This is a genomic window from Curvibacter gracilis ATCC BAA-807 (assembly GCF_000518645.1).
Classification (GTDB): Bacteria; Pseudomonadota; Gammaproteobacteria; order Burkholderiales; family Burkholderiaceae_C; genus Curvibacter; species Curvibacter gracilis.
The window spans coordinates 193642-250513 of the sequence record NZ_KI912467.1 but is presented as its reverse complement, the minus strand read 5'-3'; the positions used below and the strand labels follow the sequence as shown (position 1 = coordinate 250513).

Here is a 56872-nt window from a genome sequence, read left to right as displayed (position 1 = left end):
CGCCTGCGCGAAGCCGGGATCCCCACGGTGCATTTTGTCAGTCCGTCTTTCTGGGCCTGGCGGGCCAAGAAGGTGGAGAAGCTGCGCCGCGCGGCTGACCACGTGCTGTGCATCTTTCCTTTCGAGCCCGAGCTTCTGGCGGCACATGGTGTGGCGGCCACCTATGTCGGCCACCCGATTGCCAACATGATTCCGCTGGAGCCTGATCGTGCGGCCGCTCGGCGCCAACTGGGCCTGCCGCAGGATGGTCGCATCGTGGCCTTGCTGCCGGGCAGTCGGCGCTCCGAGGTGCGTTACCTCGCCGATCGCTTCATGGCTGCGGCTGGCTTGTTGCGGGCGCGTTACCCCGACCTTCATTTTGTGTTGCCCACCTTGCCCGCGCTGCGTGCCGAGGTGGAGGCGGCGGCCCGTCGCGCTGGTCTGACCACGGATGCCGGGGGCGTGTTGACCGTGCTGGAGGGGCAGTCCCACGCGGCGTTGGCGGCGTGCGACGTGACGCTGATTGCCAGCGGAACGGCGACGCTGGAGGCGGCCTTGTTCAAGCGCCCGATGGTGATCGCCTACAACATGCCTTGGTTGAGCTGGCAGATCATGAAGGGCAAGAAGCTGCAGCCCTGGGTGGGTCTGCCCAACATCCTGGCCCGCGACTTTGTGGTGCCCGAGTTGCTGCAAGAGGCGGCAACGCCCCCGGCGCTCGCGGCGGCGGTGGGCGATTGGCTGGACAACCCGGCCAAGGTCGTCGATCTGCAAGCCCATTTCCTTCAATTGCACCAAACCCTTCAACGCGACACCGCTCGCCTGGCCACCGATGCGATCGAGAAGCTTCTTGCACGCTGAACAATCCACGCTGCTCTGGGATCCCCCCGGCTTGCAGGCCGGTGTCGATGAGGCGGGGCGTGGTCCGCTGGCGGGCCCGGTGGTGGCTGCGGCAGTCATCCTGGATGAGTTGCGGCCCATCCAGGGCCTGGCTGATTCCAAGAAGCTCACAGCGGCGCGGCGCGAAAAGCTGTTTGACGAGATCCGGGCCAAGGCCTTGTGTTGTTCGATTGCCGAGGCTTCGGTCGAGGAGATCGATCGCCTCAACATCCTGCAGGCGACCCTGTTGGCGATGCGCCGCGCCGTCGAGGGTTTGCGGCTCAAGCCCGTCAAGGTGTTGGTGGATGGCAACCAGTTGCCACGGCTCGATGTGTTGGCCGAAGCGGTGGTCAAGGGCGATTCCCTGATCCCGGCCATTTCGGCGGCCTCCATCCTGGCCAAGGTGCACCGTGACCGCTGGTGCCAGCAGTACCACCAGCAGTACCCGGCCTATGGCTTTGACTCGCACAAGGGCTATGGCACTGCTGCGCACCTGGCGGCGCTGCGTGAGCAGGGCCCCTGCCCGCAGCACAGGCACTCATTCGCCCCGGTGCGTGAGGCGCAGGCCCTGGCGGGTGCGCGACAATGTAGCCTGTGACTCAGAACGCCAATTTCACCCCCATCACTTCACGTGACAACCCGCAACTCAAGGAGTTGCGCCGCCTCACCCAGGACAGTACCGCCTACCGCAAGCAGGGCCGGGTCTGGCTCGAGGGCGATCACCTGGCCCGTGCCGCCTTGCAGCGCGGCCTGCGCCCGGCGCTGGGCGTTTATGCCGAGACGTTCTGGGAGCGTGACGGGGCATCCTGGGCTGCCCACGCGCAGCGCAATCTGGTGCTGCCCGATGCCTTGTTCAAAGACCTCAGCGGCCTGGAGTCTCCGGCGCCTATGGCCTTTGTGATGGATTTGCCGGCGCAGTCTGCCGTTCACGCCACCGCACCCACCGTGGTGCTGGACCGGGTGCAGGATGCCGGCAATGTCGGCTCCATCCTGCGCAGCGCGGCGGCCTTCGGGTTCAAGCAGGTGCTGGCCCTCAAAGGAACGGCGGCTTTGTGGTCGCCCAAGGTCCTGCGGGCGGGCATGGGTGCGCACTTTGCCTTGGATCTGATCGAGGGTCTGTCCATCGAGCAGGTGGTCGAGCTCAAGGTGCCTTTGATTGTCACCAGCTCTCACCAGGGGGCCTTGATCCAGCATCAGCCATTGCCCTGGCCTTGTGCCTGGGCCATGGGGCACGAGGGGCAGGGCGTGTGTGAGGCGCTGATGGCGCGTGCCGAGCTGTCGGTGCGCATCGGGCAGCCAGGCGGCGAGGAATCCTTGAATGTGGCAGCGGCTGCAGCCATCTGCCTGCACGCCAGCGCCTTGTCGGCCGTGAAAAGCTGACCGGCGGCCAGCTTCGCCGGCTGGTTTGAGATGCGTTGCTGAAAAAATACCTACCTCAAAAAGGGCGTGGGTTGTCAACTTCGCGTCAGTTGCGCCGCCGATCAGCTATAATGAGAGGCTTTCACGCAACACCCCACGCCTAGCGCATTCCAGCCATTCCCTCCAAAAGCACATCCACAGAGGCAACTCGTCGGAATCCGCTTGGGCGTACCCGTAACCAACCCGGAGAACCCAGTGCTTTTGTCTCAACAGGGAAACTTCCCGCCCGCCATCCTGGCGCTCGCAGACGGCACGGTCTTTATTGGCAACTCGATCGGAGCCCCCGGCTCCACGGTCGGCGAAGTGGTGTTCAACACCGCCATCACCGGCTACCAGGAAATCCTCACCGACCCCAGCTATTGCCAGCAGATCGTGACGCTCACGTATCCGCACATTGGCAACTATGGCGTCAATGAGGAAGACGTCGAAGCTGAGAAAGTCCACGCCGCTGGCCTGATCATCAAAGACCTGCCTTTGCTGGCATCCAATTTCCGCATGTCCATGACGCTGTCGGCTTACCTGCAGCGCGAAGGCACGGTGGCGATTGCCAACATCGACACCCGCAAGCTGACCCGCCTGTTGCGCAGCAAGGGTGCTCAGAACGGTGCCATCGTCGGTCTGGCAGCCGGTCAGGAAGTGACCCAGGCGCTGATCGATCAAGCGGTGGCTGCGGCTCAGGGGGCACCGAGCATGGCAGGCCTGGACCTGGCCCGGGTGGTCACGGTGCCGGCCGCCTACGACTGGACCCAGACCGAGTGGAAGCTGGGCAGCGGCTATGGCGTGCAAGCCGAGCCGAAGTTCCATGTCGTGGCCTATGACTTTGGCGTCAAGAAGAACATCCTGCGCATGCTGGCCGAACGCGGCTGCAAGGTCACGGTGGTGCCGGCGCAGACCCCGGCGGCCGAAGTGCTCAAGCACCAGCCTGACGGTATCTTCCTGTCCAACGGCCCTGGCGACCCGGAGCCTTGCGACTACGCGATTGCAGCGGCCCGCGAGTTGATCGAAACCGGTATTCCGACCTTCGGCATCTGCCTGGGGCATCAGATCATGGCCCTGGCCTCGGGTGCCAAGACCTTCAAGATGAAGTTCGGCCACCACGGTGCCAACCACCCGGTGAAAGACCTGGACACCGGCCGCGTCAGCATCACCAGCCAGAACCACGGTTTTGCCGTCGACGAAAAGACATTGCCGGCCAACCTGCGCGCCACGCACATCAGCCTGTTCGACAACACGCTGCAAGGTTTGACCCGCACCGACAAGCCGGCCTTCTGCTTCCAGGGTCACCCCGAAGCGTCGCCCGGTCCGCACGACATCTCGTACCTCTTTGACCGCTTCACGGCACTGATGGAGCAACACAAAAATGCCTAAGCGTTCAGACCTCAAAAGCATCCTGATCATTGGCGCCGGCCCGATCATCATCGGTCAGGCCTGTGAGTTCGACTACTCTGGCGTGCAGGCCTGCAAGGCCCTGCGCGAAGAGGGCTACAAGGTCATCCTGATCAACAGCAACCCTGCCACGATCATGACCGACCCGGCCACCGCCGACGTCACCTACATCGAGCCCATCACCTGGCAGACGGTCGAGAAGATCATTGCCAAGGAGCGCCCCGACGCGATCCTGCCCACCATGGGTGGCCAGACCGCGCTGAACTGCGCCCTGGACCTGTGGCACAACGGCGTGCTCGACAAGTACAAGGTGGAGCTCATCGGCGCCACGCCCGAGGCCATCGACAAGGCCGAAGACCGTCTGAAGTTCAAGGACGCCATGACCAAGATCGGTCTGGGTTCGGCCCGTTCGGGTATTGCGCACAGCATGGATGAGGCCTGGGCAGTGCAGAAGTCCGTGGGCTTCCCGACCGTGATCCGCCCCAGCTTCACGCTGGGCGGCACCGGTGGCGGTATTGCCTACAACGCTGAAGAATTCGAGATCATCTGCAAGCGCGGCCTGGAGGCCTCTCCGACCAATGAGCTGCTGATCGAAGAATCTCTGCTGGGCTGGAAAGAGTACGAGATGGAAGTGGTCCGCGACAAGGCGGACAACTGCATCATCGTGTGCTCGATCGAGAACCTGGACCCCATGGGCGTGCACACCGGCGACTCGATCACCGTGGCCCCGGCCCAGACCCTGACCGACAAGGAATACCAGATCATGCGCAACGCCTCGCTGGCGGTGCTGCGTGAGATCGGCGTGGACACGGGCGGCTCGAACGTCCAGTTCTCGGTCAACCCCAAGGATGGCCGCATGATCGTGATCGAGATGAACCCACGGGTGTCTCGTTCCTCGGCGCTGGCTTCCAAGGCCACCGGCTTCCCGATCGCCAAGGTGGCGGCCAAGCTGGCCGTCGGCTACACGCTCGATGAACTGCGCAACGAAATCACCGGCGGTGCCACCCCGGCCAGCTTCGAGCCCAGCATCGACTACGTGGTCACCAAGATCCCGCGTTTTGCCTTCGAGAAGTTCCCCACGGCTGACAGCCGCCTGACCACCCAGATGAAGTCGGTGGGCGAGGTGATGGCCATGGGTCGCACCTTCCAGGAGTCGTTCCAGAAAGCCCTGCGCGGCCTGGAGGTCGGCGTGGACGGCATGAACGAAAAGACCCAGGACCGCGAAGTGCTCGAAAAAGAGCTGGGCGAGCCCGGCCCCGAGCGCATCTGGTACGTGGGCGACGCTTTCGCCATGGGTTTGAGCGTGGAAGAAGTGTTCGACCTGACCAAGATCGACCGCTGGTTCCTGGTGCAGATCGAAGAGATCGTCAAGATCGAACTCGAGCTGGACAAGCTCGCCGCCGAAAAGGGCGATGCCGCCCTGGCCTCGATCGACGCCGGCACCCTGCGCAGTCTGAAGAAAAAGGGCTTCTCGGACCGCCGCCTGGCCAAGCTGCTCAAGGTGTCTGAGAAGGCCATCCGCGATACCCGCAAGGCCCTGAACGTGCGCCCGGTGTACAAGCGCGTGGACACCTGCGCTGCCGAGTTCGCCACCGACACGGCCTATCTGTATTCCTCCTACGAGGACGAGTGCGAAGCCGAGCCCACCAACAAGAAGAAGATCATGGTGCTGGGTGGTGGTCCGAACCGCATCGGCCAGGGCATCGAGTTCGACTACTGCTGCGTTCATGCGGCCCTCGCCATGCGCGAGGACGGCTATGAAACCATCATGGTCAACTGCAACCCCGAAACCGTCTCGACCGACTACGACACCTCCGACCGCCTGTACTTCGAGCCCCTGACGCTGGAAGACGTGCTCGAGATCGTCGACAAGGAAAAGCCGGCCGGTGTCATCGTTCAGTACGGTGGCCAGACCCCGCTGAAGCTGGCTCTGGGCCTGGAGGCCGAGGGTGTGCCCATCATCGGCACCAGCCCTGACATGATCGATGCCGCCGAAGACCGCGAGCGTTTCCAGAAGCTGCTGCAAGACCTGGGTCTGCGTCAGCCGCCCAACGCCACGGCCCGCACCGAGCCCGAAGCCCTCGAGAAGGCGGCCGCCCTGGGCTACCCCCTGGTGGTGCGCCCCAGCTACGTGCTGGGTGGCCGGGCGATGGAAATCGTGCACGAGCAGCGCGACCTGGAGCGCTACATGCGCGAAGCCGTCAAGGTGAGCAACGATTCGCCGGTGCTGCTGGACCGCTTCCTGAACGATGCCATCGAGTGCGATGTCGACTGCCTGCGCGACCCTGAAGGCAAGACCTTCATCGGTGGCGTGATGGAGCACATCGAACAGGCCGGCGTGCACAGCGGTGACTCCGCCTGCTCGCTGCCGCCGTACAGCCTCAGCGCCGAGACCGTGTCCGAGATCAAGCGTCAGACCCGGGCCATGGCTGCTTCGCTGAATGTGGTGGGCCTGATGAACGTTCAGTTCGCCATCCAGCACATCGACGGCCAAGACGTGATCTACGTGCTCGAAGTGAACCCGCGTGCCTCGCGCACCGTGCCCTTCGTGTCCAAGGCCACCGGCATCCAGCTGGCCAAGGTGGCTGCACGTTGCATGGCGGGCCAGTCCCTGGCCTCGCAAGGCATCACCGATGAGGTGACCCCGCCTTACTTCAGCGTCAAGGAGGCCGTGTTCCCCTTCGTCAAGTTCCCGGGTGTGGACACCATCCTCGGGCCGGAGATGAAGTCCACCGGCGAGGTGATGGGCGTGGGCAAGACCTTTGGCGAGGCTTTCGTCAAGAGCCAACTGGGCGCCGGCACCAAGCTGCCGCGCTCGGGCAAGGCCTTCCTGACCGTGAAGAACAACGACAAGGCGCGTGCCGTCGAAGTGGCCCGCCAACTGGTGGCACAAGGCTTCGAACTGGTCGCCACCAAGGGCACGGCCGCGGCCATCACCGCCGCAGGCGTGGCCTGCGTGACGGTGAACAAGGTCACCGAAGGCCGTCCGCACATTGTCGACATGATCAAGAACAACGAGATTGCTCTGGTCATCAACACGGTGGAAGAGCGCCGCAATGCCATCGCTGATTCGCGTCAGATCCGCACCAGCTCCTTGCTGGCCCGTGTCACCACCTTCACCACCATCGCAGGCGCCGAGGCGGCTGTCGAAGGCATGAAGTACATGGACAACCTGGACGTGTATTCGGTGCAGGAGCTGCATGCGCAGTTGACGGCGGTCTGAGTCGCCGGCTTTAATCGCGGCATAATCCACCGCTGAAATGAAACCGCCGCGCGGCAACGTGCGGCGGTTTGCTTTTGTGCCCTGCCAGCCTGCCGTGTCAGTGAGGCAGACTTCGAAGAAAAAATGACGGAGTAACCCTATGGCTACCATCCCCATCACCAAGCGTGGCGCTGAAAAGCTCAAGGAAGAGCTGCACCGCCTCAAGACTGTTGACCGTCCCTGGGTCATCAATGCCATCGCCGAGGCGCGTGCCCAAGGTGACCTGAGCGAAAACGCCGAGTACGAAGCTGCCAAAGACCGTCAGGGCTTCATCGAAGGCCGGATCCAGGAAATCGAAGGCAAGCTGTCGGCCGCCCAGATCATCGACCCGTCGGCCCTGGATGCAGGCGGCCGTGTGGTGTTCGGCTCCACGGTGGAGCTCGAAGATGAGGCCACCGGCGATGCCGTGAAATACCAGATCGTGGGTGAGGACGAGGCCGATCTCAAGCAGGGCCTGATCAACGTCTCCAGCCCGATCGCGCGCGCCCTGATCGGCAAGGAAGAGGGCGATGTGGCCGAGGTGCAGGCACCAGGCGGCATCAAGCGCTACGAAGTGGTGGCGGTGCACTACCTGTGATGAGCACCTGGCCTCAGCGACTCCGGGCGCGTCTGCCTCTTTTGCTGGCAGGCCTGTGGTGGGGCAGCCTGAGTGCGGTCGGCTTCATGGTCGTGCCCTTGCTGTTCGCCAAATTGGGCACCCCGGCGGTGGCCGGCGGCATGGCGGCGCATCTGTTCTCTGCCCAGACCTGGGTGGGAACGCTCAGTGGTCTGTTGCTGCTGATGCTGCTGCGCCCGTCGAATGATGGGGGTACTGAGGCACCGGCATGGCCGACGGCCTTGCTGGGCCTGGTGCTGGCCGCCATGCTGTGTGCCTTGGTCTCCGAGTTCGGCGTGGCACCCCGCATCGTGGCCCGAGACAATCTCAAGCTGTGGCACTCATTGGGCAGCGGCTTGTACCTGCTGCAGTGGGTGCTGGTGGGGGTGCTGTTCTGGCGCCTCAGTGGAGGGCCTGGCGAGGCACGTGGGCAAACCACCTGAATGGGTGGTTTGCCGAGCACGCACCGTGTTCACTCGTGCCAGTGATCGGCCACCCAGGTGGCGGGCTGGATGTGGCGAAAGCGCCGGTTGCGGCGGCCCGCCAAGGCGTCAGGCGGGTTGCATTCGCCGTGAAAGATCACCACGCGTGCCCCCTGGGGAACAAAGGGCGCCTTCCAGTAATTGCTGGGCCAGGCGGGAATGCAGTGGTATTTGAAGCTGGGGCACCAATCTGCCGGCCAGTAGGCCAGCTTGCCCTGGCGATGCAGAAAGTCGGACAGGTAGGCCTGTTCGTTGCGGAACTGCTGGCGGATCTGGTCGAAATGGCCTCTGAAGTACGTCAACACGTCCGGGTGCGCCCCCAGCTCGAAGCGGTAGACTGAGGAGTTTCCGGTGATGCGCCACGGGCGCTTGTAGTCGTGGATGATCAGGAACTCGCCAGGCTGGGTGAAAAACGCATCCAGCGAGCCCGTGACGACCACGTCCACATCGAGGAAGAGGGCGGTGCCCCGCAGGCCATGCAGGTCGGCGCTGAAGGTGGCCAGCTTGGTCCAGCCGCGCTCCGGAATGCCGGCAGGCAGATCAAGCGCAGGGATGGACAGGCACTGGACCTCAGGTCGGATGCCGGCCGCATTGTCGGTCAGGCAGACAAAATTGAAGGGGCCGCTCAGATGGCGGCGCACCATGGCGTAAAGCCTGTTGACGTATTCGGGGCCGTATTTCGTGCCCCATTTCATGCAGATGACGTGGCGGTCACCTTTGGGGGTGACCGCCGTGTCGGATACGAGGCTCATGCGCTCAGTCGGCCTGGCGTTTCTTGACCGACGTCTGCTTGGGCTTGGCTCGCTTGACGATGCCACCCGCTGTCAGGCGCTGGTTGCCGAGCACGCGAAGCGTCTTGACCTCGGGCTTGTGGCCGGCGCGCTTGCTGTATTTCAGCACCTTGACGTCGCGTGGGCCGGGCATGCGGTCCTCGTCCTCCGGGCGTTGCTTTTCGGCTTGCGGGCGCCACAGCACCAGCAGCTTGCCGATGTGTTGCACCGGTGCAGCACCGAGGTCGGTGGCCAGGGTCTGGTAGATCTGTTCGCGGTTGGCTCGGTCGTCCGAGAACACCCGGACCTTGATCAGGCCGTGGGCATTCAGGGCGGCGTCCACTTCTTTCTGGACGGCAGGGGTGAGACCATCGCTCCCGATGAGCACGACGGGATCGAGGTGGTGGGCGTTGGCCCGTTGTTCCCGGCGCTCGGCGGGTGTAAGTTGAATTTGGGGCATGGCCGTATTATCGGGCTTGGCCGCCCCTAGAACCAGGGTGACCTGGCGGCCAGGCCGCCGGCAAGGAAACATGAAGATCAAAACGAAGAGCAAAAAGGTCAACAAGGCATGGTTGAACGACCATGTCAACGACCCCTACGTGAAGCAGGCCGCACGTGACGGCTACCGGGCCCGAGCGGCCTACAAGCTCAAGGAAATCGATGAAACACTGGGCTTGATCAAGCCCGGACACCTGGTGGTGGACCTCGGCTCCACCCCTGGGGCCTGGAGCCAGTACGTGCGGCGCAAGCTGTCACCGGCCGGGGCCGCAGTGGGCGAGCTCAATGGCGCCATCATTGCACTCGACCTGCTGCCCATGGAGCCCATCGAAGGCGTGATCTTCATCCAGGGCGACTTCCGCGAGGCCGAGGTGCTGGCGCAGCTCGAGTCCGTGGTGCAGGGCCGGCCCATCGATGTGGTGGTGTCCGACATGGCACCCAATCTGTCGGGGGTCGAAAACGTGGACGCCGCCCGCATCGCCCATTTGATCGAGCTGGCGATTGATTTCGCGCAGCATCACCTCAAGCCTGAGGGTGCGCTGGTCACCAAGGTGTTCCACGGCAGTGGCTACACGCAACTGGTGCAGTTGTTCAAGGAGACCTTCAAGGTGGTCAAACCGCTCAAACCCAAGTCCTCGCGCGACAAATCGTCCGAGACCTTCCTGATCGGCATGGGGCTCAAGAACCCGGGCAAACCGTGAGTCAGATCAAGAAAATCAGGTCTTCCTGCGTCAAAACCCTTGTTTGCCCTATGGCTGCAATCGAGAAATCAGATCCCCTGCCGACTTGAAAGGCCTAAAATGGGCCCCACGTTTCCCTCGTTGACTTACGCTTCTGGAGCCCCGCTTGAATAATCAGTGGTTTTCGAAAATTGCCGTCTGGCTCGTGATTGCCATGGTGCTGTTCACTGTTTTCAAGCAGTTCGACTCGCGTGGTGGTTCGGGTGCTGGCTACGTCGGGTACTCCGATTTCCTCGAGGAAGTGCGTGGCAACCGCATCAAGAGCGCCACCATCCAGGAGGGCCAAGGGGGCACCGAGATCGTGGCCGTCACCACCGACGACCGCAAACTGCGCACCACCGCCACCTACCTCGACCGTGGCCTGGTGGGCGACCTCATCAACAACAACGTCAAGTTCGACGTCAAGCCCCGCGAAGAAGGCTCCCTGCTCATGACCCTGCTGGTCAGCTGGGGCCCGATGCTGCTGCTGATCGGCGTGTGGGTGTACTTCATGCGCCAGATGCAGGGCGGTGGCAAGGGCGGTGCTTTCAGCTTCGGTAAGAGCAAGGCACGCATGCTTGACGACAACAACAACCAGGTCACCTTCGCGGATGTGGCCGGTTGTGACGAGGCCAAGGAAGAAGTCAAGGAAGTCGTCGACTTCCTGAAAGACCCGCAGAAGTTCCAGAAGCTGGGCGGTCGCATTCCGCGCGGTCTGCTGCTGGTGGGCCCCCCGGGCACCGGCAAGACCTTGCTGGCCAAGTCGATTGCCGGCGAGGCCAAGGTGCCTTTCTTCAGCATTTCGGGTTCTGACTTCGTGGAAATGTTCGTCGGCGTGGGCGCAGCCCGCGTGCGCGACATGTTCGAGAACGCCAAGAAAAACGCCCCTTGCATCATCTTCATTGATGAAATCGACGCCGTCGGCCGCCAGCGTGGCGCCGGCCTGGGCGGTGGGAATGACGAGCGCGAACAGACCCTGAACCAGATGCTGGTCGAGATGGATGGCTTCGAAACCAACCTCGGCGTGATCGTGGTCGCGGCCACCAACCGCCCGGACATCCTGGACGCCGCCTTGCTGCGCCCGGGGCGTTTCGACCGTCAGGTCTACGTCACCCTGCCTGACATCCGTGGCCGTGAACAGATCCTCAACGTGCACATGCGCAAGGTGCCCATCGGCCAGGATGTGAACCCCGGCATCATCGCCCGTGGCACCCCCGGCATGAGCGGCGCTGACCTGGCCAACCTGTGCAACGAAGCCGCCCTGATGGCTGCCCGCCGCAATGCCCGCACCGTCGAGATGCAGGACTTTGAAAAGGCCAAGGACAAGATCCTCATGGGCCCCGAGCGCAAGAGCATGGTCATGCCCGAGGAAGAGCGCCGCAACACGGCCTACCACGAGTCGGGCCACGCCCTGATCGGCAAGCTGCTGCCCAAATGCGATCCGGTGCACAAGGTCACCATCATCCCGCGTGGCCGTGCCCTGGGCGTGACCATGAGCCTGCCGGCACAAGACCGCTACAGCTACGACCGTGACTACATGCTGAACCAGATCAGCATGCTGTTTGGCGGCCGCATCGCTGAAGAGGTCTTCATGAACCAGATGACCACCGGTGCTTCGAACGACTTCGAGCGTGCCACGCAGATCGCCCGTGACATGGTGATGCGCTACGGCATGACCGAATCGCTGGGCCCCATGGTCTATGCCGAGAACGAAGGCGAAGTGTTCCTGGGCCGTTCGGTGACCAAGACCACCAACATGAGTGAGCAGACCATGCAGAAGGTCGACTCCGAGGTGCGTCGCATCATCGACCAGCAGTACGCCCTGGCGCGCAGCCTGATCGAAGAGCACAGCGACAAGATGCACGCCATGGCCAAGGCCTTGCTCGAATGGGAAACCATCGACGGCGAGCAGCTCGACGACATCATGGCCGGCAAGGCCCCCCGTCCTCCCAAGGACTGGACGCCTCGCACCCCTTCGGGCGGTGACGGCGGTGGCGGTGGCACCCCCGCTGTGAACACCGAGGCCGCCCCGGCTGCCCCCACTGCGGCCTGAATTTCGGGCGCTGACTTTCCTTGACGCCCTGAGCGTTTCTTCCCAACGGGGCCTTGACCGGCCCCGTTGCCTATTTCGGATCGGCTTTTCTGGATGTTTTGGCAGACTTCGCGTTTTCGGATCGACCTGAGTCGCCCCCAGGTGATGGGCATCGTCAACGTCACCCCCGACTCCTTCTCCGATGGCGGGCAACACGCCACCACGGTTCAGGCCTTGCGCCACGCCGAGCAACTGCTGGCCCAGGGGGCGGACCTGTTGGACATTGGTGGCGAGTCCACCCGCCCGGGCAGCCCTGCGGTGTCGCTGCAGGATGAGTTGGCCCGTGTGCTGCCGGTGGTGCGCGAGGCCGTGCACCTGGGGGTGCCGGTTTCGGTGGATACCTACAAGCCCGAAGTGATGCAGGCCGTGCTGGACCTGGGTGCCGACGTCATCAACGACATCTGGGCCTTGCGCCAGCCCGGTGCGCGTGAGGTCGTGGCCCGCCATCCCAGCTGTGGCGTCTGCCTGATGCACATGCACCGCGACCCCCAGACCATGCAGGTGCAACCCCTGGAGGGCGATGTGATTCCCGCGGTCAACGCCTTTTTGCAGCAGGAGCTGGATCGCCTGCTCGCCCTGGGCGTTGCCCCAGAACGGGTGGTGCTCGATGCCGGGGTCGGCTTTGGCAAGACCGTGGAGCAGAATTTCGCCTTGCTGGCGCGGCAAAGCGAACTGGCCGTGCAGGGGCTGCCCTGGCTGGCAGGCTGGTCGCGCAAGTCTTCGCTGGGGGCTGTGACGCAATTGCCGGTGGAGCAGCGCCTGGTGCCCAGCACCACCGCAGCCGTGCTGGCCGTGGACCGGGGCGCCCGGGTGGTGCGTGTGCACGATGTGCAGGAGACCCGGGCTGCCTTGCAGGTCTGGCAGGCCGTTTGCGACGCCGAAACCCCCCGCATTCAACAAAAGGCCTGAAACCGATCAGGCGAGACAAGGGATAGATATGACACGACAGTATTTCGGCACCGATGGCATCCGCGGCACGGTGGGGCAGGCCCCCATCACCCCCGATTTTGTGCTGCGCCTGGCCCACGCCGTGGGCCGGGTGCTGCGCCAGACCGAGAGCCGGCCCACCGTGCTGATCGGCAAGGACACGCGCATCTCGGGCTACATGCTGGAAAGCGCACTCGAGTCGGGCTTCAATTCGGCCGGCGTCGACGTGGTGTTGCTGGGCCCTTTGCCCACGCCCGGCGTGGCTTACCTGACCCGTGCTCAGCGCGCCAGCCTGGGCGTGGTCATCAGCGCGAGCCACAACCCCTTTCAGGACAACGGCATCAAGTTTTTCAGCGCCCAGGGCGCCAAGTTGCCCGACGCCTGGGAGCTGGACGTGGAAGCGGCACTGCAGGAGGCCCCCGTCTGGGTGGACTCTGCCTCGCTGGGCAAGACCCGGCGCCTGGAGGATGCCGCCGGCCGCTACATCGAGTTCTGCAAAAGCACGTTTCCCAACGAACTCACGCTCAAGGGCCTGCGCATCGTGGTGGATGCCGCCCATGGCGCGGCCTATCACATTGCGCCCAAGGTGTTCCATGAGTTGGGCGCCGAGGTGATTGCGCTGGGTTGCACACCCGATGGTCTCAACATCAACCATGAAGTGGGTGCCACCCACCCGGACGCCCTGGTGCGATCCGTGCGCGCCAACCAGGCCGACCTGGGGGTGGCCCTGGATGGGGATGCCGACCGTCTGCAGATGGTGGATGCGACCGGCCGCCTCTACAACGGCGATGAGTTGCTGTACCTGTTCGCCATGGACAGGCTGGAGCGCGGCCTGCCGGTGCCCGGTGTGGTCGGTACCCTGATGACCAACATGGCGGTCGAGCTGGCGCTGCGCGAGCGTGGCGTTGATTTTGTGCGCGCCAAAGTGGGTGACCGCTATGTGCTCGAACAACTGGAGCAAAAAGGCTGGACCCTGGGTGGCGAAGGCTCCGGGCACCTGCTGGCCTTGGACCGCCACACCACGGGAGACGGCCTGATCAGTGCCCTGCAGGTGTTGCAGGCCTGCGTGCGCGGCGGGCGGACCCTGGCGCAGTGGTTGGCCCCCGTCACCTTGTTCCCCCAGACCCTGGTCAATGTCCGCTTGCGGCCGGATCAGACCTGGCAGAACAACGAGCTGCTCAAGCAGGCCATCGCCCAGGCTGAGGCCGCCTTGGCCGGTCAGGGGCGGGTGCTGATCCGCCCCAGTGGCACGGAACCGTTGTTGCGTGTGATGGTGGAAGCCCGTGACGCTGGCCTGGCCAGTTCCTTGGCCCATCAGATGGCCGACGCGGCGCGGGCCGGCTGAGGCTGGGGGGCGGCCCCTCTTCTCCGCTCAGGCCAGTGTTCAGCCGGCGGTGACCACCCGTGTCTGGTGGTGTTGCCTGACAAATGTTTCAAAGGCGTCGGCCGGCAAGGGGCGGCTGAAGTGAAAGCCCTGGATTTCCTCGCAGCCTTCCTCGCGCAGAAAGTCCATTTGCCACGCGCTTTCCACCCCCTCTGCCAGGGTCAGCATGTCCAGGGCCCGGGCCATGCTGATGATGGCACGCACGATGGCCCGGTCCTCAGGGTTGTTCTGCAGGTCGTTGATGAAGGATCGGTCGATCTTCAGCTTGCTGACCTGGAAGCGCCTGAGCTGGCTGAGCGATGAATAGCCTGTGCCAAAGTCATCGATCAGCAGCCGGATGCCTTGGGCATGCAGGCGGTCCATGATCTGACTGGCCCCCGCGGGGTCGTCGAGTGCCACGCCCTCGGTCAGCTCCAGCCCCACCAAGTGGGGGGCGACCCCTGCCTCTTCGACCACCCGCCTGACCAGCTCCGGCAACTGGGGCTGGCGGAACTGGACCGCCGACACATTCACGGCCATGCTCAGGGGGGGCAAGCCCCGATCGATCCACTGACGCAATTGGCCCAGCGCCGTGCGCAACACCCATTCCCCCAAGCCCAGAATCAGCCCGCTGTCTTCCGCAATCGGAATGAATTCGGCGGGCGAGATGCTGCCCAGCTCCGGGTGATTCCAGCGCATCAAGGCCTCTGCGCCCACCACTGCACCGCTCTTCAAGTCGAGTTGGGCTTGGTAGTGAACGCTCAACTGTCCGCGTTCCTGCGCCCGGCGCAAGGCGTTCTCCAGCATCAGGACCCGATTGGCATCGGCCTGGATGGCATCGGTGAACAGGCAGTATTGATTGCGCCCGCTGCGCTTGGCCCGGTACATCGCGGCATCGGCACGTTGTTGCAGGGCCTGGAAGTCGGTGCCATGTAGAGGGAACAGGGCCACGCCGATCGACAAGGTCACGTTGAGTTCATGCCCCCCCGCGATGAAAGCCTCGGTCGCCAGGTCCAGCACCGCCTGAGCGAGTTTCTGGGCCTCGGTGGCCTGGGCCTGACCAATCAGCAGCACGAACTCATCGCCACCCAGGCGGGCCACGGTATCGGGCTCAGGGATCAGGTCGCGCAGGCGGTGGGCAAATTCAAGCAGCAGTTGGTCTCCGATACCGTGGCCCAGCGAGTCGTTCACGTTCTTGAAGTGATCGATGTCCAGGAAGAAAACGGCAAAGCCCTGCCCGGTGCGCCGGGCCGTGTTCAAGGCCGCCTGGCTTCGTTCCTGCAGCAGTGTCCGATTGGGCAATCCGGTGAGGGGGTCGAAGTAAGCCAGGCTTCGGATGCGTTCCTCGGATTGCTTTTGCTGGGTGATGTCGCGGAAGGCCGCAATGTAGTGGCTGGTCTGCCCTTGGGGCGCCACCAGGCTGCTCACCGACAGCCACTGCAGATAGCGGCTTCGGTCTTTGCGCTGGTTCCACGCCTCACCTTCCCAATGGCCTTGCAGGTGGATGGCGTTGCGCACCAGGTGCACGAAGTTGTCGTCCTCGCGGTGGGCGGCCAGCAACTTGGCTGGCCGGCCCAAGACCTCATGGCGCGCGAATCCGGTCAGCCTGCAAAACGCCTCGTTGACCATCATGATGCGTTCCGTCGCATCGGTCACCACGAAGGCATCGCTGCTGAGCTCAAACACCTTGGCCGTCAGGCGCAGCATCTCCTGGTCCATCTGCCGGCGCGTGACGTCCCGCACCATGGCCACAAAGCGCGGCGTGGTACCGGCCGACACGGCCAATCTCGCCACGGAGAGCTCGAATTCATGAGGGACATCCGCATGGTGCAGCACAAATTGATGGCCGCCGGACCACCCCTGCCGATGGGCTTGCTCCAGCGCACGCATCACCTCCTGGCTGGCTTGCGCATTCAAGGTTTCCTGCAGGTGGCGGCCGACCACCAGTTTGGCGTGAAGAACACTTGCTCCATGCACAGGCACCTGGGCACCCAGGCAGAGGCCTTCCAGGTCGAACTCGAACATCGGGTCTGGCACGGCCTGAAGCGTGGCCTGAAGATGCTGTTTTGCCGCCTCGATCTCGGCCGTGCGCGCAGCCACCTGGGTCTCCAGCCAGCGTTCCTGCAGCCGCTGGCGCGTGAGCAGGTACACCAGATAGCTCAGCAGCATCGAGACCAGGGTGGCGCCCAATCCGTGGATCAGCTGATTCAGGGGCGATGTCCAGCCTTCTGAGGGGCTGACACTGAGGTGCCATTGGGCGTTGGGCAGTGCAATCGTCCGTTCGACAGCTTGATCCAGCAAGCCGAGCCCCCCCTGCGCGATCACCTGCCTGGCACCCGTGTCCGGCACGGTACGCCACAGTCGGTAGACGAAGCCGCGTTCGCTCAAGCGGGGCAGCTGGGCCAGATCCAACACCGGCTCGAGCCGGATGGTCACATTGGTAAAGCCCCAGAAACTGTCATGACCCAGGCCATCCGGCAGGAACACCGGCAGCCGGCCCACCACACCAATGCCCCCTTGCACCAGGTTCAGCGGCCCGGCCATGCTGAGCTGCCTGGACAGTCTGGCCCGCCGGGCTTCGTCGCGCTGCTGCGGATCTTCCAGCGGGTTGAAGCCAATCGCGCGCTCGTTGCCCGCCAGCGGCACGACCTGGCTGATCCGCCCCCCTGGCCCCAAACCCAGCATCGTGACCCCGGGATGGAACTTCAGCAGCATCTCCCCTGTGGCTTCGAACTGGGGTACCTGGCCCTGGCTTTGCTGCACCAGCGCCGCCAGCGCGTAGTTGGCGGCCAGCGCCTGCTCCAGTGTGTGCTGCAAGGCCTGGGCGTGGTCATTGGCCAGGTCGGACACCCGGGCCACGGCTTCGCTTCGTTGGTGGCGCTGCAAGACCTCGACCAGGGCCAGGCAGGCCGCCATGGAAACCAGGAAGGCCAGCAGGGCGGCGGTCCAGGGTTTCACGGAGGGCATGGCGCAAGGGTGGGGGGTGATCTGGTTCGATTATGCCGCTCGTCCCAGGCGCCAGGCCGCCCAGCCTGTGCGCCCGTGGCTCGTGGGGGCGCGACGTCGGGACGATGTCACGGTTTTGCCATCCCCATGACATGACCCGGTCACGCCGGCTGAAGAGACTCCTGCACAGAGCAGCTGGCTGCCCGTTCCCTGGTGTGACCCGGATCGGCGCCGAGCTTGCAACGGTGGGGCGGGCCAGCTTGGCGGCCCCTTTCAGCATTCGGCGTGCGGCTGACGAGATGCGGCCCCGCCTGTCAGTCGCCCAGGAGCCCATGATGAAAGAGTTGCCCAACCCGACCTTCCCGCTGTCGCCGATTGCCTTGCCTCGGGGGTCGCTTCATCGAGGCGACCACTCAGCTGAGCGCCCGCACGGCGCTGCGGATGCGGCAACTGGGCGCGGGGGTGTTCAGGTTTCGTGGGCGCGACACCTCGACGAAGTGCGCGAAGCCCAGCGTCTGAGGTTCGACATCTTCGCCGGTGAGATGGGAGCCCGCCTGGCCACCTCGGTGCCGGGGCACGATGTGGACCTGTTCGATGACTACTGCGAGCACCTGCTGGTGCGCGAGCAGCACAGCGGCAAGGTGATCGGCACCTACCGCGTGCTGACCCCGGTGCAGGCCAAGCGCATCGGCAGCACCTACAGCGACATGGAGTTCGACCTGACCCGCCTGCGCATGCTGCGCTCGCGCATGGTCGAGCTGGGCCGCAGCTGCGTGCACCCTGAGCACCGCCAGGGCGGGGTGATCATGGCCTTGTGGGGCGCCCTGGCCGAGTTCATGGTGCGCAACCAGCTCGACACCATGATCGGCTGCGCCAGCATCCCGATGCTGCACAACGGTGTGGTCAGCGGCGATGCGGCCGCCAGCATCTGGCGCCAGTTGCGCGAGACGCACCTGGCCCCCATCGAATACCACGTGCTGCCCCGCCTGGCCCTGCCGGTCGAACAGCTCGATGACAGCCTGCAGATCGAGCCGCCGGCGCTGATCAAGGGCTACCTGCGCCTGGGCGCCAAGGTGCTCGGTGCACCGGCCTGGGACCCCGACTTCAACACGGCCGATCTGCCCATGCTCATGCGCATCTCCGATCTGCCGTCCCGCTACCGCAAGCACTTCCTGGGTGTCTGATGAGAACCAGCTTCGAGGCGCTGAACCAGTGGGCCACCCAGGGCCCGCCCGTGGAGGCCGAGGCCGACCCGGGGGGTGAAGAGGGCCGCAACCGGGTGCGTGCCGTGTTCATTTCGGACCTGCACCTGGGCACCCCGGGCTGCCAGGCCGAGGCCCTGCTCGACTTCCTCAAGCACCATCCGAGCGACACCCTGTACCTGGTGGGCGACATCATCGATGGCTGGCAGTTGCGGCGCCGCTGGTTCTGGCCCCAGGCCCACAACGATGTGGTGCAGAAGCTGCTGCGGCGTGCCCGCAAGGGCTGCCAGATCATCTTCATCCCTGGCAACCATGACGAGTTTGCCCGGGGCTTCGTGGGCCATTCCTTCGGTGGCATCGAAGTGGTCGAGCAGGCCATCCACACCACGCTGGACGGGCGCCGCCTCTGGGTCATCCATGGCGACCATTTCGATGGTGTGATCCAGTGTGCCAAGTGGCTCGCCTACCTGGGCGACAACCTCTATGAGTTGCTGCTGCGCCTGAACCGCCACCTCAACAACCTGCGGGGCCGCCTGGGGCTGCCTTACTGGTCGCTGTCGGCCTACCTCAAAGGCAAGGTCAAGAAGGCCCTGAACTACGTGATGGACTTCGAGGTGGCCGTGGCCACCGAGGCGCGTCGCCGCGGCCTCGATGGGGTGGTGTGCGGGCACATCCACCGGGCCGAGATGCGCACCATCCAGGGCACGCTCTACTGCAACGATGGCGACTGGGTGGAAAGCCACACTGCTTTGGTGGAGCACTTTGACGGCCGGCTGGAGTTGGTGCACTGGAACCCCAGCCTGGGCCAGCCGCACGGGTCGGCGATCAAGGCGCTCAGCGTTTGAGATCGTCAACCATTGATAAAGTGGAACCCATCGGTCGAAAATCGACTTGTCATGCATTTGTCATCAAAAGGCCGGACTCGGTATGAATAATGTTGGCGACCTGTTCCTGCCCTGCCGGGTCGGCGGGTTGCCTTCCGGCTGAGTGCCGCCACCCGGCGCCTGCCGGCATGCTTGTCTGAGGTTTTTGCTTGTCCATCTCCGCTACGTCACTCCCATCCGAACCTGCCGTGCCCGAATCGGCGCAGCCCTTCCCATTGCTGGACCGCGATCACAGCATCCTGGCCTTCAATGACCGTGTCCTGGACTGGGCCCGCCGCAGCGATGTGCCCCTGCTGGAGCGGCTTCGTTTCCTGTGCATCGTCTCGTCCAACCTCGACGAATTCTTCGAGGTGCGCGTGGCCCCGCACCTGATTGCCCTGCAATTGCGCGACCCCCGTGGCACCTACAGCAGCAATTCCTTCGAAGCCTTGGCTGAGCGCGCCCATGACCTGGTCGAGCGGCAGTACAAGCTCTACAACGACCAGTTGATCCCCGCCCTGGCGCGCCTGGGTATCCGCATCGTCTCGCACGGTGACCGCAATTCAGAGCAGCGGCGCTGGGTGCACGACTACTTCGAGCGCGAGGTCCGGCCCCTGCTGGTGCCGGTCGGGCTGGATCCGGCCCACCCCTTCCCCCAGGTGGCCAACAAGTCGCTCAACTTCATCGTGCGCCTGCGTGGCCAGGATGCCTTTGGCCGCGAGAACGAGGTGGCCATCGTCAAAGTGCCCCGGGTCTTGCCCCGGGTCATCCGCATGCCGGCCCGGGTGGCGGGCAAGGGGGTCAGCTTCGTCAGTCTGTCCAGCGTCATCCGGGCGCATCTGCACGACCTGTTCGCCGGGCGCGAGGTGACCGAGTTTTCGCAGTTCCGGGTCACGCGGCACTCCGATCTGGCCTTTGACGAAGAAGATGTGCGCGACCTGCGTGCCGCGCTGCGCCAGGGCCTGGAGCACCGCAACTACGGCCAGGCTGTGCGCCTGGAGGTCTCGGCGGGTTGCTCCAAGTTCCTGTCCGATTTCCTGCTGTCCCAGTTCAGCCTGCCGGTCGGGGCGCTGTACCGGGTGCATGGCCCGGTCAACCTGGTGCGCCTGACCCAGCTGATCGATCTGATGAACGAGCCATCGCTGCTCTTTCCGGCCTGGAAGGCCGCGCTGCCGCGCCAGTTGCAGCAAGGCACCTCGATCTTCGAGCAGGTGGCGCAGCGCGATGTGCTGATCCATCAGCCCTTCGAGAGCTTTGATGGCGTGCTCGGCTTTCTGCGCGAGGCCGTCAACGACCCGCAGGTGCTGGCCATCAAGCAGACCATCTACCGCACCGGGTCGGATTCGGAGCTGATGGAGCTGTTGCGCGAAGGGGTGCGCCGCGGCAAGGAAGTCACGGCCGTGGTCGAGCTCAAGGCCCGCTTCGACGAAGAGGCCAACATCAACTGGGCCGAGGCACTCGAGTCCATCGGCGCGCAGGTGGTGTACGGCGTGGTCGGCCTGAAGACCCACGCCAAGATGCTTTTGGTGACCCGCCGCGAAGGCCGTGTGCTGCGCCGCTACGGACACCTCTCCACCGGCAACTACAACCCGCGCACCGCGCGCCTCTACACCGACCTGAGCTGCCTCACGGCCAACCCGGATCTGACCGCTGAAATGGACCTGGTGTTCTCCCACCTGGCCAGCCAGAACCGGCTGCCTCGCCTCAAGCACCTGTGGGTGGCTCCGTTCCACCTGCACGCCAAGACCCTGGAGGCCATCCGTCAGGTGGGTCTGGCGGCCGAGCGGGGCGAGGGTGGGCGCATCGTGGCCAAGATGAATGCGTTGACCGACGAGCCCCTGATCCGTGCCCTGATCGAGGCTGGCCAGCGCGGTGCCCGCATCGACCTGATCATCCGGGGGGCCTGCATGCTGCCCGCCGGGGTGCCGGGGCAGACCGACAACATCCGGGTGCGCTCCATCATCGGGCGCTTTCTGGAGCACTCCCGCGTCTTCTATTACCGCATGGGCGATCAGGAGCAGCTCTACCTGTCCAGCGCCGACTGGATGAACCGCAACATGCTGCGTCGGGTCGAGGTGTCCTGGCCCGTGAACGATCCTGAGCTGCGCCAGCGCATCATCGACGAGTGCCTGGTGGGTTATCTGTGCGACGACCGCGATGCCTGGACCTTGGGGGCCGACGGTGTCTACCAGCGGGTAGAGCCTGCGGGCGAGGTGGCCCACGGTGTTCAGCAAGCCTTGATGGACCGCTACGGCAGCGACCCCAAACCCAAGAAAACCTGACCTGGAGTTTTGCCCCCATGGACCTGATCTTGTGGCGACATGCCGAAGCTGAAGACGACGATGCTGGTGCCATGGAAGACCTGGCCCGCAACCTGACCCCCAAGGGGGAAAAGCAGGCCATGCGCATGGCCGCGTGGCTGGATCGTCAGTTGCCCGAGGGGCTGAGGGTGTTGTGCAGCCCGGCCCGGCGCACGGAGCAGACGGCCCTGGCGCTGGGGCGAAAGTACAAACTGCGCGCCGAACTGCTGCCCGGTGGGCAGGTGTCGGACCTGCTGGAGCTGGTGCAGTGGCCACGCCAGCGGGGGGCGGTGCTGGTGATCGGCCACCAGCCCATGCTGGGCCAGACGGTGGCTCAGTTGCTGGGCTTGGCGGAAGGCGAATGCTCGGTGCGCAAGGGGGCGGTCTGGTGGCTGCGCCACCGCGAGCGCCAGGGCGAATCCCAGACGGTGGTGGTCACCGTCCAGGTTCCCGAGTTGCTGTGAACGCCGGCCCCCGGCCGGGTGCTGGGGGCGGTGTCCTGATCAGGCCTTGCCGGCCTTCTTGGGAGCGGCCACGGCCGGCTTGTCGGCCGCGGGGCGGCCCGTCTTGATCGACGGGATGGCCTTCAAGGCCTTCAGGAAGGCGTCCTGACCCAGGCCGGCCAACAGACGCACGCCAGCGCGCAGGATCTCGCTCTTCTTGGGGCTGTGGGCCAACAGATGGGCGCGTTGCTTGAGCTCGGCCAGCACGTCGTACTCATCCTTGGGGATGGTGAAACTGTCACGCACCAGCTTGGCCTTCTTGGCCTTCACTTCGGGTTCGGCAGCCTTCTTGGGCTTGCTTTCCTTGATCTTCTTGGGGGCTTCGACCTTCGCCTTGGGCGGTGCGGGCACGGGGGCGGCGACAGCCACCGGGGCGGCCTTGGGCTTGGCGGCAGGCTTGCTCACGGCCTTCTTGGGGGCTGGGCTGGCCTTGGCGGCTTTGGCATCTTTGGCGGGGGCCTTGGCTTGGGGCGCAGCCTTGGCCTTGGCGGGTGCGGCGGCCTTGGCCGGTGCGCTTGCCTTGACCGGTGCAGCGGCCTTCACGGGCGCTGCGGCCACGGCCTTGGGGGCGGGCTTGGCGGCCGGCTTTTCGGCAGCCTTGACCACCGGGGCGCTGGCAGGGGCGGCCGCGGTCACGGGCGTTGTCGCCACCGGGGCGGCCACTGGGGTTGTCGGGGTGTCCTTCTTGTCGCTGGTGCTGGTCATCAACATTCCTTGAGTGAATCGGTATAAACAGTATATACGGTTTAATTCGGTGTTTGTATGGCTGCCGCATGCCCGTCGGGGCGCCTGCGCCCGGGATGAAAAAACCCCCGGTCACCGCAAGGTGCCGGGGGGCTGGCAGGAAGGGCAGGGCAGGGCGCTCAGGACACCAGCAGATCCAGCGACCAGGGCGTCTTCTGCCAGGCGATCGCTTCCTCACGCAGCAGGTGGGCCGATTGCGGGAATTGCTGGCACCAGGCCTGGCTCACGTGCAGGGTGTAGGACGTGCCGTCGCAGGCCAGCGCCAGCGGGGCCAGGTCGGGGTTGCGACGGGCGTGGCAGAGGGCGACGGCCAGACGCAGGCACAGCAGTTGGGCCACGAATGCCGCATCGCTGAAGTCGGCCTCGAGCTTGCGCAGCTTGCCGCGGTGGCCCAGGATCAGTAGGCTGAGCCGGTGCAGTTCGGGCAGGGCAAAGCCGGGTGCATCGGTGTTGTCCAGGATGTAGGCGCCGTGCCGGTGGTAGTCGCTGTGCGAGATCTGGATGCCGATCTCATGCAGGCTCGCGGCCCAGGCGAGCTTGCGTTCGGCGCGCTCGTCGAGTGGGCTTTCGACCTGGCGGTACAGCGTCAGGGCGGCATCGCGCACCCGTTCTGCCTGGGCCTGGTCGACCTGGAAGCGTTCGCACAGCGAGACCACGGTGGTGGCGCGCAGATCGGTGTGCGGCTGCTCACGGTCCAGCAGGTCGTACAGCACGCCTTGGCGCAGGGCGCCTTGTGCCACGTGCATCTCATCAATGCCCAGCAGGTCGAAGATGGCCGTCAGCACGCTGACCCCGCCACCGATCACGGCACGCCGATCGTCCTTCAGACCGTCCATGCGCACCCGCTCGGCGCTCTGGGCGCGCAACAGGCGCTCCTTGAGCCAGTGCAGCGCGCTGCGGCTGATCACGCCACTCGGTTCCCCAGCCGCAGCCAGGATGTCGGCCACCGCCCCCACCGTGCCGGACGAGCCATAGGCAATGTCCCAGCTGTCACGGCGGTAGCTGTCCAGGGCTTCGTCGAGCACGGCCTTGGCTGCGATCTCGGCGGTCATGAAGGCCTGCTGGGTGAACAGGCCTTGCGGAAAGTACTTCATCGACCAGGCGACGCTGCCCACGCGGTACGAGGCCATCACATGGGCGTTGTACTGCTGGCCCAGGATCATCTCGGTGGAGCGTCCGCCGATGTCGATCACCAGCCGGCGTTCATCCGATTGGGGCAGCAGGCGGGCCACGCCCTGGTAGATCAGGCGGGCTTCCTCGGGGCCGGAGATCACATCGATCGGAAAGCCCAGGATCTCGGTGGCCCGGGCCAGAAAGTCGTCTCGGTTGCGGGCTTCGCGCAGGGTCTGGGTGGCCACGGCCCGAACCTGCGTGCGCGGAAACCCGGCCAGGCGCTCGGCAAACCGGGCCAGGCAATCCCAGCCGCGTTGCATGGCGTCGGCGCGCAGACGACGTTCCTCGTCCAGGCCGCTGCCCTGGCGCACGGTTTCCTTGAGGTATTCGCTGCGCTGGATCTGGCCATGCTGCAGGCGGCCGATTTCGAGTCTGAAGCTGTTCGACCCCAGGTCGACAGCGGCAATGAGTGTTCCGTTTTGCATTTGATGGCAGCGCTTGGGGCCGGTCACTCTGCGGCGGCAGGTGAGTGGGTCGCCGCTTGCGTACTGGGCTGTGAAAGAGGTGGCGTTCGGGTTCCGGGATCCGCTGAGGCAAGTTCGCTGGTGGCCGGATGGCAGTCTGCGTGAAGACCGTGCCCGACAGCAGCGATTGTGGCCGCGACCGACAGGGCACCGACCGACTGCCCTGTATTTTTCATGCGTTTTGCAGTCTAGAAGCCGTTTATGACAGTTGGGTGACGGATTTTTCGATGATTGTGACAAAAAACGGGCGTTTTCCGCCTCTCCAGAGCTTGTCACGCAATTGTCATCAAGGGCCACTAGAGTCCAGTCAACTCCCCAACCCACCAAGGTGAATTGATATGACCTGGACGATTCGTATGGCCGTTGCCGGCGCTGTGGCCGCTTTGCTCTCCCCCGCCAGCTGGGCCCAACAGGAAGCCACCGGGGCCGGTGCCAGCTTCCCGGCACCCCTCTATTCGAAGTGGGCCGCTGATTACAACAAGGCCACGGGCGTCAAGATCAACTACCAATCGGTGGGTTCGGGTGCCGGCATCCGCCAGATCGAAGCCAAGACCGTGGACTTCGGCGCTTCCGACGCCCCGCTGAGCGATGACGACCTCAAGGCCAAGGGCCTGGTGCAGTTCCCCACCGTGATCGGTGGCGTGGTGCCGGTGATCAACGTCAAGGGCCTGACCCCGGGCCAACTGAAGCTGACCGGCGCTGTGCTGGCTGACATCTACCTGGGCAAGATCACCCACTGGAATGACGCTGCCATCAAGTCGCTGAACCCCGGTCTGACCCTGCCGGACTCGCCGATCGCCGTGGTGCGCCGCGCCGATGGTTCGGGCACCAGCTTCATCTTCACCAACTACCTGAGCAAGGTCAGCCCCGAGTGGAAGAGCAAGGTCGGTGAAGGCACCGCCGTGAACTGGCCCACCGGCGCCGGCGGCAAGGGCAATGAAGGCGTGGCCGCCTTCCTGGGTCGCCTGCCTGACTCCATCGGCTACCTGGAGTACGCCTATGTCAAGCAGAACAAGCTCAACTACGTGCAAATGCAGAATGCGGCCGGCTCCTACGTGGCCCCGGACGATCTGACCTTCAAGGCCGCCGCTGCCGGCGCCACCTGGAGCAAGAGCTTCTACCAGATCCTGACCAACCAGCCTGGCAAGGATTCCTGGCCCATCACCGGCGCCACCTTCATCCTGATGCACAAGAAGCAGGACAAGCCGGCCCAGGCCACCACCGCCCTGAAGTTCTTTGACTGGGCCTACAAGAGCGGCGACAAGACCGCCGTCGACCTGGACTACGTGCCCATGCCCGACAGCGTCAAGGAAGTGATCCTGAAATCCTGGGGTGAGATCCGCGAAGCGGCTGGCGACAAGCCGGTTGCCTTCAAGTGATTCCAGGCTTCTGACGTCTGCTTCAGACCAGCTTTCGGGACTTTGTTGTGTCCACTACACTGCCGGTCAACCATGCCCCGCCCACCTCGGTGGGGCGTGCACAACCTATGACCACACCTCCTTCTCAACGCCCCATGCTGTCGGGCGCCATGGCTGACCGCCTGTTTGGCTGGCTGGCCAAGGGTGCCGCCGTCCTGACCCTGGGCCTTCTTTTCGGCATTCTGCTGTCGCTGGTTGTCGGCGCCTCGCCGTCGATTGAAAAATACGGCCTCAGCTTTCTGGTGCGCAGCGTCTGGGATCCTGTCCAGTCCGATTTCGGCGGCCTGGTGATGATCTACGGCACGCTGGCCACCTCGCTGATCGCACTGGCCATCGCCGTGCCGGTCAGCTTCGGCATTGCCCTGTTCCTGACCGAACTCTCGCCGGCCTGGCTCAAGCGCCCGCTGGGCACCGCCATCGAATTGCTGGCGGCCGTGCCCTCCATCGTCTATGGCATGTGGGGCCTGATGGTGTTCGGCCCCATCCTGGCGCGCTTCGTCCAGCAACCCCTGCAGGCCTTGCTGAAGGGCGTGCCGGTGCTGGGCTCCTTCGTCTCCGGCCCCCCGGTGGGCATCGGTATCTTGTCGGCCGGCATCATCCTGGCCATCATGATCATCCCCTTCATCGCTTCGGTGATGCGCGACGTGTTCGAAGTGACCCCGCCGCTGCTCAAGGAATCGGCCTACGGCCTGGGTTCCACCACCTGGGAGGTGGTCTGGAAGGTCGTGCTGCCCTACACCAAGACCGGTGTGCTGGGCGGCGTGATGCTGGGGCTGGGCCGGGCGCTGGGTGAGACCATGGCGGTCACCTTCGTGATCGGCAACATGAACCAGCTCAACTCGCTGAGCGTGTTCGAGGCGGCCAACAGCATCACCTCGGCGCTGGCCAACGAGTTTGCCGAAGCCGGTGAAGGCCTGCACCAGGCCTCGCTGATCTACCTGGGCCTGGTCTTGTTCTTCATCACCTTCGTGGTGCTGTCGCTGTCCAAAGTGCTGCTCATGCGCCTCAAGAAGAACGAAGGAGCCCGCTCATGAACACCGCTGCTTCTTCCGTCCTGGCCGAGCGCGCGGCGCTGGCCGCCGTGCGCCAGGCGCGCTATGCCAGCCGCAAGCGCGTCAACACCATCGCCCTGGCCCTGTCGCTGGCGGCCATGGCCTTTGGCGTGTTCTGGCTGATCTGGATTCTGTGGGAAACCGTCCGCCTGGGCTTTGGCGGCCTGAGTGTGGCGCTGTTCACCCAGTCCACCCCGCCACCGAACGAGGTGGGCGGCATTGCCAACGCCATTTTCGGTTCGCTGGTCATGGTGGCCTTGTCCACCTTCATCGGCACGCCCATCGGCATCATGGCCGGCGTCTACCTGGCTGAGTACGACACCAAGAGCTGGCTGGCTTCGACCACGCGCTTCGTCAACGACATCCTGTTGTCCGCGCCCAGCATCGTGATCGGGCTGTTCGTCTACGCCATCGTGGTGGCCCGCTTCAAGAGCTTCTCGGGCTGGGCCGGCATCGTGGCCCTGGCACTGATCGTGATCCCGGTGGTCATCCGCACCACCGAGAACATGCTCACGCTGGTGCCTTCGGCGCTGCGCGAGGCCGCCTACGCCCTGGGCACGCCCAAGTGGAAGGTGATCATCATGATCACGCTGCGTGCCGCCAAGTCGGGGGTGATCACCGGGGTTCTGCTGGCCGTGGCCCGCATCTCGGGCGAGACCGCGCCCTTGCTGTTCACTGCGCTGAACAACCAATTCTGGAACTCGGACCTGTCCAAACCCATGGCCAGCCTGCCGGTGACCATCTTCAAATTTGCGATGAGCCCGTACGAAAACTGGCAGCAACTGGCCTGGGCAGGTGTGTTCCTGATCACGCTGGCCGTGCTGGGGCTCAACATCCTGGCGCGTGTGCTGACCCGTCAGAAGTAAAGGCAAGGATTTTTCATGACCACATTCACCGTGCCCGACCAGCAAGCCAAGATTGCGGTGCGCAACCTGAACTTCTACTACGGCAAATTCCATGCCCTCAAAGGCATCAACCTGAACATCCCCGAGAAGAAGGTCACCGCCTTCATCGGCCCTTCGGGTTGCGGCAAATCGACCCTGCTGCGCACCTTCAACCGCATGTTCGAGCTCTATCCTGAGCAACGTGCCGAAGGCGAGATCGTGCTGGACGGCGAGAACCTGCTCACCTCCAAGCAGGACGTGGCCCTGATCCGGGCCAAGGTCGGCATGGTTTTTCAGAAGCCCACACCCTTTCCGATGTCGATCTATGACAACATCGCTTTCGGTGTGAAGCTGTTCGAGAACCTCAGCGCTACCGACATGGACGACCGCGTCGAATGGGCCCTGCGCAAGGCCGCCCTCTGGACCGAGGTGAAGGACAAGCTCAACCAGAGCGGCTCCGGCCTGTCGGGCGGTCAGCAGCAACGTCTGTGCATCGCCCGTGGCATCGCCATCAAGCCCGAGGTGCTGCTGCTCGACGAGCCCTGCTCGGCGCTGGATCCGATCTCCACGGCCAAGGTCGAAGAGCTGATCGCCGAGCTCAAGGACGACTACACCGTGGTCATCGTGACCCACAACATGCAGCAGGCGGCACGCTGCAGCGACTACACCGCCTACATGTACCTGGGCGATCTGGTCGAGTTCGGCGAGACAGAACAGATGTTCTTCAAGCCCACCCGCAAGGAAACAGAAGACTACATCACAGGCCGTTTCGGTTGAGGAGGGCAGCATGCCGGACAAACATCTTTCCACCCAGTTCGACAGTGATCTCAACGGCGTTTCGTCGCGGGTCATGGAGCTGGGCGGCCTGGTTGAATCCCAGATCCACCAAGCCATCTACTCGCTGTCGAACTTCAGCACCGAGGCTGCGGCCCAGGTGATCGACATCGAACAACGCGTCAACGCCATGGAGATCGAGATCGACCGCGATCTGGCCTCCATCATCGCGCGACGCCAGCCCACGGCACGCGACCTGCGCCTGCTGCTGGCCATCTCCAAGACCACCGCCAACCTGGAGCGCGTGGGCGACGAGGCCAGCAAGATCGCCCGCATGGTCAAGTCGATCATCGAAAGCGGTTCGGCCCGCCAGCTGCCGTCCACCGATCTGCGGGTGGCGGCCGATCTCGCCGCCGGCCTGCTGCGCAAGGCGCTCGACGCCTTTGCCCGGCTCGACACCTCCACCGCGGTGGCCATCCTCAAGGAAGACGACCTGATCGACCGCGAGTTCGACGGCTTTGTGCGCAAGCTCATCACCTACATGATGGAAGACCCCCGCACCATCTCGCCCAGCCTGGACCTGTTGTTCCTGGCCAAGGCCATCGAGCGCATCGGTGACCATGCCAAGAACATCGCCGAGTTCATCATCTACGTCGTCAAGGGCACGGATGTGCGCCACGCGTCCATCGACGACGTGGAGTCCGCCGTCCGGTGATCTGCCATGAAGAAGCTGCCCCATATCCTGATCGTTGAAGACGAGCCGGCGATTGCCGAGCTGATCGCGGTCAACCTGCGCCACAACGGCTTCCAGCCGGTGTGGGCCGAAGACGGCATTTCGGCCCAGCGAGAGCTGGACGCCGTGCTGCCCGATGTGATCCTGCTCGACTGGATGCTGCCCGGCCAAAGCGGTGTGGCGCTGGCGCGCAAATGGCGCGCCGATGCCCGCACCAAGGGCGTGCCCATCCTGATGCTGACCGCGCGCGGCGATGAATCTGACAAGGTGGCCGGCCTGGACGCCGGTGCCGATGACTACATCACCAAGCCCTTCTCGACCCAGGAACTGCTGGCGCGCATCCGCGCCGTGCTGCGCCGTCGGGCCCCGGAACAGGTGTCCGACACGGTCACCATCGGTGAGCTGGTGCTCGACGCGGCCACCTACCGGGTCACGTTCTCGGGCCAGCCGCTCAAGGTCGGCCCCACCGAGTTCAAGCTGCTGCACTACCTCATGAAGCATTCCGAGCGCGTGCACAGCCGCTCGCAACTGCTGGACAAGGTGTGGGGCGACCACGTGTTCATCGAAGAGCGCACGGTCGACGTGCACGTCAAACGCCTGCGCGAGGCCCTGGGCGGCGCCGGCACCATGGTCGAGACCGTGCGCGGCGCGGGCTATCGACTCACCGGACAGCCCCAGGTGGCGGTGTCCGTCTCTGCGACCGTGTCCACTTCCGCTGCGGCTTCAGCCTGATGGCCTGACCGGCCTGGGCCCTTCTCATGACATTCCGGTTTTTGACTTTTGCCGGGGCCCAGTTGTTGGCAGTCCTGGCAGGGTGGTCGCTGGGCGACGCCCTGGGGGCCCTGGTGGCGCTGTTGCTGGGCACCTGGCTGTGGTTCTTGCTCGACCTGTGGCGCGGCCTGCGGGTGCGGCGCTGGTTGCGCAAGGGCCAACTGGCCGATGCCCCGGCCATGGGCGGCCTGTGGGGTGAGGTCGCCGACCGGGCCCGGCGCATGCTGCGCCAGCTGGTCAAGAAGGCCGAAGACAGCGAAGCCCGCTTGCAGGAGTTCCTGCTGGCCATCCAGGCCTCGCCCAACGGCGTGGTGCTGCTCGACCCCGAGGGTCACATCGAATGGTGCAACCAGACGGCGGCCCAGCATTTCGGCTTCGACCCTGACCGGGATCTGATGCAGTCCATCGGCAACCTGTTGCGTGAACCGGTGTTCGCGGCCTACTACGCTTCGCGTGACTACAGCCACGACATCGTGATGAATGGCCGTGGCAGCACCTTGTCGCGCCCGGTGCGCCTGTCGGTGCACCTGCATGGCTACGGCGAGGGCCGTCGCCTGCTGCTCTCGCGCGACATCACCGCCCTGGACCAGGCCGATGCCATGCGGCGCGACTTTGTGGCCAACGTGTCGCATGAGATCCGCACCCCGCTGACGGTGCTGTCGGGCTTCATCGAAACCCTGCAGACCCTGAACCTCGAAGACCACGAGCGCCAGCACTACCTGAACCTGATGTCCCAGCAGGCCAGCCGCATGCAGACCGTGGTCAGCGATCTGCTCACGCTGTCACGCCTGGAGGGCAGCCCCGCCCCGGGCCTGACCGAATGGGTGGGCGTGCAGGGGCTGCTCATGCATTGTGAGCAGGAGTCCCAGGCCCTGTCGGGCGTGATCGGCAGCCACAACGGGCGCCGCCACCAGATCCACTTCGACATCGAGGCGGCACGCGGCGTCGACCTGGCCGGCTCGCACAACGAACTGCAAAGTGCCTTGTCCAACCTGGTCAGCAACGCCGTGCGCTACACGCCAGGCGGCGGGAGCATCCAGGTCAGCTGGCACACGCTGCCCGACGGTCGTGCCGAATTCGATGTGCGGGATTCGGGCCCGGGCATTGCCCCCGAGCACATTCCGCGCCTCACCGAGCGTTTTTACCGCGTCGACCGCAGCCGCTCGCGTGAAACCGGCGGCACGGGCCTCGGCCTGGCCATCGTCAAGCACGTGGTGCAGCGCCATGGGGCCCAGCTCAACATCGAAAGCACGCTGGGCGTGGGGTCGCGGTTCTCCATCGTGTTCCCGGCCAGCCGCTTGCGTCAGGCGGCACCGTCCCTCATGGGGCCGGCACCATCGGCCGGTGCACAGCGCGCCAAAGAAGCGGCATGAAGATGGCCGCCACCGCGGCCAGTGCCACGGTGCTGCCGGCCCAGAAGGCATCGGGCCGGGCCCAGGGCGCCCAAGCGGCCAGGCCGCGGTAGGCCAGCCAATAGCCGCCGCCCAGCCCGGCGCCCCACAACAGGGTGCTGTACACCACCAAGGTCACCACCGTCACACGGTAGCAGCGCAGCACAAACACGCACAGGGTCTGGGCCGCGTCGAACAGGTGGTACAGCGCCACCCACACCAGCAAGGGCGCGGCTTGGTTAGCCACCTCGGCTTGCTGGGTGTAGAGCCGGGGGAGGCCGGCATGACCCAGCCACACCGCGGCTGAGCACAGCGTGGCCAAGCCCATGGCCAGCAGCAAGCCGGTTCGGATCGCCTGCCGTGCCCGGGCCGGCTGGCGCGCCCCCAGCCAGTAGCTGGCGCGGGCACTGGTGGCGATCGAGATCGACAGCGGCACCATGTACAGCACGGCCGTCAGGTTGGCCGCAATCTGGTGGCTGGCCGCTGCGGTGGTGCCCAGCCGGGCAATGAACAGCGCCATCAGGGTGAAGGAGGTCACTTCAACCAGGATGGACAGGCCCGCCGGCAGGCCCAGGCGCAGAAACTGCCCCAGTTGCTGCCAATCCGGCGGCTCGGGCTTTTGCCACAGGCGGTAAGGGTGGTACACCGTCTGCCGGCTCAGCATCAGCACGGCCAGGGCGGCCATCGCGCCATTCACGGCCAGGGTGGCCCAGGCGCAGCCGGTGGCGCCCTGGGCCGCCACACCCGCACCGCCCCAGGCCCACCACATCGACAACGGCACCTTCAGCGCCAACCCCGCCAACTGCAGCCAGGTGACCAGGCGGGGCAGGTGCAGCGCCTGGTTCAGCGTGCTGTAGACGCGAAACAGCAGGGCCGGCGGCAGGGCCAGGGCCAGCACCTGCAGGTACTGGGTCACATCGGCGCGCAATTCATCGGGCACCCCGGTCCAGCGCAGCAAGGCCTCGGGCTGGACCAGCAGGCCGATGCCCAGCACCGATGCCACCGCGCACAGGTACAGCGACTGGCGCACCGAACGCCCCACCTGCAGCGGGCGCCCGGCGCCTTCCAATTCGGCCCAGACCGGCAGCAGGGCCTGCAGCACGCCCATCAGGCCCACATAGACGCTGATGTACACGGCCGAGCCCACCGCCAGCGCGGCCAGGGCTTCGGGGGAATGGCGACCCGCCACCAGGGTGTCGGTGACGCCGAAGGCCATCACCGCCAACTGGCCGGCCAGCACCGTGCCCGCGTGGCGGGCAATGAGGCGCAACTCGCTCAAGTTCAGCTCCCGGCGCGGCGGTAGACCAACACCGATTCGCGCTGCTCACCCTGGCGCCACACATTGGTCTCGTAGATCCAGTTCGGTCCGTCGTGGGTCTCCAGCCAGCCTACCAGCTGGTTGCGGTCCACCAGCAGCCAGTCACAGCGGGTGGCCGAGCCGGTGGGCACCAGGCGCAGGTCGCCGTGCACCTGGAAGGCCGCCGTCTGGTCGGGGCTCAGGCCATAGACCTCGGCGCAGGTGGCCGTGCCCATCAGGGCCCGGGCCGACTGCACCATGCTGGCATAGCTCAGCGCGTAGTCGAGCAGCGGCAGCCAAAGCGTCATCAGCAGAATCCAGCCCAGGGCGGCACCGCCGGCGGGCAGCACCAGGCTTTTCCAGATCGCTGCGCGGTGCCGGCCGGCGCGCCACTTCACCAGCCACATCCAGGCGCCGGTGGCGGCCACCGCGCACAGCAGGGGGAGCCACGACAGCTCTGGCCGGAAGCCCGGGGCCAGGCGCGCCACGTTGGCGGCCGGTTGGGCCGGAAAGCCGGTCTGCATGGCCAGCCACACCACCCAGATCACCAGCGCAGCGCTGGTGAAGAACAGCAGCGTGAACCAGTCGATCAGCGCCCCCATGCTGCGGCTCAGGGTGGGCAGGGCGAAGGCGGCCAGGGTGGCCAGTGCGGGCAGGCCCAGCAACAGCGCACGGTCGGCCGGCTGCGTGGTGAAGGTGATCGCCACCGACACGGCCACGAAGCAGATGGGCAGCCCCAGGTGCAGCGGCCACCGCCCGTTGCGCAGATGATGGCGCCAGCGCCACAGCGACCACAGTGCCAGCGGCCAGGCCGGCCAGGCAAACCACAGCAGCAGGCGGGCCAGGCTGCGCGTCTCGCCAAAGCTGGGCCACACCAGGCGCCAGTGCGCCAGATCGAGCTGGTAGACCAGCGCGCCCACCGCGGCTGTCACGCCCGCGGCGGCCAGCGAGGCCTCGCGGGGCCAGCCCAGGCGTTGTCGGCCTTCGGCGTCGGCGTCGCTCAGCAGCCGGGTCAGCACGGCGCTGGCCGCGCCCAGCACCAGCGCCACCGTGGGCGCGCCGCTCAGGGCCAGGCCGCCCAGGCCCAGCACCAGCGCGGCCAGGGGGGTCCAGCGCCGGTAGGGGCTGGCGGCCACCGCATAGAAGGTGAGCGTGGTGCAGGTGAGCTGGACCAGGTAAGAGGTGACTTCGTGGCTGGGCCGGGCCAGGCCCAGGCAGGCCATCAGCGCCAGCAGGCCGCCATCGGCCAGGGCGCGGGCGTAATCATTGGGTCGGGCCTCGCCGCCGAAGGCAAAGGCCACGGGTTGGGCCCGCGGGCTGCGGGCCAGGTAGTACACCCCGTACCAGGTGGCCACCAGGGTCAGGGCCAGCATGGCCATGAAAGGCAATCGGGTCACCAGCTCGGGAGCCCAGTTGCTTGGCGCCAGTTGCAGCATCCAGGCCCCGATCCAGTAGGCCAGCAGGCCATCGTTCTCGGGCGCCAGCCCGGCCAGGGTGGGTTGCATCCAACGGGTGTGGCCGGCGGCCATTTCCAGCATGTAGCCCAGTTCGGCGATGTCGGCCCCCTTCCAGGGCGCGCGGCCCCAGAAACCGGCCAGCACATAGGCGGCACACAGGCCGATCAGGGCCCAGCGGGGCAGGCGGCGGACAGCGTTTTGGGCAACGATGGCGGGTGAGGTCGAGTTCAAGGTGCGGGTCTGGGTGAGGCAGGGCCACCGGGCCGTCCGGTGCGCAGGCAAAAACGCAGCGGGCAAGAAAAAAGGCAGCTCGGGGACCGGGCTGCCTTTTTAGCAGAAGTCGAAGCGGCGAGAGTCGCCGCCAATGACTTACTTGCTGGCGGTGGCCAGCTTGCCGAAACGGTTGCGGAAGCGTTCGACGCGACCACCCATGTTGTCCACCGACTTTTGGGTGCCGGTGTAGAAGGGGTGGGATTCGCTGGAGGTGTCCAGCTTGAACAGGGGCAGTTCGCGACCGTCTTCGGTCTTGCCCATTTCCTTGGTGTTCACGCAGGAACGGGTCACAAACTTGAAACCGTTGGAGAGGTCCACAAACAGGACTTCGCGGTAGTTCGGGTGAATGCCTTCTTTGGCCATGGTCTTACCTTTTAGGAAGTTGCGAGAGCCACTGCACAAACCACTGCACAGCACTTTTCGCCAAAAGCCCTCGATTATCCCATTTTTCTGACAGGCGGCTCAAGGCATTTCTGCCCCCAGCCCGATTTATATCGGTTCCACCCCGCACCAGTTCACCAGGTAATGGGCCAATGTCAGGGTGACCCGGCGCATGCTGGCCAGTGAAACGGCCTCGTCGATGCCATGGATGTCGCGCGCCAGCGGGCCGTAGTTGGTGACCGGGATGTCGGTCATCAGGCTGAAGTGGCGTCCGTCGGTGGTGGCCGTGCAGGCCAGGCGCTCGGCGTCGCGGCCATTCACCGCCCGGTGGGCCTGGGCCAGGGCCTGCAGGGCCGGGTGCTCCAGGTCGTACACGCAGCCTGGCGAGCGGTGGCCCCGGGTGCTGATCTCGACCTGCAGGGCCGGGTTCAGCGCCTGGGCCTTGGCGCGCAGGCGCTGGCTGATCTGGGCCACCGCGGCATCCGGCTCGGTGCCCGGGTAGTAGCTGCAGCGCAGGCCCAGGGTGCAGGTGCAGGGCACGGAAGAGTTCCATTCACCCCCCTCGATGCGCCCGAGGTTGAAGTTGATCGGGTGGGCCACGTCGCGGAAGGCCGGGTGGCGGTTCTCGGGTGCGTTCCACTCGGCTTCCAGCAGCTTCAGGTCGGCCATCAGTTCGTGGGCCGCCTCGATCGGGTTCAGGCCCTGGCCCATGTAGGCCACATGGGCGGGGCGGCCCGTCAGGGTGACGAACAGCCAGCTCACACCGACCTGGGCCGCCATCAGGGTTTCGGCAAAAGGCTCGGGGATGATCACCGCGTCGAAGTCGCTCAGGCGGGCCCGGGCCAGGGTGTTCTGCAGGGCATGCACCGTGGCGAGGGTGCCGTTGCCGGTGTTTTCTTCGTCCAGCACCGCATTGAAGCCCACCACCCCGGCCGGCTGCAGGCCGAGCCGGCGCAAGGCCTTGAACGCCATCAGGGCGCACACGATCCCGCCCTTCATGTCGCCCGCGCCCCGGCCGAACAGCCAGTCGTCCTTCACATGGGGCTCGAAGGGGGGGGCGCTCCAGAGCTGTTCGGGCCCGGTGGGCACCACGTCGAGGTGCCCGTTGAACAGCACCGAGCGTCCGCCCCCCTCTTTGGGCAGGTGGCGGGCCAGCAGGTTGTGCCGCCCACCGTCGGGGTCGCAGGGGCAGGAGAACATCGGTGAGCTGCGGATGCGATCGCTGTCGAGCACGATGCGTTCGCAGTCCAGGCCCAGCGCTTGCAACCGGGCCTCCAGAAAATCGGCTGCCGGCTGCTCAGCCCCCGAGGGGCTGCGCGCGGCCACGAAGGCACTCAGGGTGTCGATCATCTCGGCATCCAGCTGGGCCACGGCCTGTTGCAAGCGGGCTGCGTCGGGGGTGGGGTGCATGGTCATTCCTTGGGCTGATGAAGGGGGAAACGGATGAATGCAGGCGAGGCAACGCTGGGCTGGCCAGGGGCCAGGGGGGTATGCTGCGGCGCATGTTCAACCCCGTGCAGGACCTGTCTGACATGAACGAACTCTGGCGTCTTTCGGCCACCGAACTGGCCGCCCTGATCCGAACCCGGCGCGTCAGTGCCACCGAGGTGGCCCAGGCCGCGCTGGCGCGGCTGGAGGCGGTCAACCCGGCCCTCAACGCGGTGGTCGAGCACCGGCCCGAGCAGGTGCTGGCCCAGGCGGCGGGCGTGGATGCGGCGCTGGCCCGTGGCGAGGCCCTGGGCCCGCTGGCCGGCGTGCCGGTGACCACCAAGGTCAATGTCGATCAGCAAGGCTTTGCCACCACCAACGGCCTGCGCGCCCAGCAAGACTGCGTGGCGCAACACAACAGCCCGGTGGTCGACAACCTGGTGCGGGGCGGTGCGGTGCTGCTGGGGCGCACCAACACGCCGGCCTTCAGCTACCGCTGGTTCACCAGCAACCTGCTGCATGGCCGCACCCTCAACCCGCGCGACCCCCGCCTCACCCCCGGGGGCTCCTCGGGCGGCGCCGGGGCGGCCGTGGCGGCCGGCATCGGCGCCCTGGCCCATGGCACCGACATCGCCGGCTCGGTGCGCTACCCGGCCTATGCCTGTGGCGTGCACGGGCTGCGGCCCTCGCTGGGGCGCATTCCGGCCTACAACGCCAGCTCGCCCGAGCGGGGCATCGGCCCGCAGCTGATGGCGGCTTCGGGCCCGCTGGCCCGCAGCGTGGCCGACCTGCGCCTGGCCCTGCAGGTGATGTCGGCTGCCGACGCGCGCGACCCCTGGTGGGTGCCGGCGCCGCTGCAAGGCCCCGAGGTGCCGAAGCGGGTGGCCCTGTGCCTGCGCCCCGACGGCATGGCCACCTGCCCCGAGGGCGTGGCTGCCTTGCTTGACGCGGCGCGCCGCCTGCGTGATGCGGGCTGGCAGGTGGAGGAGGTCGATCAGCTGCCGCCCCTGCGCGAGGCCGTGGAGCTGCAAAAGCGCCTCTGGATCGGCGACGGCTACTCCGCGCAATGGGCGGCTGCCCAGCGCGAGGGCGACCCCGGGGCACTGGCCGCACTGGCAGGCCAGCGTGCGCTGGCCGAGCGCCTGGACGCCAACAGCCTGCCGGCCACGCTCACCCGCCGCGCCACCCTGGTGCGCGAGTGGCACCTGTTCTTCGAGCGTTACCCGGTGCTGCTGCTGCCCATCAGTGCCGAACTGCCCTTTGAAAACGACCTGGACCTGCAGGGCGAGGCCGCCTACGCCCGGGTCTGGGAGGCCCAGATGACCCAGATCGGTCTGCCCCTGATGGGCCTGCCCGGCCTCACAGTGACCACCGGCCTGGTGGGCCGCACCCCGGTGGGCGTGCAGCTCACGGCGGCCCGCTTCCGCGAAGACCTGTGCCTGGCTGCCGGCGAGGCCATCGAGGCCGGCGGCGTGCCGGCCATGCCGGTCGATCCGGTATCGGCCTGAGCCCTGGCCGGGCACGGCGCTGTTCATGCGGCAGCGCTCAGCACCGCGTCCAGCCGCTCGACCAGTTCGTCGGCGTTGGCCCGCGAAAACACCAGGGGTGGGCGGATCTTCAGGCAGTTGGCCTGCGGGCCCGAGGCACTGAGCAGCACCCCGGCGCGGCGCATGCCGTTCACCACCCGGGCGGCCAGCGGCCCATCGGCCTGCCGGCTGGCGCGGTCATTCACCAGCTCCACGCTCACGAACAGGCCGGCCCCCCGCACATCGCCCACCGCCTCGTGGCGGGCACCCAGTGAGCGCAGGCCCTCGCGCAGGTACTGGCCCACGGCCAGGGCGTTGGCCTGCAGCGACTCCTGCTCGATCACGTCGAGCACGGCGCTGGCCACCGCCATCGACACCGGGTTGCCGCCAAAGGTGTTGAAGTAGCGGCACTCGCGCCCGAAGGCGGCCAGCACCTCGGGCCGCACCGCCAGGCCGGCGACAGGGTGGCCGTTGCCCATGGGCTTGCCCAGGGTCACGATGTCGGGCACCAGGCCGTGGCGCTCGAAGCCCCAGAAGGCCTCACCGGTGCGGCCGAAGCCGGGCTGCACTTCGTCAGCGATGAACAGGCCGCCGGCTTCGCGCATGGCTTGCACGGCCGGCTGCAGAAAGCCCGCCGGGTCGGTGCACAGGCCGTCGCTGGAGAACACCGTGTCCACCAGCAGGGCCGAGGGCTGCAGGCCCTGGGCCTGCAAATCGGCGATGGCGGCGCGCACATCGCGGGCCAGGCGCGGGCCCAGCTCGGCGGCGGTCTCGCGGTAGCTGTCGGGCGCGGCCACGGTGCGCACCGCAGCGCCCAGCTTCATGCCCGCGCCCAGCGAGGGCGAGGCCTCGGCCAGCACCGTGGTCACGCCATGGTAGGCCCAGCGGGTGATGACCACGCCCTGCGCCCCGGTGTGGGCGCGTGCGATGCGCAGCGCCAGGTCGTTGGCCTCGCTGCCGGTGCAGGTGAACATGGCCTGGCCCAGCTCGCGGGGCAGGTGGCCCAGCAGGCGCTCGGCGTAGTCGAGCACGCCCTCGTGCAGGTAGCGGGTGTGGGTGTTGAGCTGGGCGGCCTGTTGGGCCAGGGCCTGCACCACGTGGGGGTGGGCGTGGCCCACGCTGGCCACGTTGTTGTAGGCGTCCAGGTAGCGTCGGCCTTGGGCGTCGTACAGCGACACGCCCTCGCCGCGCACCAGGTGCAGCGGCTCTTCGTAGAAAAGGCGGTAGGCGGGGCCCAGCAGGCGGGCGCGGCGTTCGAGCAGTGTGGCGGTGTCGGGGGCGGTGCTCATGGGGGTGCTTCTGGGGGTGCTTCTGGGGGTGCGGTCCGGGTTCATGGGCAGGCCGCGCGCAGGGCGCTTGTGGCCTGGTCTGGGGGCAGGGTGTCCAGGGCCTGAAGCCGGGCCCAGGAGATGGCGTTGTTGCGCAGCAGATAGGGCGCGTTGTCGGGCTGGCGCGCGGCCCGCCAGCCGCTGATGGCCACCACCATCACCAGGCGGGCCCGCACCAGATCGGTCAGCAGTTGCAGCTCCAGGGCCTGCAGCGGCCATTCGGCGTGGTAGGCCGCCGCAAAGCCCGCGATGGCGGCCAGCGCCCCGGCGGCGCCCCCCTCGCCACGCTCGTCGAGTTGGTAGGAGGCGGCCACGGCCAGCTCGTTCACGCGCGGGGCCATCACCAGGTCGCCAAAGTCGAGGATGCCGCTGACCTGATCGCTGTGTTGCGCATCGACCAGCAGGTTGTACAGGTTGAAGTCGTTGTGGATGGCCTGGCGCGGCAGGGCGCCCAGCCGAGGCAGCACGCGCTCGACAAAGCCATCGAGGGCGCGGTGGGCCAGGGCCTGGCGTGCCGGGTCGCTCACATGCACCAGCAGGCCGCGCACCAGGTCGGCCCGCTGGATGTCCCAGGGCAGGGCCTGCTCGCCGGCGGGGTGGCTGAAGTCGGCCAGGGCATGGTCCAGGCGGGCCAGCAGGCGGGCCACGTTCAGGCGTTGCGCCTCGGAGCGCGGGGCCTGCGGCATGGGCAGGCCTTCCAGGTAGCTGAACAGGCGCACCACGCGCGGCCCGCCCTCGGGCCAGGGCAGGGTGAGGCTGGGCTGGCCGCTCTGGGTGGGCAACAGGCGCTGCACCGGCAGCTCGGGGGCCTGGCGGGCCAGGTGCAGCAGCACCTGGGTCTGGAAATCGGCCACCAGCGCGCTTTCCTGCGGGTGCGAGATCTTCAGCATGCAGGCCGGCCCCTGCGCGGGGCGGACCAGGAAGTTGGCGTCGCGCTCGCCGCTGAGGGCCTGCAATTCAAACCCGTGCAGGCCATAGTGCTGGCTCAGCAACCCCCGGGCCTCGTCCAGCGAGACCGGGGCGGGGGGCGCGCTCAGCAAGGCGGCGCCGGGCAGCAGAGCAGCGCTGTCGTGCGCCGGCCGTTCCAGGGTGGAGGGCGTTGTGAGCGTGTTCATGTCACGCCACCGATTCAAAGCCGCGCAGCGCGCTCACCAGATTGGGCCCCAGGTCATCGCCCAGGTAGCCGCCCTCCTGCACCAGCACGGTGGGCAGGCCCAGGCGGGCAATCTCGGCCGTGATGCGGGCAAAGCCCGGGGTGCTGACGGCCAGCATGCGGTAGGGGTCGTGCTCGTGGGCGTCCAGCCCCAGGGCCACCACCAGGGCGCCGGGGGCGTAGGCCCGCACGTGGGTCAGGGCCTGGTGCAGGGTCTGCAAGTAGCCCTCATCGCCCGTGCCGCGGGGCAGCGGCAGGTTGATGTTGTAGCCCAGGCCCTCGCCCTCGCCGTGCTCGTGGGCGTGCCCCGTGAAATAGGGCGTGCACACATGGGGGTCGGCATGCAGCGAGAGGGTCAGCACATCCTTGCGGCGCCAGAAGATGCCCTGGGTGCCGTTGCCATGGTGCACATCGATGTCCAGCACAGCCACCCGGGCATGGCGCTGGCGCAGGTGCTGGGCTGCAATGGCGCTGTTGTTGAGGTAGCAGAAGCCATTGGCCCGGTCGGTGTAGGCGTGGTGGCCTGGGGGGCGGCACAGCGCGTACACGGCGCGCTCACCGGCCAGCACCAGTTCGGCCGCGTGGGTGGCGCTGTGGGCGGCGGCGGTGGCGGCCTGCCAGGTGTGGCGGCCGATGCTGCAGGCGTTGTCGCCCATGTGGTAGCCGGCCTGGCCCACCAGGTGCTCGGGGTAGGTGAAGGGCTGGCCGGGGAAAGGGTAGACGTTGGGCATCACCTCGTCGGAGGCGTTTTCGAGCTGCTGCCAGCGCTCCCAGGCGGTCTCCAGAAAGTGCAGGTACTGCGGTGTGTGGATGGCAGCGCGCGGGCCGGGGCCATGGTCGTCCGGGGCCAGCACCGTGTGGCCTGCGCCCTGGGCCGCGGCCAGCAGCCGGGTGGCACGTTCGGGTTGCTCGTTGCTGCGCTTGAGGCGGCCGCGCACGATGAACTGTTGCGGGTCGTGGCCCTGGTGCTGGTCGGAGTGGACGATCTTCATGGCATCTGGTGGGGGGTCAGGGTGGGTTGGGTGGCGCGGCGTTTTGTGCTTGTTGGGCGCGCAGGAACAGGGCTTGCACGTGTTCCTGCCCTTCGAGCAGGTGGTGGCGCAGGGCCTGTTCTGCGGCCGCGGCATCGCGCCGGCGCATGGCCTCGATCACCGGGCGGTGCGATTCGGCGATCAGGTTGGGGTCGCGGTAGCTGCCCTCGGTGAGGGCCAGGATCATGCGGATCTCGGTCTGCATGTTGCTGAACAGCCGGTGCAGGTAGGCGTTGCCCGATATCTCGCAGATGCAGGCGTGGATGCCCAGGTCGAGCGCCACGCGCTCGGCCTGGCCCAGGTGCGGGGCCTGGGCCACCATGTGGTCGACGCGGGCCTGCAGCTGCGCCAGTTGCTCGTCGCTGGCCTGGCGGCAGGCCAGGCCGGTGGCCATGACCTCCAGCCCGATGCGCACCTGGAACAGGTCGTTGATCTGCTGCAGGTCCAGGGTGCGCACCGTGAAGCCATAGCGCGGCCGCGCCACCAGCAGGCCCTGGCTTTCCAGGCGGCGGGCGGCTTCGCGCACCGGGGCCCGGCTGACGCCCATCTGGCGCGCCAGTTCGGCCTCGACGATGCGCGCCCCGGGAGGCAGGCGGCCTTCGACGATGGCCTGCTGCAGCTGGGCCTCGACCACGGCCACCAGGTCAGGCAGATCGATGGACGAAAAGCCAGGGGCCGCAGAGGGGATGGCGCGGGGTTCGGGTTGGGGGGCGACGATGGTGTTCATGGTGGGGCGCGGCTTTGTCTCGACGGGGTCTTGAGTCTCGGTCAGGGCCGTTACTTTAAGCGTCTGGGCAGGGCCAGATAGACCCCGGCCGCGCCGATCAGGGCCATGCCCCCCAGGGCCAGGGCATCGGGTGGCCGCTGGAACCAGAAGGTGCTGATCAGCACCGCCAGCAGCAGCTGCAGGTAATTCATCGGGGCCAGCACCGAGGCCGACACCCGGCGGAAGGCGGCCAACAGCAGCAGCTGGGCCGCCCCGCTGACAAAGCCTCCGGCCACCAGAACGCCCAGTTCGACTCCGCCCGGCCAGGCCACGGGGGCGCTGAACAAGGCCGGCAGGTTGGTCACCACCAGGCACATGGCGGCCATGTAGGCGTATTGCACGGGGGCCGGCACCAGGCCCGACAGGCGCCGCGTGAGCACCTGGAACAGGGCGTAGCACACGGCGGCCAGCGCCATCAGCAACGTGCCGGTGAGGGGCAGGGCGCCGCCCGGGCGCACGATCAGCAGCATGCCGGCAAAGCCCACCAGCACGGCCACCCATTGCACGCGGCCGACCTGCTCGCCCAGCACCCAGGGCGACAGGGCCACCATGATCAGCGGGGCGGTGAAGTAGATCGCGGTGGCCTCGGCCAGCGGCATGCTGGCCAGGGCCGTCATGAAGCTGGTGGCCACGATGGCCAGCATGAGGCTGCGCAGGAACAGCAGTTTTTGATGGGGCTGGCGCCACACCCGCCAGTCGCCATGCCGCCACAGCAGCACCGCGGCCATGCTGCCCACGGCCACGTAGCGGGTCAGGTTCATCAGCGTGGCCGGGTAGTGGTTCAGCATCTGCTTGGCAAAGGCGTCATAGCAGGCAAAGGCCAGCAGGGCCGCCAGAAACAGCAGCATGCCCTGGCGTTGTTGGCTGGCCACGGGGGCGGTGGCCTCAGCCATGCAGGCCTTCCAGGAAGGCGCTCAGGCCGGGGCCGATGGCCTCGACCATGTAGCCACCTTCTTGCACCACCACGGTGGGCAGGCCCAGGCGGCGCACCCGTCGGCCCACGTCGCGGTAGGCCTCGAAGTCGAGCCGCAGCACGCTGATCGGGTCGTCCTTGTAGGTGTCGAAGCCCAGGGCCAGTACCAGGGCGCGGGGGGCGAAGTCCAGCAGCGCGGCCTGGGCCGCGTCCAGGGCCCGCGCGAACTCGGCGTTGCCACTGCCGTGCGGCAGCGGCAGGTTGAGGTTGCAGCCGGTGCCGGGCCCGATGCCGCGCTCTTCGGCGTAGCCGGTGTAGAACGGAAAGTACTGGCCCGGGTCGGCGTGGGTGGAAACGGTCATCACCTCGGCGCGGTCGTAGAAGATGTTCTGCGTGCCGTCGCCGTGGTGCGCGTCCACATCGAGCACGGCCACGCGGCCGAAGTGGCCCAGCAGGCGGGCCGCGGCGCAGGCGTTGTTGTTGACAAAGCAAAAGCCGCTGGCGCGGTCGCTGTGCGCGTGGTGGCCCGAGGGGCGGCACAGGGCGTAGGCGGCGGGGGCGCCGGCGATCACCGCGTCGGCGGCGGCCACCGCGCTGTGTGCCGAGCGCAGGATGGAGCGCCAGCTGGGCGCGCCGATGGGGCAGGACAGATCGCCCAGGTAGTAGCCGGTCTGCGCCACCAGCGAGGGCGAGGGGCAGGGCCCGCGGCGCAGGCCACCACCTGGGCTGGGGTAGGGCCCCAGGTTGGGCAGCACTTCAATGCCGGGCTCGACGCCGGGGCGGCGCAAGGCTTGCCAGCGGTCCCAGGCGGTTTCCAGGTAGTCCAGATAGTGCGGGGCGTGCACGGCGGCCAGGGGCTCGCGCCCCAGCTCGGCGGGCTCGTGCACCGGCACCCCGCAGGCCTGCAGCGCGGCCTGCAGGGCGCTGGCACGGCTGGGCAGGTCGGCCGCGGGCATCAATCGGCCCAGGCGCATGAACTGCTGCGGCGTGTGCAGCACCTGGTCGGGCGAGAAGAAGGCTTGCATGGGGCACTCCGGGGGCGGGGGGTGTTTCTGGCGGTGCTGGAAGTTCAGGTAGGCAGGCTGGCTTCGAACAGGTCGAAGGCCTGGTCCAGCCGGGCGAACAGGGTGTCGAGCTCGGCCGCGCTGATGATCAGCGGCGGGCACAGGGCCACGGTGTCGCCCATGGCGCGCACGATCAAGCCCTGTTCCTGGGCCAGCTGGGCCAGGCGCGGGCCGGCCTTGAGAGCGGGGGCAAAGGGCTGGCGGCTGGCCTTGTCGGCCACCAACTCCAGGGCACCGATCAAGCCCACGCCACGGGCTTCGCCCACGCAGCGGCGCTGGCCGAACTGGCGCAGCCGGGCCTGGAAGCCGGGCGCGAGCGCGCGCACGTGCGCCAGGATGCCGTCGTCCTCGTACACCTGGAGTGTTTCGAGCGCGATGGCCGAGGCCACCGGGTGGCCCGAGTAGGTGTAGCCGTGGCCGAAGGTGCCGATGCGCCCGCTGTTGGCGGCCAGGGCGGTGTGGATGGCCGGCGACACCATCACGGCGGAGATCGGCACATAGCCCGAGGACAAGGCCTTGGCGCAGGTCAGGATGTCGGGCTGCAGGCCGAAGGTGGTCGAGCCGAACATGTTGCCGGTGCGGCCAAAGCCGCAGATCACCTCGTCGGCCACCAGCAGCACCTGGTACTTGCGCAGCACGGCCTGCACTTTCTCGAAGTAGGTTTCGGGCGGCACGATCACGCCGCCCGCGCCCATCACCGGCTCGGCAAAGAAGGCGGCCACGGTGTCGGGGCCTTCCTGCAGGATGCGCTGCTCCAGCGAGTCGGCCAGGCGGGTGGCAAAGTCGGCCTCGCTTTCGCCGGGCAGGCCGTAGCGGTAGTGGTGCGGGCACTCGACATGGCCGATGCGGTCTATCGGCAGGTCGAAGTCCTGGTGGTTGGCAGGCAGGCCGCTGAGGCTGGCCGCCGCCACCGTCACGCCGTGGTAGGCGCGCTGGCGCGCCAGGATCTTCTTCTTGGCGGGCTTGCCGATGGCGTTGTGGTAGTACCAGACCATCTTCACCGCGCTGTCATTGGCCTCAGAGCCCGAGTTGGCGAAGAACACCCGGGCCATGGGCACCGGTGCCAGGGCCAGCAGCTTTTCGGCCAGTTGCGCCACCGCCGGGTTGGAGCGGTGGTTGAAGGTGTGGTAGTAGGGCAGGGTCTGCAGGGCCTGGGTGCCTGCCGCGATCAGGCGCGGGTGGCTGAAGCCCAGCGAGCTGCACCACAGGCCCGACATGCCCTCGATGTAGCGGCGGCCCTGCTCGTCTTCGACATGGATGCCGTCGCCGCGCGTGATCACCAGCGGGCCGACGTCGGCGTGGGTGGCCAGGTTGGTGAAGGGGTGCAGGTGGGCCGCGATGTCCTTGGCGGCCAGTTCGCTGGGGGTGTTCATGGTGGGGCTTTCTTGGGGGCAGGAAGGTGGTGGGGCTCAGTAGCCGCGTTGCAGGTCGACCGCCACCTCGGCGGCCCGGCCGGCATCGATCAACGCCAGGTTGTCGGCGGTCTGGCGCGCAATCACGGCCGGGTCGGTGCGGGTGGCGATGTGCGGGGTGATGAGGATGCGTGGGTCGGCCCAGAAGGGGTGATCGGGGGGCAGGGGCTCTTGTGTCAGCGCATCCAGGGTGGCGGCGGCCAGCTGGCCGCTGGCCAGCGCGGCCAGCAGGTCGGCCTCGACCAGGTGGGCCCCACGCCCGACATTGATCAGGTGGGCACCCCGAGGCAGTTGATTGAACAGCGGCTGGCCCAGGATGCCGCGGGTGTCTTCGGTCAGCGGCAGCAGGCACACCAGGGTGTCGCAGCCGGCCAGGAATTCGGCCTGCCCGGCCTCGCCATGGAAGGCCTGCAAGCCCGTCGGCAGTTCATTTTTTGGCGAGCGGCTCCAACCCCGCACGCTGTAGCCGATGTTCAGCAGGGCCTCGGCACAGGCCAGGCCCAGGGTGCCCAGGCCGGCAATGCCGACCCGGTGCTGGCGCGGCGGCTGCACGGGCTGCTCTTCCCAGCGGCGCGCGGCGGCGCTGCGCAGGTAGGCCCCCATGTGGCGCTGGTGCTGGATCACCGCCCAGGTGACGTAGGCGGTCATGCCCTGGCCCATGTCGGGGTCGATGATGCGGCACACCGGTACATCGGGCAGGGCCGGGTCGGCCGTGATGTGGTCGATGCCGGCGCCCACCGACTGGATCAGCCGCAGCCGGGGCAGGCGGGCCAACAGGCCCTCGGGCGGGTACCAGCAGACGGCGGCGTCGATGTCTTCCAGCGGGCCGAGCTCGGTGCCCAGGCGCAGCCTGGCCTGGGGAAACTGGGCCTGGAAGGCGGGCAGCAGGTAGCTGAAGTCGAGGTTGCTGCTCAGAAAGGCGATGGTGAGGGGCTCAGACATGGGGGGCTCGGGGCTCAGTCTTGGTGGGCATTCAGGCGCGGGATGGCCTCGATCAGCCGGCGCGTGTACTCATGCTGCGGGTTGCGCAGCACCTCGGCGCTGGGGCCGTACTCGACCACCTGGCCGCGCTGCATGACGGCGATGTGGTCGCACATCTCGCCGGCCACGCGCAGGTCGTGGGTGATGAAGACCATGGCCAGCTGGAAGCGCTCGCGCACCTCGGCAAACAGCTTGAGCACCTGGGCCTGCACCGACACATCCAGGGCCGACACGGGTTCGTCGGCCACCAGCAGCTCGGGCTCCATGGCCAGCGCGCGCGCAATGCCGATGCGCTGGCGCTGCCCGCCCGAGAACTCATGCGGAAAGCGGTCGGCGGCCTCGGGGCCCAGGCCCACCAGTTGCAGCAGCTCCAGGGCCCGAGCCATGGCCACGTCGCGCGGCACGCCCTGGGCGATGGGGCCGGCGGCCAGGGTGGGGCCGATGCGGTGGCGCGGGTTGAGCGAGGCGTAGGGGTCTTGAAAGACCATCTGGATCTTGCCCTTGGCCTGCTGGCGCAGCGCGGCGCCCGACATCAGGTTGCGGCCCTTGAACAGGATGCGGCCCGACTCGAACGGGGCCAGGCCGACGATGCAGCGGCCCACGCTCGATTTGCCCGAGCCCGACTCGCCCACCAGGCCCAGGGTCTGGCCGCGGCGCAGTTCGAAGTTGACGTTTTTTGCGGCGCTGACCTGGCGCCCCTTGCGGAACAGGCCGCCGCCCGAGGTGTAGGTCTTGCACAGGTCCTGCACCTGCAGCACGTGCAGGGGGTCGGGTTCGCCCTCGCGGATCACGGGCTCGCCCTGGGGAATGGCGGCGATCAGCTTCTGGGTGTAGGGGTGGCTGGGCTGGCTCAGCACCTGGCGGGCCGGGCCGGCCTCGACCACCTGGCCGGTCTGCATCACCACCACGTGGTCGGCGATCTCGGACACCACCCCGAAGTCATGGGTGATGAACAGCAGGGCCATGCCGCGGCGCTGCTGCAGCTCGCGCATCAGCTTGAGGATCTGCGCCTGCGTGGTGACATCCAGTGCCGTGGTGGGCTCGTCGGCGATCAGCAGGCGGGGCTCCAGCAGCATGGCGCAGGCGATCATCACGCGCTGGCGCTGGCCCCCCGAAAGGCGGAAGGGGTAGCTGTCGATCAGCAGGGCCGGGTCGGGCAGTCCCACATCGGCCAGGGCGGCCAGGATGCGGCGGCGCTTTTCGGCGGCGCCGAGCTTCAGGTGGGCATCGAACACCTCGGCCAGTTGCTCGCCGATGCGCATCACCGGGTTGAGGGCGGTCATGGGCTCCTGGAACACCATGCCGATGCGGTGGCCGCGCAGCTCGCGCATCTGGGCTTCGTTGAGTTGCAGCAGGTCTTTCCCGTCAAACAGGATCTGGCCGGCCACCGGCTCGACATGGGGGCGTGGCAGCAGGCCCATGATGGCGTTGGCAATCATCGATTTGCCCGAACCCGACTCGCCGACCACGCACAGCGTCTGGCCGGCCTGCAGCGTGAACGAGGCGCCCTGCACGGCCAGGCGGCGGTCGCCGCCCGAGGGCAGCTTGATGTCGAGGCCGCGTACTTCCAGCACGGGGGTGTCGGGCAGGGGATCGTTGGCAGGCATGGGGTGGCTTCCGGTCAGGGGCTGGGCACAGGGCTCGGTGGCGTCTTGCAGCACGGCGTTCATCAGCGTCTCCCGTCCAGGCGGGCGTTCAGGCCGTCGTTGAGGCCTTCGCCGACCAGGTTGAGGGCCAGCACGGTGAGCACGATGGCGGCGCCCGGGAACACCGCCATCCACCAGGCCTGGCGCAGCACGGTGCGGGCTGAGCCCACCATGTAGCCCCAGCTCATCTGGTTGGGGTCGCCCAGGCCCAGAAAGCTCAGGCTGGACTCCAGCAGGATCGCGGTGGCCACCATCAGCGAGGCCATCACCACGATGGGCGAGGCCGCGTTCGGCAGGATCTGCGTGAGGATGATGCGGGGCGTGCTCTGGCCCGACAGCTGGGCGGCGGCCACAAAGTCGCGCTGGCGCAGCGTGAGGAATTCACCGCGCACCAGGCGGGCCACCGGGGGCCACGAGACGATGGCGATGGCCGCCACGATGGACTTGACCGAGGGCTCGAAGATGGCCACCAGCACGATGGCCAGGGCAAAGCTGGGGATGGCCTGGAACAGTTCGGTGAAGCGCATCAGCGTGGCATCCACCCAGCGCCCGAAGTAGCCGGCCACGGCGCCGATGCTGACCCCGATCAGCAGCGACACCAGGGTGGACACGATGCCGATCAGCAGCGACACCCGTGCCCCCAGCACCACGCCCGACAGGATGTCGCGCCCCATGGTGTCGGTGCCCAGGGCGAAGCCGTTTTGCTGCCCGGGCTGCAAAAAGGGCTGCTCGACCATGTCCCAAGGGTCGTGGGCCGCCAGCAGCGGACCGAAGGCCACCACCAGCGCCACCAGCATCAGCACGATGAGGCCGAACAGGGCGCCGCGGTTGCGCCGGAAGCGGCGCCAGAAGGAGTTCTTGGAAGCTTGGCTCATGGAAGACCTCAGGCCATTTCGATGCGCGGATCGACCAGGGTGTAGACCAGGTCGGTGAGCAGGTTGAACAGCACGGCCACGGCGGCGGTGACCAGGAAGCAGCCCAGCAGCAGGTTGTAGTCACGCTGCAGCAGGGCGTCGAACATCAGGCGGCCGATGCCGGGCCAGGCAAACACGGTTTCGGTCAGCACGGCGCCGCCGATCATCCCGCCGGCCTGGATGCCGGCCAGGGTGACCACGGGCAGCAGGGCGTTGCGCAGGATGTGGTTGCGCTGGATGCGGCCCGGTGGCACGCCCTTGGCGCGGGCCGTCTTGACGAAATCCATCTGCGCCACCTCGAGCATCGAGGCGCGCGTCATGCGGGCGTACACGGCCATGTAGAACAGGGCCAGGGTGAGCGCCGGCAGGATCAGGTGCTTGCCGATGTCCAGCACCCGGTCCAGCCCGCTCAGGGAGGTGCCGACCGTGAAGAAGCCGAAGCCCGGCAGCCAGTCGAGCTGCACGGTGAAGATCAGCACCGCCATCATGGCCAGCCAGTACAGCGGTGTGGCAAAGAAGATCAGCGCCACCACCGTGATGGCGCTGTCCAGCCAGCTGCCCACCCGCCGGCTGGCCATGGCCCCCAGGGCCACCCCGAACAGCAGCGACAGGGCAAAGGCGCTGCCGGTCAGCAGCAGGGTGGCGGGCAGGCGGTCGGCGATCAGCTTGAGCACCGGCTGTTGTTGCCGGTACGACCAGCCCAGGTCCAGCGTGGCCACATGGCCCAGGTAGTGGCCGAGCTGGGTGGACAGGGGCTGGTCCAGCCCGAACTCCTTGCGCAACTGGGCCACGAACTGGGCGTCCGAGGCCCCGGCCTCGCCCGCGAGCACCGACACCGGGTCGCCGGGGGCGGCGCGGATGAGCAGGAAGTTCACGGTGGCGATCAGCATCAGGGCCAGCAGGCCCTGCACGATGCGGGTGAGCATGTACTGCAGACGTTTCATGGGCAGATCCGGCAAATGGGTGGGGCGGCTGGGGGGCTCGGGCTCAGGTCAGCGAGGCGCGGCTCAGGCTGTCGTTCAGGCCGATGCCCGAGCTGATCGGGTTCTTCACCTTGCTGCGGTAGAGCGTGGGGAAGTTGATCTCGTGCAACCAGGCCACGGGCACTTCTTCGAGCAGCAGCTTCTGCACTTCCAGGTAGGCCTTGGCGCGCGATTCGGGGTCGGTGGCGCGGGCGCCAGCGGCAAACAGGGCGTCGACGCGGCTGTTGCTGTAGCCCTCGACGTTGTTGAAGGGCGAGCCCTTGGCGATGTTGCTGCTGGTGTAGTTGCGGGCCACGCCCAGGGCCGGGTCACCGTACTGGTAGACGTAGGTGAAGGCGATGTCGTAGTCCCACTCGTTGAGGCGCTGGTTCCAGCCCGCCACGTCGGTGCCGGTGAGTTCGATCTTGATGCCGGCCTGGGTGAGGTTTTGGCGCACGATCTCGGCCTGGCGCTGCCACGACTCGCCATAGGGCAGGGGCAGCAGCTTCAGCGGCTCGCCCTTGTAGCCCGATTCGGCCAGCAACTGCTTGGCCTTCTCGAGGTTGCGCGGGTACTTGGCCACGTCGTCGCTGTAGTACTTGATGTGGCTGTTGAAGGGGCCTGTGGCCGGCTTGGCAAAGCCCTGCCAGGCGATCTTGGCCATGGCCTCGCGGTCGATGGCAAACATCACGGCCTGACGGAACTTGACGTTGTTCATCGGGGCCTTGCGGTTGTTCAGCCACAGCCACGAATGGGGCGAGAAGAACTCCCAGCCCTTGGTGGTCAGCGTCACCCCGGGCAGCTTGGACAGGCGCACCACGTCGAAGAACTCGACCGCGCCGCCGGGCACCACGTCGACCTTGCCCGACTCGAAGGCCGCGGCCCGCGAGGCGGCGTCGGGGATCACGTGGAAGTACAGGCTTTCCAGCAGCGGCTGGCCGGGGGCGTGGTAGGCCTCGTTGGCCACCAGCTGGATGTACGAGCCCTTGACCCACTCCTTGAACTTGAACGGGCCCGTGCCCAACGGCGTGGCGTTGGCCGGGTTGGTGGCGAAGTCGGTGCCCTCGTAGACATGCTTGGGCACCATGGGCATGGTGCCGGTCTCGAACAGGCCCAGGAAGGGGCCGAAGGGGTACTTGAGCTTGAACTCGACCGTCAGCGGGTCGATGGCCTTGACCGTGTCCAGGCACTCCAGGTTGCCGCGCAGGCGGGCGTGGGTCTTGCGCAGGAACACGTCAACCGAGAACACCACATCGGCCGAGCTGAAGGGCTTGCCGTCGTGCCACTTCACACCGGGCTTGAGCTTGAAGGTGTAGACCAGTCCGTCCTTGCTCATGGTCCAGGCGGTGGCCAGCAGGGGCTGTGGGTTGAGCTTGTCGTCGTAGCGCAGCAGGCCTTCGTAGATGTTGCCCGCGATGAGTTGCGTGGGGCCGTTCTGCACCATGCCCAGCATCAGGCCCGGGGGTTCGGGTTGCACCAGCACGTTGAGCACACCGCCTTTGCGGTCCTGGGCGAGCACGCTCAGGGGAATGCCAGCCAGGGACAGGCCGAGTCCAGACAGGCCGAGTCCGCTGGCACCGAGTTGAATCATTTCACGACGCTTCATGGCAGGAGTCCTTTGTGGGTGAGGGTGGGGCAGGAATGCGCTTGGATGACAGAGGGAATCAGTCGCGGAAACTGCTGGGCGCGGGGCGCTCCAGGTGCTTGAGCAGGCCCAGCCATTCGCGCTGGTTGGGGTCGGCCTGGCCAGGCAGGCGGTTGCTGTCGCCGCTCTCGTACTGGCGGGCCGTGCGCTCGCACACCTCGGGCGAGACGAGGCGGACCGGCTGGCCGCTGCCCTGGATGGCCAGTTGCACCCGGCAGGCGCGGTCGAGGTTGAGCATCAGGATCAGCGCTTCGGAGACCGTGCGGCCCAAGGTCATGAGGCCGTGGTTGCGCAGGATCATGGCGCGGGCCGTGGGGCCCAGGTCGGCGATCAGGCGTTCGCGCTCTTCCAGGTCGAGGGCGATGCCTTCGAACTCGTGGTACACGACCCGGTTGTAGAACTGCAGCGCCCACTGGTTGCAGGGCTGCAGCCCGTCTTGCAACGACGACACCGCCACGCCGGCCACGGTGTGGGTGTGCAGCACGCATTGGGCGTCATGGCGGGCCGAATGCACCGCGCTGTGGATGGTGAAGCCGGCCGGGTTCACGTCATAGGGCGAGGGCTCGATGATCCGGCCCTCAAGATCGATCTTCACCAGCGACGAGGCGGTGATGTCGCGGAACAGCAGGCCGTAGGGGTTGATCAGGAACTGGTCCTGGGTGCCGGGCACGCGGGCCGAGATGTGGGTGTAGATGCTGTCATCCAGCCCGAAATGGGCAATCAGACGGTAGGCCGCTGCCAGGTCCTGGCGAACCTGCTGCTCGCTCTGGCCTTCTGGGGCGGTGGGGGTGGACACGGTCGACATGCACGCTTCCTTCCGGTGGGTCGGGGTGCTTGCCTAGTACAAGATGCCCCGTTTTGAGTTGATCTTCGACAGAAGACTGTCGACAGTTATCAACTTAGCAGGTTCCAGGCCAGGAAAGAACACCCTGAAAACCCTGAGTCAGGCCGTTCTTCGTGCGCTTTTGGTGCCTGCGTGCACCAGCGCAGGTCAAAGTCGCCACCAGAAAACGGTCTTCCGTGGGGCGCTCGCGGCTTTTCTGCAGTGCGTTCAGCGTTGATGTGCCCATACCCTTCATTCGGACTCTGGGGTTCGATGACGCGCGGGTATCCGCCTTCTCGCCAAGGTGCACGGCCTTGGACTGGCGCCGAGCTTGAGCTGGCTTGCGGCCCGGTGCCTGGCACACCTGGCCCACTGGTGCCTGGTGTACCTACAGGGCCCTTGGCGGTATCCCCAAGTCAGGTCTCGACGCTGATCAATTGGCGTTTGTAGATGTCGCGCTTTTCCACACTGTCCCAGTACCTGGCCGTTTCAACGCGCAGCCGGGCAGGGGTTGTGATGGTCAAGCCTTGCACCTGTTGGGTCAGTTGAAGCGGAAATCGGATCGACACCTTGCCATGGTCGGTGCGCAGGTCGAGGCGGCCTGTATCCGTGATGCTGGCCACCCGGCCTTCGATGGTTTCCTGATAACGCTCTGGTTCTCGCACGGTCTCGAGCATCATTCGCAGGCGGATGATCTCATCGGTACGGCCCTCCCAGGTACGCATGCCTTTGGGGGATTGCCATGCGACCTGCGCCGCCAAGCCTGCTTCGCTCAGCGCTTTCATGAACTCGCTCAACTGGTGGGCTGACTTTCCACCGATGGCGTCCACGGCGTCGTAGAAGTCGTTGGTGCTGGCGTTCAAGAGGCTGAAGGTCTGCGTCAGGGTGGCCTGCAGCAGGTTTTCGCCGGTGAGGTCGGGGGTGCCGTTGCCTGTAACAAAGATGCGTGTTGATCCATAGGCCAAGCCTGACAACTTGAGGTTGAGTGCATCAACCACGTCGTCGCCTATGCCTCGAGCAGAGTCCTGTCCGTAGCGCAGGCGGTGCGCAGCCAGTTTCAAGGCTTTTGAAAGGGGGCTCATGGCGGCGATGAACCAGTCCAGCGAAATGCTGCCATTGGCCTGGGGTCCGATCAGGCGCAGGTCAACCAGTTCGCCCGCCTCTTCGGCCAGGGCAAGGGCCAGTGCGCGCTGCGTGTCGTGTGCAGCGTCTTCTTGAACTTGGGCGGCCAGTTGCAAGAAAAAATCGTCCGGAGCGTGGTGGGCTCGCTCGCGTGTTTTTTGGGCAAATTCGGTCAGTGTGCTGGCGTGGTTTCGGAGAAATTGGCTGTTCATAGAGATAGCTCCGCGAATCCTTTGGCCGTGATCCGGTCGTGTGCAAAGCCCAATACGCCGCGCCAATAGGCTTCGCGATGAAAAGTTTCGTCAGATTGCGGTAGTTCGAGGTAGAAGTCCAGACCGTAAATCGCTCTTGCAGTGGGTTGATCAAACAGGCGCTGCAGCATTTGCCGATGGGCCTGAGTTGGAGCGCTTGCTTGGGCCCAATGGGGGTTCCAAAGCACGCAATCAATGTCATCCGGATCAGGCTTTTGGGTCAGGAAAGACCCGTCAAGCCAGAGCGTGCCGCGCACGTTCAATGAGTTGACGGCTGCCGTCCAGGTCGCCAGCTTGTCAAACAGAAGGTGACGTCGGGTTCCTTCGGGAAAGGGTGCAACAGCCAGTTTGTGCAGTTCGAGCAGGGTGAGCCTGTGTAGCCCAGGGAGTAAGAGCGCTGGGTGATCGTGCTTTGCCATGGGCTGTCGTTTTCCCTTCTGTTCCGCGTCCATCCTGCATTCGGTGATCCATCTGATGGTCAGATGCCGGCTGCACGGTAGCAGTGGGGGCAAATGGTGCGAAGGTGCTGACACGGCCGAGGCGCCGAATGGCAGCAATGGGTCGATGGCGGCTCTGCCCAGCTTTGTCAGGTTCGTTGAGCAGCGTTTGATGGCCTGCGTGTCCCTGTGTGCTGGAGGCATGGCTTGCGGCGGAACTGCATCCTTTCAGTCGGGCCTCTGATGAGCCAAAAAAAATCCCGCAGGCGGCAAGGCGTGCGGGATTCGGGTGCGCCCCTGTTCGGGGCGCCGGGGCCGGGGCGGGTCAGCCGCCGCGGCGCATCATGTCGAAGAAGTCGACGTTGGTCTTGGTGGCCTTCATGTTCTTGATCATGAGTTCCATCGACTCGATCTCGTCCATGTTGTACATGAACTGGCGCAGGATGCGGGTCTTTTGCAGGATCTCGGGGGCCAGCAGCAGTTCTTCGCGGCGGGTGCCGCTCTTGTTGAGTTCGATGGCGGGGAACACGCGCTTTTCGTACAGGCGGCGGCTCAGGTGGATTTCACAGTTGCCGGTGCCCTTGAATTCTTCAAAGATCACTTCGTCCATGCGGCTGCCGGTGTCGACCAGGGCTGTGGCGATGATGGTCAGCGAGCCGCCTTCCTCGACCTTGCGGGCCGCGCCGAAGAAGCGCTTGGGGCGTTGCAGGGCGTTGGAGTCCACACCGCCCGACAGCACCTTGCCCGACGAGGGCACGACGTTGTTGTAGGCGCGGGCCAGGCGGGTGATGGAGTCGAGCAGGATGACCACATCCTTCTTGAGCTCGACCAGGCGCTTGGCGCGCTCGATCACCATCTCGGCCACGTGCACGTGGCGGGCGGCGGGCTCGTCGAAGGTGGAGGCGATGATTTCGCCCTTCACCGAGCGCTGCATTTCGGTCACTTCTTCAGGGCGCTCGTCCACCAGCAGCACCATCAGGTGCACGTCGGGGTTGTTGGCCGTGATGGCGTGGGCGATGTGCTGCATCATCACCGTCTTGCCGCTCTTGGGCGGCGCCACGATCAGCGCACGCTGGCCGCGGCCGATGGGCGAGATGATGTCGATGATGCGGCCGGTGATGTTCTCTTCGCTCTTGATCTCGCGCTCAAGCCGCATCTGCTCCTTCGGGAACAGCGGCGTGAGGTTTTCGAACATCACCTTGTGCTTGTTCTGCTCCGGAGGGCCGCCGTTGACGGCGTCGAGCTTGGTCAGGGCAAAGTAGCGCTCGCCATCCTTGGGCGTGCGCACTTCGCCTTCGATCATGTCGCCGGTGTGCAGGTTGAAGCGGCGCACCTGGCTGGGCGAGATGTAGATGTCGTCGGTGCTGGCGGTGTAGCTGCTGTCCGGGCTGCGCAGAAAGCCGAAACCATCGGGCAGGATTTCCAGGACGCCGTCGGCAAACACCTGCTCGCCGGCCTTGGCGCGCTTCTTGATGATCGCAAACATCAGCTCCTGTTTGCGCATGCGGCCCGTGTTTTCGATCTCAAGCTCTTCGGCTTGCTTCAACACTTCAGACACATGGAGTGCCTTGAGTTCGTTCAAATGCATGGAGGGTCCTGCGTGGACTGACCCGGACAGTGGGTCGCCAAAAAATCCCTTGCGGGCTGACTGATTCGGGGGAGGTTTGGGGGGAGGCGAGAGAGGCCTCGCAAACCGGACATTCGATTCGGAAGGTTGGTCTGCCATCCGATGAATTGCGCTGATTATGACAGGAAAATCAGGCCGCCCGTTTCAGCGCAGCGGGCGCCTGCAAAACACGGCCCGCCCAGGGCGGGCCGCAGGGGCATCAGGCCAGTTGCTGGTCGATGAAGGCGGTGAGGGCCGCCTTGTTCAGGGCGCCCACCTTGGTGGCAGCGAGGTTGCCGTTCTTGAACAGCATCAGCGTGGGGATGCCACGGATGCCGAACTTGGCCGGGATGTCGCGGTTTTCGTCGACGTTCATCTTGGCGATCTGCAGCTTGCCTTCGTAGCCGGCAGCCACTTCGTCGAGGATGGGGGCGATCATCTTGCAGGGGCCGCACCATTCGGCCCAGTAGTCGACCAGCACGGGCTTGTCGGCTTGCAGAACGTCGGCTTCGAAGGAGGCGTCGGAGATGTGTTTGATCAGGTCGCTGGCCATGGTGTCGTTTCCTTGGGATGAAGCGTAAGAAAAGGAGTGATGCGCTTGAGTTGGCGGCATTGTGACAGAAACCAAGTCCTTTGATGGGGCATCACGCGCCTATGGGCGACATAGGCAAAAGCCATCAGAACATTCTGCGGGTCTTTGGCTGTTGTGTCCTGCTGGCCGTGGGCAGCGTCGGCGGGGCTTGCGTCACGCATACTTGCACCCCTGGCGAGGCCGCCGCACGGTGCCCGCCTTGACCTTTTTCTGATCTGTCTGCCCCCATGACCTTTGCTGCTTCTTCGACTTCTTCCCTGGCCCCATCGGCTGCTTCT

The 56872-nt window shown here is 66.3% G+C and carries 50 protein-coding genes (2 of these 50 running past the window's edge); 24 read left to right on the top strand and 26 right to left on the bottom strand.

The window, feature by feature from the left end; translation table 11 throughout:
- The 7 genes from lpxB to L880_RS0129775 all read left to right on the top strand — a co-directional run.
- Nucleotides 1-837, top strand: partial view of a lipid-A-disaccharide synthase gene (lpxB, locus tag L880_RS0129805; protein ID WP_027478708.1) — the 3' portion only. It extends 294 nt beyond the left edge of the window; the window shows 837 of its 1131 coding nt (coding positions 295-1131); its start codon lies beyond the left edge, outside the window; it ends in the stop codon at nt 835-837.
- On the top strand, nt 809-1453 hold the full coding sequence (gene rnhB, locus L880_RS0129800) for a ribonuclease HII (RefSeq protein WP_027478707.1): 645 nt from the start codon (nt 809-811) through the stop codon (nt 1451-1453). The genes lpxB and rnhB overlap by 29 nt, the downstream gene beginning before the upstream one ends.
- Entirely contained in the window at nt 1450-2235 is a 786-nt protein-coding gene (locus tag L880_RS0129795) for a TrmH family RNA methyltransferase (RefSeq protein ID WP_027478706.1), read from the top strand. The genes rnhB and L880_RS0129795 overlap by 4 nt, the downstream gene beginning before the upstream one ends.
- Before the next feature lie 234 nt (nt 2236-2469).
- Nucleotides 2470-3642, top strand: coding sequence for a glutamine-hydrolyzing carbamoyl-phosphate synthase small subunit (gene carA, locus L880_RS0129790; RefSeq protein ID WP_027478705.1), 1173 nt, complete (start codon nt 2470-2472; stop codon nt 3640-3642).
- Nucleotides 3635-6883 carry a carbamoyl-phosphate synthase large subunit gene (carB, locus tag L880_RS0129785; RefSeq protein ID WP_027478704.1) on the top strand — a complete coding sequence of 1083 codons (3249 nt, stop codon included), beginning with the start codon at nt 3635-3637 and terminating at the stop codon, nt 6881-6883. The genes carA and carB overlap by 8 nt, the downstream gene beginning before the upstream one ends.
- Before the next feature lie 139 nt (nt 6884-7022).
- Entirely contained in the window at nt 7023-7499 is a 477-nt protein-coding gene (gene greA / locus L880_RS0129780) for a transcription elongation factor GreA (RefSeq protein WP_019573227.1), read from the top strand.
- Complete coding sequence (locus L880_RS0129775; RefSeq protein ID WP_043331025.1) at nt 7499-7960, top strand: DUF4149 domain-containing protein; 462 nt, start codon at nt 7499-7501, stop codon at nt 7958-7960. Before greA ends, L880_RS0129775 begins: the two co-directional genes overlap by 1 nt.
- A 29-nt stretch (nt 7961-7989) precedes the next feature.
- On the opposite strand, the gene L880_RS0129770 is transcribed toward L880_RS0129775, so the two are convergent.
- Nucleotides 7990-8751 (bottom strand): hypothetical protein, encoded by a 762-nt coding sequence (locus tag L880_RS0129770; RefSeq protein WP_027478702.1) that lies wholly within the window; start codon nt 8749-8751, stop codon nt 7990-7992.
- 4 nt (nt 8752-8755) lie between these two features.
- Nucleotides 8756-9229 (bottom strand): YhbY family RNA-binding protein, encoded by a 474-nt coding sequence (locus L880_RS0129765; protein ID WP_027478701.1) that lies wholly within the window; start codon nt 9227-9229, stop codon nt 8756-8758.
- Nucleotides 9230-9299: 70 nt separating this feature from the next.
- Between L880_RS0129765 and L880_RS0129760 the strand changes: the two genes are divergently transcribed.
- The 4 genes from L880_RS0129760 to glmM all read left to right on the top strand — a co-directional run bounded on the left by L880_RS0129760 (nt 9300) and on the right by glmM (nt 14350).
- Nucleotides 9300-9968, top strand: coding sequence for an RlmE family RNA methyltransferase (locus tag L880_RS0129760; protein WP_027478700.1), 669 nt, complete (start codon nt 9300-9302; stop codon nt 9966-9968).
- A 145-nt stretch (nt 9969-10113) separates the two neighbouring features.
- Entirely contained in the window at nt 10114-12039 is a 1926-nt protein-coding gene (gene ftsH / locus L880_RS0129755; protein WP_027478699.1) for an ATP-dependent zinc metalloprotease FtsH, read from the top strand.
- A 93-nt stretch (nt 12040-12132) separates the two neighbouring features.
- Nucleotides 12133-12987, top strand: a complete 855-nt coding sequence (gene folP, locus L880_RS0129750; RefSeq protein ID WP_027478698.1) for a dihydropteroate synthase — start codon at nt 12133-12135, stop codon at nt 12985-12987.
- A 28-nt stretch (nt 12988-13015) separates the two neighbouring features.
- Entirely contained in the window at nt 13016-14350 is a 1335-nt protein-coding gene (gene glmM / locus L880_RS0129745; protein ID WP_027478697.1) for a phosphoglucosamine mutase, read from the top strand.
- Nucleotides 14351-14389: 39 nt separating this feature from the next.
- Here the strand turns inward: glmM and L880_RS33960 are convergent, their stop codons facing one another.
- On the bottom strand, nt 14390-17335 hold the full coding sequence (locus L880_RS33960; protein WP_043331023.1) for a bifunctional diguanylate cyclase/phosphodiesterase: 2946 nt from the start codon (nt 17333-17335) through the stop codon (nt 14390-14392).
- Between the two features lie 314 nt (nt 17336-17649).
- On the opposite strand from L880_RS33960, the gene L880_RS0129735 reads away from it, so the two are divergent.
- The 4 genes from L880_RS0129735 (at nt 17650) to L880_RS0129720 (ending at nt 22143) form a co-directional block, all read left to right on the top strand.
- Complete coding sequence (locus tag L880_RS0129735) at nt 17650-18498, top strand: GNAT family N-acetyltransferase (RefSeq protein WP_027478696.1); 849 nt, start codon at nt 17650-17652, stop codon at nt 18496-18498.
- Entirely contained in the window at nt 18498-19361 is an 864-nt protein-coding gene (locus tag L880_RS0129730) for a UDP-2,3-diacylglucosamine diphosphatase (RefSeq protein ID WP_027478695.1), read from the top strand. Before L880_RS0129735 ends, L880_RS0129730 begins: the two co-directional genes overlap by 1 nt.
- A gap of 227 nt (nt 19362-19588) precedes the next feature.
- Nucleotides 19589-21661: a polyphosphate kinase 1 gene (gene ppk1 / locus L880_RS0129725; protein ID WP_043331021.1), complete on the top strand. Its 2073-nt coding sequence runs from the start codon at nt 19589-19591 to the stop codon at nt 21659-21661.
- 17 nt (nt 21662-21678) lie between these two features.
- Nucleotides 21679-22143, top strand: coding sequence for a SixA phosphatase family protein (locus tag L880_RS0129720; protein WP_027478693.1), 465 nt, complete (start codon nt 21679-21681; stop codon nt 22141-22143).
- 39 nt (nt 22144-22182) lie between these two features.
- On the opposite strand, the gene L880_RS33955 is transcribed toward L880_RS0129720, so the two are convergent.
- On the bottom strand, nt 22183-22887 hold the full coding sequence (locus L880_RS33955) for a hypothetical protein (protein WP_245615432.1): 705 nt from the start codon (nt 22885-22887) through the stop codon (nt 22183-22185).
- Between the two features lie 158 nt (nt 22888-23045).
- Nucleotides 23046-24524: an exopolyphosphatase gene (ppx, locus tag L880_RS0129710; protein ID WP_027478692.1), complete on the bottom strand. Its 1479-nt coding sequence runs from the start codon at nt 24522-24524 to the stop codon at nt 23046-23048.
- Between the two features lie 377 nt (nt 24525-24901).
- Here ppx and pstS point away from each other — a divergent pair, with 377 nt between their 5' ends.
- The 7 genes from pstS to phoR all read left to right on the top strand — a co-directional run bounded on the left by pstS (nt 24902) and on the right by phoR (nt 31568).
- Entirely contained in the window at nt 24902-25942 is a 1041-nt protein-coding gene (pstS, locus tag L880_RS0129705) for a phosphate ABC transporter substrate-binding protein PstS (protein WP_027478691.1), read from the top strand.
- Nucleotides 25943-26049: 107 nt separating this feature from the next.
- Nucleotides 26050-27015 carry a phosphate ABC transporter permease subunit PstC gene (gene pstC, locus L880_RS0129700; RefSeq protein ID WP_051443678.1) on the top strand — a complete coding sequence of 322 codons (966 nt, stop codon included), beginning with the start codon at nt 26050-26052 and terminating at the stop codon, nt 27013-27015.
- Nucleotides 27012-27899 carry a phosphate ABC transporter permease PstA gene (pstA, locus tag L880_RS0129695; RefSeq protein ID WP_027478689.1) on the top strand — a complete coding sequence of 296 codons (888 nt, stop codon included), beginning with the start codon at nt 27012-27014 and terminating at the stop codon, nt 27897-27899. Before pstC ends, pstA begins: the two co-directional genes overlap by 4 nt.
- A 15-nt stretch (nt 27900-27914) precedes the next feature.
- Nucleotides 27915-28694: a phosphate ABC transporter ATP-binding protein PstB gene (gene pstB, locus L880_RS0129690; RefSeq protein ID WP_027478688.1), complete on the top strand. Its 780-nt coding sequence runs from the start codon at nt 27915-27917 to the stop codon at nt 28692-28694.
- A 10-nt stretch (nt 28695-28704) separates the two neighbouring features.
- Complete coding sequence (gene phoU / locus L880_RS0129685) at nt 28705-29406, top strand: phosphate signaling complex protein PhoU (protein WP_027478687.1); 702 nt, start codon at nt 28705-28707, stop codon at nt 29404-29406.
- Between the two features lie 6 nt (nt 29407-29412).
- Nucleotides 29413-30156: a phosphate regulon transcriptional regulator PhoB gene (gene phoB / locus L880_RS0129680; RefSeq protein WP_027478686.1), complete on the top strand. Its 744-nt coding sequence runs from the start codon at nt 29413-29415 to the stop codon at nt 30154-30156.
- Nucleotides 30157-30182: 26 nt separating this feature from the next.
- Nucleotides 30183-31568, top strand: coding sequence for a phosphate regulon sensor histidine kinase PhoR (gene phoR, locus L880_RS0129675; RefSeq protein WP_043331019.1), 1386 nt, complete (start codon nt 30183-30185; stop codon nt 31566-31568).
- Here the strand turns inward: phoR and L880_RS0129670 are convergent.
- The 4 genes from L880_RS0129670 to L880_RS0129655 all read right to left on the bottom strand — a co-directional run bounded on the left by L880_RS0129670 (nt 31516) and on the right by L880_RS0129655 (nt 36410).
- Nucleotides 31516-32865, bottom strand: coding sequence for an MATE family efflux transporter (locus L880_RS0129670; protein WP_027478684.1), 1350 nt, complete (start codon nt 32863-32865; stop codon nt 31516-31518). The genes phoR and L880_RS0129670 overlap by 53 nt on opposite strands.
- Before the next feature lie 2 nt (nt 32866-32867).
- A complete protein-coding gene (locus tag L880_RS0129665; RefSeq protein WP_027478683.1) occupies nt 32868-34571 on the bottom strand; it encodes a hypothetical protein in 1704 nt (567 codons plus the stop codon).
- Nucleotides 34572-34709: 138 nt separating this feature from the next.
- Nucleotides 34710-34976, bottom strand: a complete 267-nt coding sequence (locus L880_RS0129660; RefSeq protein WP_019573252.1) for a type B 50S ribosomal protein L31 — start codon at nt 34974-34976, stop codon at nt 34710-34712.
- 126 nt (nt 34977-35102) lie between these two features.
- Nucleotides 35103-36410, bottom strand: a complete 1308-nt coding sequence (locus tag L880_RS0129655) for an ArgE/DapE family deacylase (protein WP_027478682.1) — start codon at nt 36408-36410, stop codon at nt 35103-35105.
- Nucleotides 36411-36526: 116 nt separating this feature from the next.
- Here L880_RS0129655 and L880_RS0129650 point away from each other — a divergent pair, with 116 nt between their 5' ends.
- Nucleotides 36527-37930 (top strand): amidase family protein, encoded by a 1404-nt coding sequence (locus tag L880_RS0129650; protein ID WP_027478681.1) that lies wholly within the window; start codon nt 36527-36529, stop codon nt 37928-37930.
- A gap of 23 nt (nt 37931-37953) precedes the next feature.
- On the opposite strand, the gene L880_RS0129645 is transcribed toward L880_RS0129650, so the two are convergent.
- From L880_RS0129645 to trxA, 17 genes are all read right to left on the bottom strand, one after another.
- Nucleotides 37954-39237: an aspartate aminotransferase family protein gene (locus L880_RS0129645; protein ID WP_027478680.1), complete on the bottom strand. Its 1284-nt coding sequence runs from the start codon at nt 39235-39237 to the stop codon at nt 37954-37956.
- Between the two features lie 41 nt (nt 39238-39278).
- Entirely contained in the window at nt 39279-40391 is a 1113-nt protein-coding gene (locus tag L880_RS0129640; protein ID WP_084461747.1) for a phosphotransferase, read from the bottom strand.
- A 1-nt stretch (nt 40392) separates the two neighbouring features.
- Nucleotides 40393-41421 (bottom strand): histone deacetylase family protein, encoded by a 1029-nt coding sequence (locus L880_RS0129635; RefSeq protein ID WP_027478678.1) that lies wholly within the window; start codon nt 41419-41421, stop codon nt 40393-40395.
- A 16-nt stretch (nt 41422-41437) separates the two neighbouring features.
- A complete protein-coding gene (locus L880_RS0129630; RefSeq protein ID WP_051443677.1) occupies nt 41438-42187 on the bottom strand; it encodes a GntR family transcriptional regulator in 750 nt (249 codons plus the stop codon).
- Between the two features lie 50 nt (nt 42188-42237).
- Nucleotides 42238-43119 (bottom strand): DMT family transporter, encoded by an 882-nt coding sequence (locus L880_RS0129625; protein WP_027478676.1) that lies wholly within the window; start codon nt 43117-43119, stop codon nt 42238-42240.
- Nucleotides 43112-44164, bottom strand: a complete 1053-nt coding sequence (locus L880_RS0129620) for a histone deacetylase family protein (protein WP_027478675.1) — start codon at nt 44162-44164, stop codon at nt 43112-43114. The genes L880_RS0129625 and L880_RS0129620 overlap by 8 nt, the downstream gene beginning before the upstream one ends.
- A gap of 44 nt (nt 44165-44208) precedes the next feature.
- Entirely contained in the window at nt 44209-45576 is a 1368-nt protein-coding gene (locus L880_RS0129615; protein WP_027478674.1) for an aspartate aminotransferase family protein, read from the bottom strand.
- Nucleotides 45577-45612: 36 nt separating this feature from the next.
- Complete coding sequence (locus L880_RS0129610) at nt 45613-46557, bottom strand: 2-hydroxyacid dehydrogenase (RefSeq protein ID WP_027478673.1); 945 nt, start codon at nt 46555-46557, stop codon at nt 45613-45615.
- 14 nt (nt 46558-46571) lie between these two features.
- Nucleotides 46572-48203: an ABC transporter ATP-binding protein gene (locus tag L880_RS0129605; RefSeq protein ID WP_027478672.1), complete on the bottom strand. Its 1632-nt coding sequence runs from the start codon at nt 48201-48203 to the stop codon at nt 46572-46574.
- Nucleotides 48204-48265: 62 nt separating this feature from the next.
- Nucleotides 48266-49117, bottom strand: coding sequence for an ABC transporter permease (locus L880_RS0129600; protein WP_019573264.1), 852 nt, complete (start codon nt 49115-49117; stop codon nt 48266-48268).
- A gap of 8 nt (nt 49118-49125) precedes the next feature.
- Nucleotides 49126-50100: an ABC transporter permease gene (locus L880_RS0129595; protein ID WP_019573265.1), complete on the bottom strand. Its 975-nt coding sequence runs from the start codon at nt 50098-50100 to the stop codon at nt 49126-49128.
- A 43-nt stretch (nt 50101-50143) separates the two neighbouring features.
- Complete coding sequence (locus L880_RS0129590; protein ID WP_027478671.1) at nt 50144-51724, bottom strand: ABC transporter substrate-binding protein; 1581 nt, start codon at nt 51722-51724, stop codon at nt 50144-50146.
- Nucleotides 51725-51782: 58 nt separating this feature from the next.
- Entirely contained in the window at nt 51783-52568 is a 786-nt protein-coding gene (locus L880_RS0129585) for a class II aldolase/adducin family protein (protein ID WP_051443676.1), read from the bottom strand.
- 434 nt (nt 52569-53002) lie between these two features.
- The gene (locus L880_RS0129580) at nt 53003-53920 is read right to left on the bottom strand and encodes a hypothetical protein (protein ID WP_027478669.1); all 918 of its coding nucleotides are present in this window, start codon (nt 53918-53920) and stop codon (nt 53003-53005) included.
- Nucleotides 53917-54378: a DUF6932 family protein gene (locus tag L880_RS34650; protein ID WP_157463116.1), complete on the bottom strand. Its 462-nt coding sequence runs from the start codon at nt 54376-54378 to the stop codon at nt 53917-53919. Before L880_RS34650 ends, L880_RS0129580 begins: the two co-directional genes overlap by 4 nt.
- A gap of 343 nt (nt 54379-54721) precedes the next feature.
- The gene (rho, locus tag L880_RS0129570) at nt 54722-55984 is read right to left on the bottom strand and encodes a transcription termination factor Rho (protein WP_019573269.1); all 1263 of its coding nucleotides are present in this window, start codon (nt 55982-55984) and stop codon (nt 54722-54724) included.
- A 238-nt stretch (nt 55985-56222) separates the two neighbouring features.
- Nucleotides 56223-56555: a thioredoxin TrxA gene (trxA, locus tag L880_RS0129565; protein ID WP_019573270.1), complete on the bottom strand. Its 333-nt coding sequence runs from the start codon at nt 56553-56555 to the stop codon at nt 56223-56225.
- A 266-nt stretch (nt 56556-56821) separates the two neighbouring features.
- Here trxA and L880_RS0129560 point away from each other — a divergent pair, with 266 nt between their 5' ends.
- Nucleotides 56822-56872, top strand: partial view of a TIGR03862 family flavoprotein gene (locus L880_RS0129560; protein WP_027478668.1) — the beginning only. 1338 nt of this gene lie beyond the right edge of the window; 51 of the gene's 1389 nt are visible here — the first part of the coding sequence; the start codon lies at nt 56822-56824; its stop codon lies beyond the right edge, outside the window.

Excerpts from the sequence above, each read along its gene's own strand:
- L880_RS0129655 (WP_027478682.1), bottom strand. The coding sequence starts at position 36,410 with ATGACCATGCACCCCACCCCCGACGCAGCCCGCTTGCAACAGGCCGTG.
- phoB (WP_027478686.1), top strand. The coding sequence starts at position 29,413 with ATGAAGAAGCTGCCCCATATCCTGATCGTTGAAGACGAGCCGGCGATT.
- carB (WP_027478704.1), top strand. The coding sequence starts at position 3,635 with ATGCCTAAGCGTTCAGACCTCAAAAGCATCCTGATCATTGGCGCCGGC.
- L880_RS0129775 (WP_043331025.1), top strand. The coding sequence starts at position 7,499 with ATGAGCACCTGGCCTCAGCGACTCCGGGCGCGTCTGCCTCTTTTGCTG.
- L880_RS0129580 (WP_027478669.1), bottom strand. The coding sequence starts at position 53,920 with ATGAACAGCCAATTTCTCCGAAACCACGCCAGCACACTGACCGAATTT.
- L880_RS0129620 (WP_027478675.1), bottom strand. The coding sequence starts at position 44,164 with ATGCAAGCCTTCTTCTCGCCCGACCAGGTGCTGCACACGCCGCAGCAG.
- folP (WP_027478698.1), top strand. The coding sequence starts at position 12,133 with ATGTTTTGGCAGACTTCGCGTTTTCGGATCGACCTGAGTCGCCCCCAG.
- ppx (WP_027478692.1), bottom strand. The coding sequence starts at position 24,524 with ATGCAAAACGGAACACTCATTGCCGCTGTCGACCTGGGGTCGAACAGC.
- L880_RS0129605 (WP_027478672.1), bottom strand. The coding sequence starts at position 48,203 with ATGCCTGCCAACGATCCCCTGCCCGACACCCCCGTGCTGGAAGTACGC.
- L880_RS0129770 (WP_027478702.1), bottom strand. The coding sequence starts at position 8,751 with ATGAGCCTCGTATCCGACACGGCGGTCACCCCCAAAGGTGACCGCCAC.
- L880_RS0129760 (WP_027478700.1), top strand. The coding sequence starts at position 9,300 with ATGAAGATCAAAACGAAGAGCAAAAAGGTCAACAAGGCATGGTTGAAC.
- glmM (WP_027478697.1), top strand. The coding sequence starts at position 13,016 with ATGACACGACAGTATTTCGGCACCGATGGCATCCGCGGCACGGTGGGG.
- L880_RS33955 (WP_245615432.1), bottom strand. The coding sequence starts at position 22,887 with ATGACCAGCACCAGCGACAAGAAGGACACCCCGACAACCCCAGTGGCC.
- pstC (WP_051443678.1), top strand. The coding sequence starts at position 26,050 with ATGACCACACCTCCTTCTCAACGCCCCATGCTGTCGGGCGCCATGGCT.
- rho (WP_019573269.1), bottom strand. The coding sequence starts at position 55,984 with ATGCATTTGAACGAACTCAAGGCACTCCATGTGTCTGAAGTGTTGAAG.
- L880_RS0129585 (WP_051443676.1), bottom strand. The coding sequence starts at position 52,568 with ATGTCGACCGTGTCCACCCCCACCGCCCCAGAAGGCCAGAGCGAGCAG.
- L880_RS0129625 (WP_027478676.1), bottom strand. The coding sequence starts at position 43,119 with ATGGCTGAGGCCACCGCCCCCGTGGCCAGCCAACAACGCCAGGGCATG.
- trxA (WP_019573270.1), bottom strand. The coding sequence starts at position 56,555 with ATGGCCAGCGACCTGATCAAACACATCTCCGACGCCTCCTTCGAAGCC.
- phoU (WP_027478687.1), top strand. The coding sequence starts at position 28,705 with ATGCCGGACAAACATCTTTCCACCCAGTTCGACAGTGATCTCAACGGC.
- L880_RS0129645 (WP_027478680.1), bottom strand. The coding sequence starts at position 39,237 with ATGAGCACCGCCCCCGACACCGCCACACTGCTCGAACGCCGCGCCCGC.
- L880_RS0129650 (WP_027478681.1), top strand. The coding sequence starts at position 36,527 with ATGAACGAACTCTGGCGTCTTTCGGCCACCGAACTGGCCGCCCTGATC.
- L880_RS33960 (WP_043331023.1), bottom strand. The coding sequence starts at position 17,335 with ATGCCCTCCGTGAAACCCTGGACCGCCGCCCTGCTGGCCTTCCTGGTT.
- L880_RS0129610 (WP_027478673.1), bottom strand. The coding sequence starts at position 46,557 with ATGTCTGAGCCCCTCACCATCGCCTTTCTGAGCAGCAACCTCGACTTC.
- L880_RS0129630 (WP_051443677.1), bottom strand. The coding sequence starts at position 42,187 with ATGAACACCATCGTCGCCCCCCAACCCGAACCCCGCGCCATCCCCTCT.
- phoR (WP_043331019.1), top strand. The coding sequence starts at position 30,183 with ATGACATTCCGGTTTTTGACTTTTGCCGGGGCCCAGTTGTTGGCAGTC.
- pstB (WP_027478688.1), top strand. The coding sequence starts at position 27,915 with ATGACCACATTCACCGTGCCCGACCAGCAAGCCAAGATTGCGGTGCGC.
- L880_RS0129765 (WP_027478701.1), bottom strand. The coding sequence starts at position 9,229 with ATGCCCCAAATTCAACTTACACCCGCCGAGCGCCGGGAACAACGGGCC.
- L880_RS0129615 (WP_027478674.1), bottom strand. The coding sequence starts at position 45,576 with ATGAACACCCCCAGCGAACTGGCCGCCAAGGACATCGCGGCCCACCTG.
- L880_RS34650 (WP_157463116.1), bottom strand. The coding sequence starts at position 54,378 with ATGGCAAAGCACGATCACCCAGCGCTCTTACTCCCTGGGCTACACAGG.
- L880_RS0129640 (WP_084461747.1), bottom strand. The coding sequence starts at position 40,391 with ATGAACACGCTCACAACGCCCTCCACCCTGGAACGGCCGGCGCACGAC.
- L880_RS0129635 (WP_027478678.1), bottom strand. The coding sequence starts at position 41,421 with ATGAAGATCGTCCACTCCGACCAGCACCAGGGCCACGACCCGCAACAG.
- rnhB (WP_027478707.1), top strand. The coding sequence starts at position 809 with ATGCGATCGAGAAGCTTCTTGCACGCTGAACAATCCACGCTGCTCTGG.
- L880_RS0129735 (WP_027478696.1), top strand. The coding sequence starts at position 17,650 with ATGAAAGAGTTGCCCAACCCGACCTTCCCGCTGTCGCCGATTGCCTTG.
- L880_RS0129590 (WP_027478671.1), bottom strand. The coding sequence starts at position 51,724 with ATGAAGCGTCGTGAAATGATTCAACTCGGTGCCAGCGGACTCGGCCTG.
- L880_RS0129595 (WP_019573265.1), bottom strand. The coding sequence starts at position 50,100 with ATGAAACGTCTGCAGTACATGCTCACCCGCATCGTGCAGGGCCTGCTG.
- L880_RS0129600 (WP_019573264.1), bottom strand. The coding sequence starts at position 49,117 with ATGAGCCAAGCTTCCAAGAACTCCTTCTGGCGCCGCTTCCGGCGCAAC.
- greA (WP_019573227.1), top strand. The coding sequence starts at position 7,023 with ATGGCTACCATCCCCATCACCAAGCGTGGCGCTGAAAAGCTCAAGGAA.
- L880_RS0129720 (WP_027478693.1), top strand. The coding sequence starts at position 21,679 with ATGGACCTGATCTTGTGGCGACATGCCGAAGCTGAAGACGACGATGCT.
- L880_RS0129730 (WP_027478695.1), top strand. The coding sequence starts at position 18,498 with ATGAGAACCAGCTTCGAGGCGCTGAACCAGTGGGCCACCCAGGGCCCG.
- pstA (WP_027478689.1), top strand. The coding sequence starts at position 27,012 with ATGAACACCGCTGCTTCTTCCGTCCTGGCCGAGCGCGCGGCGCTGGCC.
- L880_RS0129660 (WP_019573252.1), bottom strand. The coding sequence starts at position 34,976 with ATGGCCAAAGAAGGCATTCACCCGAACTACCGCGAAGTCCTGTTTGTG.
- pstS (WP_027478691.1), top strand. The coding sequence starts at position 24,902 with ATGACCTGGACGATTCGTATGGCCGTTGCCGGCGCTGTGGCCGCTTTG.